Here is a 57,671-nt window from a genome sequence, read left to right on the forward strand (position 1 = left end):
TTAAAGTTAACCCTTTAAACTCCAATTCAGCTAGATTTAGTTCCTCAATGAAAACATCAATCACTCTGACCGTATTATCTTCACTGACGTAGTCTTCCAACGATTCTGGAAATAACGTTGATTGGTCACGACTTTCACCGCTTATAAACTTTGACATACTGCCTCAACCCTCAACTGAATCAATAGTCTAATTATATAAATATCAGTATATTAAGTGAACTAAATGTATAGATTAATAGATCATAAGCAGAACATACTTAGACCAAAAGGTGATCAGAGTTTTCACACAGTCTGGGCCAGAAGCGGACGGTGGTAACGGCCGCCACAAACGCGATCAGCGTGTTGCGAAATGAGCCGCGCAGCGGCGTTTAAATGGCGCTTATTATGTGTTTTGGGCACTTAATTTTTTCCCTTTGAGATAGCACCATATAAAAGTTAAAACACAGGTGGCTTTAAGAGCCAATAGTTCCAACGGTTTCCACCATGCTCCTGTCTCAGCTTCGATTATGTCTGATACGCCAAATAGAGTGAATGCAACCGTAGCTACCAGCAAAAGCGTTAGCCAACGATTATCTCTGCGCCTAATGACAGCAGTAATTAGCATCCCTAAGCCAATACTGAACCATAAGCCAGCTTCAATATGGTTGAATGTTTCTATGGTCATAATTTACACATAACGCCGCGTTAAGGGGTGAACAACGCCAACCACCTAACCTAAGCCATTGTGTCGTAATCACTTAAACCGATTCAAACTAAAAATGCCAAGCGTTGTGAATCCCTCTTAAACGCTTTGTTATGCATATTTTCTCCTATTCGTGTGGATGTTTAGGAAATTGTTTTGCGCGGTCTCCAATTTTAAACCAATGTGGCTTTTCCGAAACAAACTCATGAAATTGATTTTCTATTTCAAACTCAGTATCTAAGCAATTAGCATTGATTGGAAACGAATCCATTTCAGATAGAACCTCACCAAGAGAAGTCCCACAAACTGAACAAAAACATCTGTCGTATTCATATGGCGGCTGAGCTTTAAACGTAGCTATTTTATCTCGACCTGTAGTTATCTTAAACTTATCAGACTTAACAAAAACTAATGAACTCGCACCAACTTTACGACAACGACTACAATGGCACATACCCATCATACTTGGCTTTTCAACTAATTCGAATTGAACCGAGTTACAACAGCAGCTTCCTTTAATCATCTTGATCCCTTTTATAAACGCAGTTTGTTTAACAAGATAATAGCACTAGCTGTATATATGTACAGGTTAAATTATGCATAACATGTTTATAGCGAGCGAATCGCGCGTTTTTCTACCACTGCGTCGCTCGCTTTTCTGAATGACTCATTTGTAACAAACTTCTTAACTAATTGCCATTACTACTAAAATGCAGTAGTCCTAGCTTTTGCCTCAGGACAAAAACGAGCGATTGTGTTGCTTTCCTGACTATGCAAGCAATATACCTTGACGAAATAGAAAAGCAATTGTGAACGGCCGAAGTTCACTATTTTTAGAAATTCTCCTAAACACGTCTTGGGGCAGTTATGAGTTAGAGTCGACGGGCGGTTCGGTGCCATGAGCAGACACTGAAGATCTTTAATGTCTGAAATCAAAATTTGGGTGATGCCAATCATACTCATTGCTAGGTCACAAAAAGTGGAACGCCAAGAAAAGCTCGCATGGATAGTCGCCTGTTTGTTTATTAGTTGGTTTTGTTTACTCTTATTTATGTTGATTGCACCACTTAAGCCTAATCAAAAATAGTAATTTGGTGTTGTTCGCGTGTTAAATTAGGTTTTGATTAATGGCTTTTATAACGGCCTGAGTGCGGTCTTTCACGTCTAATTTGGCAAGAATTTGTGACACATGATTACGAATAGTCCCCTCAGAGTTATCTAATTTTTTGGCAATCATTTTGTTTGGCATACCTAAAGACAAACACTGCAATACGGTTTGTTCTTTGTCCGTTAAGCAGAGCTGAGGGCTTAGTTCCTTTTTGAGTAAAAAATCAGTCACCGCACTTTGCAATACTCGCTCACCTGCAACGACCTGCTTTATAGCGCTAATGAGTTCTTCAAGTTCAATGTTTTTAAGCACATACCCACGAGCACCTAGATTAAGGGCTTTGACTAATACATCACAATCTTCAAATGTGGTAATGATCAGCACAGGGGTTTTATCACCCTTTTCACGCATTTTTTGCAGCACGCCGAGCCCATCTAAATTCGGCATTCTCATATCGAGTAAAGCAATGTCAAAACTATGCTCAGCTAATAGTGTAAGCGCTTGCAAGCCATCTTCAGCTTGGGCTTCGATATTAATGGCGCTATCAAGGTTAAGTAAATTAGCGAGGCCTAAACGAACTAATGTCTGATCTTCAACTAGTAGGCACTTTATCATGGCTTTTTTCTTCTAAATTTAGTGGTAATGTCATGGTATTGATCAGTGTTTCTTGCTCAAGGTGTTGTGAAAATTCACCGCTAAATTGTGCCATTCGCTCATTTAATCCTGCTAATCCGTTCCCTTGTTTTGGTAAATGGGTCTCTGGTTGATTGTGATACGCTTTTGCAACTAACAGCAGCTGTTCGCCAACGTGGGTGACATTTACATGCAAAGTAAAATGGTTTGCTTGGGTATGTTTAAGGGTGTTGCTGATCATCTCTTGGGTAAACCGCAATACACAAAGGGCGTAGTCTTGAGGGAGCTGCTCTGTCTCCTTACTTAGTTGGAGATCACAGTGTAAATTAGGTGTTAGTTCGCAAATCGCCTCAAGAGCTTGTTTAAGTATCGTATTGTCATTGCGTTGAGTGGAAACGATTTCGCGCACTTCTGCCAATACTTCTTGGCTAAGTTGGTGGCAAAGAGAGAGGGTTTCAACGGTGGCTTCATTTGCTGCTCTTTTAGCAAAATCTAAATTAATGCTGAGCGCGGTAAGCTTATGGCCGAGTGAGTCATGGAGCTCGCGTGATATCTTTTGTCGCTCTTGCGCTGCATGCATCACCCCCATCATGTGTTGGGTGGCTTTTAACTCTTTGTAGTTTTGGCGGGATTGGTAATGTGTATTTAAACTTTCGACAATCCGGCGACTGACAAACCAATTCATCAAGCAAAAGAAAAACCAAATTGTAAACGTGATCCAAGGAATGCCATTTTCCCAGCGCGCATAATGCGTTAAACCATACACCAGCATGGCGGCCACAACGCAAGCCAGTATTTTAGGAAGCGAAAAATGAGGACTAAAAACCGCGGTAAACATCACTAGGTGGATAAAAACTAAGGACGTTGAACTCAGTTGTATCATAACCAAAATAAGCAGGAAATAGCCAAGTGCTACGCCGTGAACAAATTTATTGGGTTGTTTTAACACATACAGCAAAATGGCTAAAATGGAACCACTTACTATGACTTGCAAATATAGTGCTAATTCTGAGTTTGCATAATAGGCACACGCCGATGTCACCCCAAGCCACGATGCCAATGTTGAGAAATGCCAATCGGTTGTATGTCGTATAGTTGATTCCATTACTATGACCATATTTTTTTAGCAATTATTGCAGAACTCGCGATTTAAAAACAGTGACATCTGTCATAGCTCGGGCTATGAGCTTTGTGACTAGTGCCATTATGCCTCAATCATTTATGCTTTATTAATAAAAATTAGTTGGGCACATTAATGAATAAAGACAGTCGATTACATTACATTGATAATTTACGCAGCCTCGCGCTATTGCTCGGCATAGTATTTCATGCCGCTTTAGCCTACAGTCCGTTCTTTAGCAATATTTGGTTTACGGCAGACCCAAGCACACATGGTCTATTTGATTATATTACGCATACGCTGCACTTATTTCGGATGCCGTTATTTTTTATTATTGCAGGGTTTTGCAGTGCACTTTTAATAGATAAATCGAGCAACGCGCGATTTTTACGCCATCGCAGTCAACATATATTACTGCCTTTTATTGTTTTTTTACCGCTAAGCTTTGCTATTTACTACCATGCCTTGAGTTTTGGAGCCGATATAGCTAATCCAATACCGCCAATTTTTGCTGTGTTTCAAGTCATTAAAGAGCCTGTTGTTAGCACTATGCACTTATGGTTTTTGTGGAATTTATATCAGTTTTGCTTAATTCATTGGTTGTTGAAAACAACTAACTTATTAGGTAATAAATTCGATGCGCTTAGCGTTCACCCTTTATTTATGTGGGTTGTACTTCCCATCGTGTTAACGCTTTCTTTGATGGGGCAATCTATTCCATTCCCAGCTCCCGATAAGCTCACGCCACAGTTGTGGTCGTATGGTTTTTACGGCAGTTTTTATTGTTTAGGAGTAGGGCTTTATAGAAAACAACAGCTCATTTCGTCATATCATAGGTACTTATGGCCTCTTATTTTGGGTGTTGCAATATCACTGACTGGCTATTTTTCTTTATTACCAGCCGCGCCAAGCTTAGATGAAGTGATTGCTGCCGCAACTACGGGGTCTTTTTCCGCAGCGGGAGAGCTATATGTATTGCATGTTTTATCACAAGGACTGAGTGTTATTTTGTTAACCGCCATAACGTTTTTACTTGGGCATCGTTTTTTAAATCACAAAAGTAAGCTCAGTCGCAGCATATCAAATGCATCATATTGGATTTATTTAATACATGTGCCAGTGCTGATTTATATTCAGATGCCATTGATTAATACTAATTTGCCTGTTTTAGTAAAGTTTATAGTTAGCGTGGTTGTAACATTACTTATAGGTCAAATAAGTTATTTATTATTAGTTAAAAATACATGGTTTGGCGCACTACTTAACGGTAGGCAAACCAAGAGAAAGATAATACAGTCAGCCTAAATGTCGTCACTTGGTAATGACTTAAAAGCAGCAAAACTGACACATTAAGAGCTACATCAAGAGATACTATTATGCATGCAATAACAATCAAATCGTCAATCGCCACGATTCAACAAGGGACAATCAAAGCCGACGGTAGATTTTGGCTAACCAACACCGATATTCATTTTGCACCGTTTAATGCGCAATTTGGGTTAGGACCTTATATGTTTGCACAGCGTGAAATTGTCAAAGTGAGTAAGTGTACTGGTAAAGTTGCAGGTATTTTGCCTTATACACGTGATGCAATTGAAATCATATTAAAAGATGGTAATAAATATCAATTCATTGTGTCAAACGCAGATGAATGGATTAAATTACTTACTCATAGTGCATAGCGCAATCGCTGGTAATTCATCAAAATAGCTATTGTTTTAATGTACCTAATAATGCACGATAAAAATATGACGCTATTTTAATTTGGTATTCAGTGAAGTACATGGATTTAATAAATATGCTTTTGCTTAAGCTCGGATTGGATAAAAAGCTCATCCACTCATCGTGTTAGGGAAAAAACTATCAAACAACAATAACGCGGTAGTTAAGCCGCTTGAGTTATATTGTTTTTCGCCTGATGCGTATTTCGACGATATTAGTAAGTTTGAGAAAGACAATTGTTTTATTGAGTCTTTGGACGATATAGCCCCTGTTAACGCATTGGTGAGAGCGCTGAGTAGTGCAAATGCCGTTGTTTGTATTGATAATCGCTCTGAGCCTTTGCTTGTGTTGCCACTATTACAAAAGCTCGTGCCCATTCGTTTTGAAAAAGCCAACGAGGATCAAATCTTGACTTCAGACATCAAAACTTTTGATTGACTGCTTCGCTCAAAGCAGATCTTTAGAGCATTTACATTAGCTCATTTAGGGGCAAAGACGAGTAATATATCTCGGTCAAAGGTCAGGAACGCGTTGAGTCTATGATCTATAACCCAACGTTAACGGGCTTAAAATAGTTTGCTAGAATAGTGAGAAATTCAAAATAAACTGTTCTAAGACCCAGTTTAACTATTTGTTAGCCTTGCAATTCGATTAATGAATCAAGTGCTTTTAGTAATAATAGCTCTACAGTCTTTTTCTCCATTTTAGCCAACTCTTCTAAACTGTAATCTTTGCCTATTTCTTTAGCTAAAATGTAGCCTAGGTAATAACCTCTGCGGTATGGCAAATTTGTTTCATCTTTTCTGAAACTGAAGAATGAAGAGTATGTTTCAGGATTTTTCGAGTAAAATTTCCCCTTAAGATCAGTCAGCGAATAACGCAGTCTAGAACGGACATTTTTAATCATATTTTCAGGTATGTTTAGCATCAATTCATCATTACTCGCAGACGAATTCAGCTGGTGTGACACGTACGTTGCTAAGCCCTCAGTCCATAGCGAGCACCAGAGTTCATCATTACATTGAAAAAAGTTTTCATGGTAAACATGAAATAGCTCATGATGAAAAAATGGGGTGTCATTCTTCCAGTTATGGTATTTAGCCATCAGATCTACACCAAACATTAAGTAAGATTTGCCATTCAAATCACGTGTTGCCCCATTAAAGCCACCGAGCGAATGGAGTATATATATTGGTGTTTCAGATTTAAAATCTTCAAAAGTAGCAATAAACGAGTCCATGCTACCCTTTAAATTTTTAGATAACTCTCTGTTTTTTAATAAGTATACGTCTTCTATCTCACTGAAACTTTCAATAGATTTAACAAAGCTCTTATTACTATAGAAAGGCTCAAACTGAGAGGTGAAATATTGTGAAAACTGCTCTGCTCTCTTTTCAGGGGATAACGTTTTGCTTGACTGATATACAGAATAAAAATCATCAGCAAGATTAATTATTTCATAGGTAGCTGATTGGTCTTGGCCAAGTGTTTTGAATGATAACACTCCAAATAAAAGTGTTGTTAGCAGATGGCTTTTATAAAAATTTCGCATAATCAAATACATATTATTGATAAGGTTAACGCCATTTTAAGCGGCAAATTGCTGTTAGCTAAAATAGGCAAGACACGAACAAAAAGTTCACGACAATTTGTCCAACTTAGAATGCCTTGTTAGGCATTTACTGCTTTATTTCTTTCCATGTGTCTGCGCCGTCAAAATATCTAATTTTAAGAGCGCTAAGAATATTTGCATTTACTAAACGAAAATTGACAGCCATTTTATCTTTATTGCCAAGTTCTGTTGGTGTGTAATGAGTTAAACAACCGCAGTTATTACAGTGATGGAATTCAATGGTTTTATCACCCCAAGAATATGAAGCAATAGAATTATCTATCGTAGTAAATTTAACGTCTTTGGGTGAAAAGTAAGCCCATAAAGATGCATACTTACTGCAAGCAGAACAATTACAACTTGTAACCGTATCTGTGATTTCAGGAACCGCTATTTTAATGTTGCCACAATGACAACTTGCTTCGATCATTCCGTGATTCTCCTAAATACCTAACAGGTATATATCGAGCTAGTCGGTCATTTTTATACCACGCTGAAGCTCAATTATCTTAAAGACTTATTATTAACAAAGTTATTAACCGATTGCTATATATAAAGTTGGTTGCTCTTTTTTTTCCGTGCTCACAAAACGAGTGATTGGGTCGTTATTTTAACTATGCAAGCGCTCAAACCATAACAATAGAAGAATGTTTCAATATTACTCAACTAATTGATTGCTCTAATAAATAATTAGTAAAAAAAGTGATATGAAATTTTCCTACTAACCCTCGTTAAATGACTCCCCTCTTAAAAAACAAAAGAGTTGGCTTTGGGACTATATAAGCGAAAGGATCTGCTGATAACTGGCTTCCCAATCAAGGTAATTAACTGGGATTACATGGAACTCCCCTTTATTTTCGAGCACTAAAGAAGGAAAGCCTTGGATTGGCAGTGAACGCGCTGCGTTTATTTCAGCCATTAATAACGCATTGATAGCATCACTTTGAATATCTTTAATAAAGGCTGTTTTATCTAAGCCTATTTGCTCTGCGAGATTAGCAAGGGTGCTTATGTCAGATGGGTTTTGTGCGTTTAAGTAGTAGGCTTTTTGAATGGCATAGAGCATTTCGGGCTCTTTAACGTGTTGCCTTGCAACAAGTACCGCACGACATGCTGGGTAGGTAGAGCGGCGTGGTTGAGCTGTATGCCAAAAATCATGATTAAATTTCGTACCAAGCTGCTGCTCAATTCGATGCCATGTTTGCTGTAAAAATTGCTGCATGTCTAAAGGCATTGGCTCATCGCTATCAGGTGCAAGCCCCCCTACTTTATACTCAATGCTGAGTTTATCGGTTAACGCAGCCTGCAGTTTTAACCACGTTTCTCTGTACCCCCAACACCAACTGCACATTGGGTCGTAAACATATATTAATCTGGCCATTTACTCGTCTTCTTGTTTATTGGATACAACAGTATTGCGCCCTGCCATTTTAGCCTTGTAAAGATTATCATCGGCTTGCTTAACAGCCTTACTAAACTGACTGGCGTGATTTAAGCTCGCGATACCAATACTACAGGTAATAGACACGGCCATTCCCACATCATAAGCTATGCGCTTATCGGCAACATGGGCACATAATTTTTCAGCAACGCGATGGGCTGTTTTAAGCTCGGTATTGGGTAATAAAATTATAAATTCTTCTCCTCCATAGCGTGCTTTTATATCGGTCGTGCGTAGTTTATCGAAAAGCATAGACGTAAAGGCAATCAAAACCTGATCGCCAAAATCATGGCCGTAAGTATCATTAACTAATTTAAAGTTATCTAGATCAATTAACAATATCGACATGGGTAAATGACGTTGTGCATCCGATTCTAAGCGTGGACAAATATGCTCATAAATATAGCGACGATTGGCAAGCCCAGTGAGTGGGTCGGTTAAAGCGTCACGTTTTTCAATAAGGGTAATATCAGCAATTTTTTGATGGCTTTTTTGACGGAAAAATTCACTGATCCCAGAGAACAAAATAACCAATGTGAACGAGGCCAAAAATCGTGTCATTTCAACATGACCATAGCTTACCTGACCAACATCAGCACCAAACAACAAAAGTGTAGTGCTTAAGTACATAATGGCCACAAATACACTACCCACTTTAAGCCCTAGCGTGACATAGGCAGCAACCGGATAAAACATTAGCCAATACAATGCTGTATTTTCTTTACCTCCGGTATACACCAGTGAGATACACAACAGCATAATAATTAATAAGATAATGCAGGCGATTGCAGTGAGATTTCCCGTTCGAGAGTAATAAAGTAAACACCCGACTATGGCTATATCGCTTATTAGCAGCATCACTGTAAGCGGTAAGGCATACACCTGATAGTTCAAAATGAGTAATGTGGTAATTAGTGCTATGGCAAAAAAGGCCATGGTAAATAACGTGAAGGCACGGCGTTGTTTGTCCGCCGTGTCGACACTTTTTAAGGTAATGGCACTAAGCCAGTTTTGATCCAAAAGTGAGAATACCTTTATACTTTAAACTTCAGAACGAGCTTTTCAAGTTCATAAAACTGCGCTTTAAGTTTAGTGCACTCATTGAGGGTATTGTTTAAGTTACTTTGCCCTTGGTTAGACAACTCACTTATTGAATGAATATCACTATCTAAGCTTTGAATAACATGATTTTGCTCGGTTGTTGCATTTGCAACACTGTGATTTACTTCATCTATTGACTCGATTGCCTGTGTAACCTCGGCCATTTTGTCACCCGCAATATGCGCTTGTTCAACGCTTTTCTCGCTGTCTTTAATACTGGCAGTCATTACTTCAACTGCTGACGCCGAGCCCTGTTGTAACTGCGTTATGGTGTCTTCGATCTCTTGTGTTGATTGTTGTGTACGATGAGCAAGCTGACGTACTTCGTCTGCAACAACGGCAAACCCTCGACCCGCTTCACCCGCTCGGGCAGCCTCTATTGCGGCATTTAAAGCAAGTAGATTTGTTTGCTCGCTTACCCCTTTAATCACTTCGAGTACTTGGCCGATACTGACCGTGTGAGCATCTAAGCTGTTAATGGTTTTTTGTGCTTGCTCCATATTACGTGACAGTGCATTAATTGCATTTAAGTTGTCTGCGAGTGCAGACTGACTTTGCAGCGACTGGCTATTTGCACTTGTCGCTAATTTAGAGGCATTACTAGCACTGTTTGATATTTCGACTGCACTTGAAGTTAACTCATTAATTGCCGTAGCCACATTATCTGTACGCTTCGTTTGATCAGCGTACATAGCGAGTGTGCCTTGAGTTTGATTTACTAAGCTTTCAACTAATCGCTCCAGCTCAACCGTGGTACTTTTTACTTGTTCAATTGAGCTATGAATTTTTTCTATAAAGGCATTGAAGTAATGACTCAATTCGCCAAATTCATCGTTATTCTCGATTTCAAGACGACGTGTTAAATCGCCCTCGCCTTGAGCAATGTCTTTAATTGCATCGCTTAAGCGCTGCATCGGGCGCATTAAATAACGCAATAAAAATTGCATCATCAGTACAATCGCAACAATCCCAATAAGCATGTAAACAGCCGCCATGTTTCTAAATGACGCCACTGACGAATACGCTATCTCTTCGTTGATCACCACACCTAAGTACCAATCAACATTCTTAATGCCTTTTATTTTAGTAAACGACACTAGCTTATCTGAGCCCGCAACTTGCACTTCAACAAACTCTGACTGTAAAGATAGATTTTTGCCAAACAAGTCACGCATATTTTTATCATTATATTTCGTGTCGGGATGACTTAAAATACGTCCTTCACTATCCAGTAAAAAGCCATAACCAAACCCTAAAAAGTCAATTTCGTTAACGATTTTAGTGATGGTTTTCATATCGATATCAGCGCCAGCAACGCCACTAAATACACCATTTGATTGCATTGGCGCGACAGCCGAAATAGTTAATTCGTTTGTGGTTACATCAATATATGGCGCGGTGAAAGCCGTATTCGTTTTGTTTTCAACAAGCTTATACCAAGGGCGTGTTGTTGCGTCGTAGTCTGGCGGTAATACAACAGATTGATCATTAAGTACAAACGTTCCATCTGAAATACCAATGTACGTATTTTTAAAATTGCCCGCTTTGTCTGCCGTACTAAGCTGGGTTAAGGTCAACGCTTTGCTGTCACCTAATTGGTAGGTATCAGCCACAGAAGACACGATGGCTAGTTTGGCATTAAGCCAGTTAGCAATATTTTGTGACACCGATTGAGAGATCTCTTGCAGAACTAAAGATAGCTGCTCCTGCGTTTGGCTTCGCATTGAGATAAAATTATTAATTGTGAATAAACCCAGCACTATCACTAATACTAATGACGCAGCTACGGTGACTTTGGTGGTAAATTTAAGCGTGCTTTGCATGGCAACCCTATTTGTTGTTATTTTCGTTGTTAGCCGTTTATTTTTAACAAAATAAAATCACTTTGTCTTATAAATTTAGCTTAAAACCATAAAAACGTCGCTTTTTAAAACCACTTCTTCACGAAAATCGATTACTTTCTGTGTACTCATAATGAAAACCAAACATCAAATTGCAACAGCACAGTTCAACACTTCTATTGGAACGTTCCTATGCCATGCGTGTTCACGTATCACTGAATACGTATTCATAAAATCATACGGCTAAGGTAATCAGGCATAAAAAAACCCCGCGTCTTAAACGCAGGGTTTTCATTAAAAAGAGGCCGCTTTAACCTATTCGTTTTTTCCACGTGTCGGCAAGACGCACAACATTCAAGCCATACCAGGCAATAAACGCATAGCAAATCACTGGAACGAAGAAGCTTTGTTGAATACTAACGGTATCAGCAACAACACCTTGCACTAAAGGCACAAGCGCTCCACCAACAATGGCTAAACATAACCAACCAGAGCCTTTACTCGTTAATGAACCTAGGCTTTCAATGGCAACTGAAAATATGGTTGGGAACATAATTGAGTTAAATAAACCAATCGCCAACACAGAGTACAGTGCCACATTACCTTCTGTGAAAATTGTCACAAGTAACAATACAATAACCATCATGGCGTTAAAGAACAGCGCTTTAGAAGGGGCTATTTTTTGCAATGCCGCAGAACCGATAAAGCGGCCCACCATCGCACCACCCCAGTAGTACGCAATTAAACTTGCGGCTGCATGCTCTTCAAGCCCCGCAATATGTGCTTCACCAAAGTAATTAACTAAGAAACTACCAATTGACACCTCTGCACCCACGTAACAAAAAATTCCCACAACTCCCATAATTAAATGAGGGGCTTCTTTTAGGCTATGATTTTTTGCTTTGCAGTCTTGCTCTTCTGTGTGCTCGGCAATGACAGGTAATTTAAAGAACGCAAATACCACAGCAATCGTTAACAGCGCTGCTGCTAGCATTAAATATGGAACCTTAACAGACTCAGCCGTTGCAGCGTTTGCCGCCAATGAGCCTGCGGTACCAAAAAATAAGATCCCGCCAACATAAGGGCCAACCGTTGTGCCCAATGAATTGAGCGCTTGCGCAAGGTTTAAGCGAGATGATGCTGTTTTCTCAGGTCCCAATGCGACAACATAAGGATTTGCTGATACTTGTAACACTGTAATGCCTGCAGCTAGTACAAAAAGCGCACCTAAAAATAGCCAATACTCATGCACTACAACAGCAGGGTAAAACAACATACAGCCAATTGACGCAACGATTAAACCGGTTAGAACCCCGTTCTTATAACCCAATTTTTTCACCAACATACCGGCTGGTAACGACACTATAAAGTAGGCGCCAAAGAAGCAAAACTGTACCAGCATTGCTTCGGTATAGGTTAAATCAAAGACGCCTTTTAAGCGCGGGATCAACACATCATTTAAAACTGTAATAAAACCCCATAAAAAGAACAGGGTCGTCATTGCCGTTAAGGGAAGCAGGTAGTTTTTATTTTGCAGCGGCCCCTCAGCGACAAACGATTGGTTTGTATTAATTTCACTCACGTGGTTTTCACTCCGTTAACAAGTTACGCTTGATTCTACACATTGAAGTAAAAATAGCACAAAGATTTAATAGGAACGTTCCAAAATATTTATTTCCTGCTATAGTTGCTTTAATCAAGAAAACCACCGGAGGCAGCATGCATACTGTCGATTTTAAAAGCCCTGATTTCTTAAAGCAGCACATAAAAGACACGCTCGCTTTTTATCATCCGCATTGTGTTGATAATTCAGCAAATGGTTGCGGTGGCTTCTATCAATTTTTTAAAGATGACGGTCAGATTTATGACAAAGAAACCCGTCATTTGGTGTCCAGTACTCGCTTTGTTTTTAATTATGCAATGGCCTATTTGCATTTTAAAGAGCCTGAATACCTCAGACTAACACACCATGGCTTAGCCCACCTTGAGCGTGTGCATAAGCAAAAATCTGGGGGGTATGCGTGGCTGTTAAAAAAAACCAACGAAGGCAAGGTCACCATTTTAGATGACACGAATCATTGCTATGGCCTTGCGTTTGTATTGCTTGCAAATGCAGTCGCATTAAAAGCTGGCATCAGCGAGTGTGAAAATACCATTTCGCAAGTATGGAATTTACTTGAAACCCATTATTTTGATGCCAAAAATAATGCCTATTTAGACGAATACACTGCCGATTTTAGTCAAGCCGACACTTACCGCGGTCAAAATGCCAATATGCACCTATGCGAAGCACTTTTGATGTGTTTTGAAGCCACTAATCAGCACCACTATTTAGACCGCGCGCTGCTGTTAGCACAGACATTCACACTAAAGTTGGCGGCAAAAAGTCAGCAGTTTGTATGGGAGCATTACCATCAAGATTGGCAGCTCGACTTTGATTACAATAAAGATGACCCTCGCCATTTATTTAGACCGTGGGGCTTTCAACCAGGCCACCAAACTGAATGGGCTAAACTGTTACTGATTTTAAATCGCCATGTTGAATTACCTTGGCTAGTTGAGCGGGCTAAAACGTTATTTGATGACACATTGGCTATTGCATGGGATAACGAGCACGGCGGTATTTTTTATGGTTTTGCGCCAGATAAACAGATTTGCGACAGCGATAAATACTTTTGGGTTCAGGCCGAATCATTGGCCGCTGCCGCCCTACTCGCTGATGCTACACACGATGATACATATTGGCTTTGGTATGAGAAAATTTGGCAATACAGTTGGCAACATATGGTAGATCATCAGTATGGGGCATGGTTTAGAATTTTATCAGCAAACAATCAGGCATACAGTGACGAAAAATCACCTGCGGGAAAAACCGATTACCACACAATGGGTGCCTGCTACGAAGTATTAAAAGTAATAACATTGAGGAATACATAATGAGCTTAGTGTGTTTTGGCGAAGCGCTAATTGACTTTTTGTCTGACGGCAAACAGCCTGAATCATTTACCAAATATGCAGGTGGTGCGCCTGCTAACGTGGCTGTTGCAGCAGCAAAGCTAGGATTAAAAACCAGTTTTTGTGGCATGCTTGGCGATGATATGTTTGGACGCTTTATAAAAGATGAGCTGGCACAGCATGGCGTTAACACCGATTATTGCCAATTTACCGATGCCGCTAAAACAGCACTCGCCTTTGTTTCACTAGATGAAAGCGGCGAACGTTCATTTAGCTTTTATCGCCCACCCGCGGCCGATTTACTTTATCGGGTAGATGACTTTAACAGTTCGATGTTTGCTGAACATGCCATTATGCATGTATGTAGTAACAGCCTTACTGAGCACAACATCTATCAAACAACGATTTACGGCCTTACTCAGGCGAAAAAAGCCGGTGCAATTTGTAGTTTTGACATGAATCTGCGCGAAAACCTGTGGCCAAGCATGCGCCATACGCTAGATAGAATGTGGCATGTTATCTCTTTGTCAGATATCGTAAAACTTTCATTTGAAGAACTTGAGTTTCTAAATCAAAAAAGTCATCAGGCAATGCCACTTGAACATACCATTGATACCATTTTAAAGGCAGGTGTAACCTGTTTGCTCGTTACCAATGGCGGTGAAGCAATTAACGTTTATCACGCTGATTTTAAAGGCCAAGTAAGCCCACCAGCCACCAACGTTGTTGATACCACTGCCGCTGGCGATGCCTTTATTGGCGGTATGCTGTCAAAGATTGGCCAGCACTGTGAAAATAAGCAACGTTTTAAAGAGTTTTGCCAAACACAAGCGAATATAGAACAGACGATTGCTTACGCCGCCAAAGCGGGCGCTTTTGCAGTGAGTCGCTATGGCGCATTTGCGTCATTGCCAAGTGCAGCAGATTTAGCCTAAATTAACAGTGAACACGGCAATCACACATGCCGTGTTCATTTTCTTCGTTACAACTTTGACTCTTCATTCGAGCATTTGTCTATAATCGGTAAATATCTAAGCACTTTCATTTGCGGATCAATAACAACATGGTCTCCTTGCTGAATAGCAATATTTATACGACCCTCTTTAGGGTAATAGGTGTTCGACTCTCCATTAATTTCTACAGGGATCGGCATCGGAAATTTATTCCCTTTTAACGAGGCTGTATTCCAACTTAACGTAATGTTATGTGGTGTTTGTGTTACTTCAAGCTCAGGTAATTCAGCCTGCTTTAGATACACATCAAAAAACCATTGATAGTCTTTACCTGTTAAACGATTAACAATGCTAATAAACTCGTCGGTGTTGCGATAACGAGGCGCAATTGGGTAGGTTAACGATGCGGTGTTATTCACACCGTAAAGCAGCTCTCGTGTTGCTTGCCAAAATACGTCTTCACCGATAAGCCAGCGAAGAGTATGCAGTGTCCAGCCACCCTTACCATAAATATCAGAGTTAAACGCTTGGTCAGATGTAATTTGACCTTCAAGCACAACTGGCGCACAGTTTTTAAGACCTAAATAGGCTTTATACATACTGTGATTGTAGGCTGCGTCACCAAATTTATATAAGCTGTAACTGGGTTGCATATAAAAACCAAACCCCTCATGAAGCCATGCATCATTAAGCTTTTCGTGGGTCATTAAATTGCCAAACCATTCATGGGCAAGCTCATGCTGTAATAACCAATCATATCCATTGGGATCACGCGCATACTTTTTGCCATACGCATTGACTGTTTGATGCTCCATGCCTAAGTGTGGCGTTTCAACAAAGCCTAACTTTTCACCGCCCCAAGGATAGGGTCCGAGCATTTTCTCAAAAAACGTCACCTGCTGGCGTAAATCATTGTCGATAAGCTCGCGTGCTTTTTGCTCATTTTGTGTGAGAGACCAAAACTCAATAGGCACCGTCGCGCCATTCACACTGGTATACTCTGTTTGAATACGCGTATAGGGCCCAATATTAATCGCAATATTGTAATCACTTGCTGGCACCGATAATAACCAATCGAATTGTTGCTTATTATCACTCAGTTGCGTGATAGTTTGCAGTACACCATTACTCACTGCACTTAAACCATTTGGCACAGTTAAACGAATACGCATACTATCGGCTTTGTCTGCAAAATGATCTTTGCAAGGCCAGAACAAGTCACACCCTTCCCCTTGCACTGCCGTTGCAATCCATGGCTCACCCGATTCGGTTTGTGAAAAAACAAAACCCCCATCCCATGGTGCATTTTTAGCAATATGTGGTTGCCCTTCATAAGCAACGGACACCGTAGCGACACTCCCTGGCGCTTTTTGTTCACCTAAATCAATGGTGATCACACCTTGATTGCGTTTAAAGTTAAGTGGCTTATCTTGTGAGGTAATCGCGGTAATAGTAAATCGGCTATCCAGTTTAAGTTCGACAAACCGAGTGGGTGCTAAAATTGTAAAGTCGGTTTTTGATAGCCCCTTTAATCGTTTCTTATTTGGTATGACTTCAAGTGCTAAATCGTAATGTGTAACATCAGTCTTAATAGCAATCTCTGATAGCGCTTGTCCTGTGTCACCAATAACAGGGTCTAGGGGTAATGGGTTTGTACTGCACCCCAATAAAATTGCACTTATAACAGCAGCAGCTGTTGATTTAATTAAATTAATACCCTGCAAAACACCTTCTCCATTCATTATTTTTATTATTTCATTTATCGCATAGCTTTATAGGTAATACAGCGATTTGCGTTGAATTACCCTGTTACAAAAATCTTATCATTGTTGATTAAGCAAATATGGTGAAGGGTTTGTAATCATGGTATGTTTTTTAACTAATTAAAGAAAAAGGAATTCAAGCTATGAATAATAAGCTTCTTGCTGTAGGTGCTGTTGCAATTGTTGCAGGTGCGGTGTTGTATTCACAAAATAAAGCCAGTGTTGATGTAGATTTACCTGAGCTTGCCTATGTGCCAGCAGACACTGCCGTGTTTTACGGGCAATTAAAGCCATTCCCGTATAGCAAATACTTTGCACTTATACCTGATGCAATGAAAGGCACCAATGACTTCACCCCTATTATTGCTGAGCTAAAACAAACCAGCGATCCAAACGCTGTGTTTCTTGCTTCGTTAATGGAAAAGTATCAACAATCTTTAAGCTCTTATGATGCGTTTAAATCAATGTGGGGGTTTGGCGATGACTATAAAGGAATGATGTATGCGCAAGGTTTGATGCCAATTGTTCGTTTTGAAGTCGCTGACCAAAGCAGTATTATTAATAGCATTAAGCAATCTGCCGACGAAGCAGGTATTGCTTACACAAGCGAAACACTTGATGGTGTAGGCTACACACGGTTTAACATTAGCCTTGAAGGCTTAGATAATATCGACCTGATTGCGTCAACGCATAACAACTGGGCGACATTAACTCTAGCAACCCCTCTTTCGAACAATCAAGACTTACGCATTGCCCTTGGAATAGAAAAACCAGCTAAGTCACTCGCTGATACTAAAAAACTGCCTGAGTTAATTAGCACTTTTTCACTTGATGGCAACTCAGTGGGCTATGTTGATCACCAACATATTGCCAATGCAATTACGGGTAAAGAAGACTCGCGTTTGCACCAAATGCTCACAGAACTACTCAACAAAGCCCAACAAGCCAATGCATTAGACGCAATTTCAACACCAGAATGTCAAGCTGATATCGCTTACATTGCTCAAAAATGGCCCGCAACCGTATCGGGTACCACAAAATCACGTATTACAGCTGATTATGCCGATTTCGATGTTAAAGCCGTATTACAAAGTACCGACCAAGACTTACTAAATACTCTGCAGGCCGTACGTGGCTTTGTGCCAAAACACACCACACAGCTTGATGGTCAAATGCTCAGTGTTGCTTACGGGATTGATGTTGCAAAAGTACTGCCACTCGCCAATACATTGACTGGCGCATTGAAGTCAGCCGAATTTAACTGTGGCCCGATTGTCGCTCTACAAAATGAAATGCGTGATGTCAGCACTGCAGGGCTTGCTATGGTATCGGGTTTTGCAAATGGCGTTCAAGGAATGAGTTTAAGCGTACAAGATGCCAAATTTACGCTTGATGACACTCAAGGCCCACAAGTTGAAAGCCTCGATGCCCTAGTGACTTTATCAGCCACTGATGCACACGGTTTATATTCAGTTGCGCAGGGGTTTGTTCCACCACTTGCAAATATAAAACTGCCGGCCAATGGTGATGCGGTAGTCATTAATGAATATATCCCTTCGCCTGTCCCGCTTAATTTTGACATTAAAATGGCGATGAAAGGTAATCACATCGTGATTTTTACGGGTGATCAATCTGCACGTATTGCAAACGAATTAGACGCGCAAAGTGTCACAAAAAATGGGTTTGTGAATATGGCGTTTGATATTCAAAAAATCCTTATACCGTTACTTGATATGATTGCTGCAACAGGTCAGTTAACCAATGAAGAAATGGCTGAACTTGAAGCCCTGCGTGACCAACCCGTAGGTGTCTATTTTGCCACAGACATTACTGACAACGGCATAGGACTTGAAAGTAACGTACAAATTACTAAAAAGTAATCGTTTAAACTGATAAATGAGAAGAGCGCATTAGCGCTCTTTTTGTTGCTGCCATTTTAAAGAGTTATTAGTATCGCGGCTGCTAAAAATAGTCGTGTCTGAGCTTTCAATGCCACCCAGTTTGGCTAACCTGTCATACAGCACAACATTACACGTAGCAGCTAAATTCATGCAGCCAATGGTAGGCACATAAACCACTTCATCACACCATGTCAGCACGTCTTTACTGACCGAACCATCTTCGGGTCCAAACACATAAAACGCATTTTCTGGGTGCTTAAATTCGGGTAATGGCGTGGCGCCTTCTACAAGCTCTATCACTACCGTTGTTGCGCCTTCTGGCTTCGCTTGCTCAAGGCTTTCAACTTGCGTCAGTGGGATATGCTCAAGCACATTTTTGGTATCAGTGTGGTACTTATTCGCACGCAGATAACGGCTGCCTGTAAAAAAAACCTGCTGGGCGTCGTAACATCCTGCGGCGCGTAATACACCGCCAACGTTGGTTGGGCTTTTAGGGTTTATAAGGCCAATCGATGCTTTTAGCGTAGTCATTAATCGATGTCCATGGTTGGCCATTCAGCAACATATAAATCAAAGTCGTCGAGGTCAACATGACAGTCTTTTATCGTTTTATCACGCACCGAAATACCTAATTGGTGCATCATTTCTTTGCTACCACCATGGAGCAGTGGGTGCCAAGACGCAAGACCACGGCCTTCATGCAAACGACGGTAGCTGCAACTTTGTGGCATAAAGAAGATATCTTTTAGGTTTTCTTTGGTGAGCTTTACACATGAAGGCACGAGAGTTTGACGATTAGCATACTCACTACAGCCACAGCTATCGTTATCAAGGTATTGGCATACGATATTCGTGAAAATAAGCTCTTCACCTTCGCGAAGTTGATCTGTTGCGGCAAATTCATCTTCGTCTTCGCTGTCAATAAATGTGTTTAAACAACATTTACCACAACCGTCACAAATGGCTTCCCATTCTTCTCGTGACATTTGCTCAAGCGAGCGCTTAAGCCAAAATTTATCTTCTAACATGGTATTACTCAAAGCCCCTAACAGCGCGCATTCTAGCTTAAAGCCAGCATGCGCGCAAAGTTTAGAGTGCTAGAGCTATTACTTTTGCTCGCTAACCCAACGCTTAATTTTCTCTTCAAGAATCGGCATAGGTAATGCACCATCGATCAGAATTTGCGTATGGAACGCTTTAATATCGAACTTATCACCCAGTTCTTTCTTACAATAATCGCGTAGTTCTTGAATTTTAAACTGACCTAACTTGTAAGACAGTGCTTGGCCTGGCCATGCGATATAGCGCTCAACCTCAGCGATAATATCACTTTCAGCCATCGACGAATTCGCAAGCATGTAATCAATACCTTGCTGACGAGTCCAGCCTTTTGCGTGAAAACCCGTGTCGAGTACTAAGCGCATTGCTCGCAGTTGTTCGTCAGATAAACGGCCATACCACATGTAAGGGTCGGTAAATAAACCTAACTCTTTACCTAGGCTTTCTGCATAAAGTGCCCAGCCCTCAGCAAACACGGTGTACCCACCAAATTTACGAAACAGCGGTAAGCCTTCAATTTCTTGTTGTAGCGCAATTTGGAAATGATGTCCTGGTGCCGCTTCATGAATTGATAAGGTTTCAAGTAAAAACTTAGGCTGTGCTTTTAAGTTAAACGTATTGATGTAAAAAATACCCGGACGTGAGCCATCTGGTGCAGGTGATTGATACGATGCCCCCGCAGCAGATTCTGCGCGGAAATCTTCAACGGCTTTTACAACGTAAGGCGCTTTCGGCGCAATATCAAACATTTGCGGCAGCTTTGCGTCAATTTTTTCTTTTACTTCTTCATAAGCCGCAATCAGCGCTTCTGGGGTGTCGTAGTAAAACTCATCAGAGGTTCGAAGGTGTTCAAAAAACGCTTTTAAATCCCCTTTAAAACCAACGGTTTCTTTTACTTTTTTCATCTCAGATAAAATGCGTGATACTTCACTTAAACCAATGTCATGAATTTCATCAGCGTTTAGGCTCAGTGTTGTATGCTGCTTAATTTGATACTCATACCATGCTTTACCATTTGGTAAGTCGCTGTAACCAATACTTTCTCGTGCGTTTGGAATATACTCGTTCGCTAAGAAATCAGCCATTTTTTGATACGCAGGCACTAAACGCTCACTGATCATCGCGGTATATGCGCTTGTCAGCTCTGCTTTTTGTTCGTCGCTGAATGACTCAGGTAACTGAGCAATCGGCCCCCAGAATAATGACTCTTCTGGTTTTTCTACGATATGTGTTTGAAATTGTGGTAATAGTTTTTCAGCAAGCGGTTTAGGAAGTACCACCTTGTCTTTCATGCCTTGGCGCATTGATTGCTCAACGCTCTCTAACCAAGCGATAAAGCCATCTGCACGTTTTTCAAATGCTTTATAGTCTTCAACGGTATTAAAAGGCTGTGCGCTTTGCCCAGACCCTAACGCGGCAAAAGTGTTATGCGCGCCGCCCATTTGATTTATGGGCATTAAGTGACTTGGGAATTGTGACCCTTCAATAGCCAAATCCAAGTCTCGAGCGAGTATTTCATAGCTTAGTAAAGACTGGCCTGTTAATTGTGCCTTATCAATATTTGCCAGTTTGTTTTTATATTCTTTAATGAAGTTAAGCTGCTCATTGCGATTGGCTTCATTGATCGGAGCAATAAAATCGTCGTTAAACTCGTTTCGGCCAATATAAGTGCCACCAATCGGGTTGAATTGTAAACCGTCTTCAAAATAATTGGTCAGTAATGTATCCAGCTGTGCGCTGGCTGATTCTGTTTTTACAGATGGTTGTGCTGCTGTTGTAGGTGTTGTTTCGCTTTTTGGCGTTGATTCATTACAACCCATTAATGCGAGCATCACTGCTGAACTAAGTAGTGCTAATTTTATGTTTTTCATTCTTTCCCTGCCCTTAAATTAAGTACCCGTAAATTATGCGGGTTTAGCGCCCTGTTTAGCAAGTATCGCTGCAACTTATCGCACTTTATTTACACACACTAACGTGATTGGTAAAGTGAAACTTCGACTTACCAATATTGAATAAAAATGAAAAAAACAGTTCTCGCGATTAGCTTAGGTTTTGCCTGCTTAGCCTCTGTAAATACCTACGCCACAACCTACGTATCGGCAAAAGCCATGGTCGATGTAAATTCAGGAAAATTGATTAAATCACCACTAATCAGTATAGAAAACGGTCAGATAACGGCTGTACAGACGAATACACAGCCTAGCTTAAAAGATGGCGATAAGCATATTCAATTATTAGATCTTACACTTGTGCCTGGTTTAATGGACATGCATGTACATTTGACCAGCGACCCTACAGTGCCTCGTAGTGCACGAATTGGTCAATCTGTGCCGCGCAAAGCGATTAAAGCCGCCCATTTTGCCGAAAAAACACTGTATGCTGGTTTTACTTCATTACGTAATTTAGGCGCAGAAGGGTATAGCGTTATTGCGGTGCGCGACGGTATTAACGAAGGTGATATTGTCGGACCACGTATTTGGGCTGCGGGCCCATCACTCGGGGTTACTGGCGGCCATTGTGATAACAACCGTTTACCACCTGAAATGAAATACACCGCAGAAGGTGTTGCAGATGGTCCTTGGTCTGCCCGTGCTAAGGTACGTGAAAACATTAAATACGGTGCGAATGCCATTAAATTTTGTGCCACAGGTGGTGTTTTCTCTAAAGGTACTAAAGTGGGTATTCAGCAGTATACGCAAGATGAAATGAATGCAATTGTTGATGAAGCTCATTTGCGCGGTTTAACCGTAGCTGCCCATGCTCACGGCACCAGTGGTATTAAAGCTGCCATTGTAGCGGGTGTTGATAGTGTAGAACACGTAAGCTTTGTGGATGACGAAGCAATTAAGCTTGCAAAAAAACACGGTACGTGGTTCTCAATGGATATTTATAATACCGAATACACGCTGACCTTTGGCGAGCAAAACGGTGTTGATGAAGAAAACCTAAATAAAGAGCGTCAAGTATCTAAAAAACAACGTGAGAGCTTTAGTCGCGCCGTTAAAGCGGGTGTGAACATGGTGTTCGGTACCGACGCTGCAATTTACCCACATGGCGATAACGCGAAGCAATTTTCACGTATGGTTGAATTTGGTATGACACCATTGCAAGCACTGCAATCAGCAACCATTAATAGTGCTAAGCTACTGAAAGTTGATGATAAACTTGGCCAAATTAAAAACGGCTTTTTAGCCGATATTATTGCCGTAAAAGGAAATCCTCTTGAAAACATTGCCGTACTTGAAAACGTGCAATTTGTTATGAAAGACGGCATTGTTTATAAGTAATCACCAATTTGCTGGTTTCATTTTATTGAAACCAGCACCTCTCCTTGTTGTTACCAGCAAAAAGTTAACCAAGTATTTATAAGATGTTATTTGATTGTATCTAAACCGATTATTTACCCGTTTTAGATAAATAACACTTGAAATGAAAACCACTCGCATTATCATTACCGAAAATTTTTAACTTCTTTTCTATAATGACAACTTACAAATACTCTGTTTTAACCCTTGCTTGTATCAGCGCTTTTTCAGTTAACGCTAATGATTTAAACGATGTTGAACGGATTACCGTCTACGACAAACAAAATCGCGTGGTGCTCGAGTCTGGTCTTGCGACAAAATCAAACATGACCTTAATGGAAACACCAGCCCCCGTGGTGGTGGTTGATCAAGCGCTTATAAATTCACAAGGCGCCACAAATTTACAAGATTTGGTACGTAACATCAGCGGTGTAACGCAAGCGGGTAATAATTATGGCATTGGTGACAACTTAGTGATCCGTGGTTTAGGCGCAAACTACACCTACGATGGCATGTACGGTGGTGCAGGCCTTGGTAACACCTTTAACCCTACCCGCTCTATGACTAACGTAGAATCGGTTGAAGTACTTAAAGGCCCTGCCACAGGTTTGTATGGAATGGGCAGTGCCGGTGGTGTTATCAACCTTATTGAAAAGAAACCACAATTCACTGAAAAACACACCGTTAGTGCCGAACTTGGCCAATGGGACAGCTATGTGTTGGGCTTTGATAGCACAGCTGCTTTAACGGATAATTTAGCGTACCGAGTGAATGCAAAAACAGCGCGCAGTGACGGCTATCGCGATTTAAAAGATGACCGGGACGAAATTTACGCGGCGTTGAAATATGTGCTTAGCGACAAACAAGACATAATGCTTTCAGGTGCTTATATCAAAGACGCCATTGCTGTTGACTCGATTGGCCACCCTATTCGTATTTTTAACAGTGACTCTGTAAATGGTAAAACGGCTGGCGAAGTCACCGCTGCTGATTTAGTTAACGATGCAACGGCAAAAGGACTGCAACTAACAGATCAGCAACGCCAGCAATTAGCAGATTCACTCGCAGCAAATGATGGCCTAACACCGTATACCTTCGGTCATAATGGCATTATTTCGCCGATGGCCAATGATAACGAAGGCGAAGAACTGCGCTTTAAGTTAACGCATAACTACTTTATTACTGATAATTTATTTTTAAATCAGCAATTACAATACCGAAATTATGAATCAAGTTTTGCGCGTCAAACTGGAGCGTATAACTATGTGTATTGGAATCGTAATGGTGTGATCAATGCCGACCCTCGCGCCCCGTTAGTTGTTGATGACGTGCTTTATCCCTTTGCTGCGCGTCGCCAAGAGTATCGCCAAGTGCAAGCAGACGAAAAATCATGGCAATACTTTGCAGATCTTCGTTATGACTTTAGTTTTGCGGGTATCGATAACGAATTACTCGTTAACGCCAACTACGAAGACCGTGATATTCGTTTCAAACAATACTCTATTTATGATGCCGATCAGGTCATTAAAAATAAACAAGGCGAGGTTATTTACCAAGGCCAACTCCCGTATATTTTTGATATTCGAACGCCAAATTGGGGCGCGGGAAGTTTTGCTGATTACGATCCTCTAAAGACCAGCGATTACAACAAAGAAGTGCAAGCGTGGGGAGTCGGTATTCAGCATGTTGCCTATATTCATGACACCTTTACAACGCGTGTGGGTGTCGCGTTTAATCGCATTAAACAAAGTTATCAGCATTTTGGCGTTGACCCTCGTTACCGTGCAAGCGCCGCAGAGCCAACACCAGAAGCAGATACTTCAGACAGCGGTATGACCTACAACCTAGGTGCGACATATAAACTAAACGACGACATTTCTTTCTTTGTAAATCACTCGAAAGGCCGCACAGCGTATAGCGTGTTAGGTAGTGTAACGGGTAACGAAGCTGACCGTGATGATGCCGAGTCTATCAGTAACGATATTGGCATGCGTGTAAAGGCCTTTGATGATCAACTATTGGCATCATTGGTCATTTTTGACAGTGCCCGTACCAACCTAGAGTATGCAAACCCAGATTATGAAGCCGGCGTGTCTGATGCTTCTATACCAAAGAGCTTTTATGATGGTGAAGAGCAAACAAAAGGTGTTGAGCTTGATTTAAATGCGGATTTAAATGAGCAATGGCAACTTAACATCAATGGTGTCTATCAGGATGCCCGTGATAAGCAGAACCCAAATTCATCAAGCTTTGATTCGCGTCAAAAAGGGGTACCTTATGTCACGGCAAGTAGTTGGTTAAGCTACGATGCTCAGTGGTTTAATTTAGCTCAGCCACTAACGATAAGTGCAGGGATTCAATATGTTGATGACCGCAGTACACATTCAACCTCGTTTGGTATTCCAGATGGTTACGTACCTAGCTACACAGTTTACGACGCCGCAATTCAATACCAAACAGATGAGTGGAAACTACAGTTAAACTTAAACAATTTGTTTAACAAAACGTATTACTCAAAAGCAATGTTCTTAGGTGGTATGCCAGGAGAAGAACGTAATGCTAAATTAACGTTTAGCTATACGTTATAAGTAGTTACCGGTAAAACTAAACAAGCGCGACCCAACGTAGTCGCGCTTGTTTAATAACGGCTCACTCGTTATTAAAACGTCATCACGATACGACCCGTAATATCGCCTTTTAGCATGTCGTCAAAAATCTCATTGATATCTTCAAGGCGTTTTTCTTCAATAATGGCTTTAACTTTGCCTTTTGCGGCAAAGTCGAGACACTCTTGTAAATCTTTACGCGTGCCCACTATTGAGCCAACTACCGATACACCGTTCAGTACCGTATCAAAAATAGGCAATGGCATGTCTTCTGGGGGTAACCCTACAAGCACGCATTTACCGCCACGACGCACACTTTTATAAGCTTGCTCAAAACCTGGTTTTGATACCGCAGTACACACTACTCCATGCGCACCACCGACTTGCTCAAAGATAGTCTCGCTTGGTACTTGCTTCATAAAATCAATGGTAATGTCTGCACCGAGTTCTTTGGCAAGATTCAGTTTGCTTTCACCCGTATCAACTGCAATCACATTAAAGCCCATTGCTTTTGCATATTGCACGGCTAAATGACCTAAACCGCCCACACCAACAATGGCCACCCAGTCACCGGCTTTAGCACCTGTTACTTTGAGTGCTTTATAGGTTGTGACACCTGCACAAAACAAAGGTGCAGCTTCTGAAAAACCTAATCCGTCAGGAATTTTAACCACATAATCGCCATGAGCTACACAGTACTCAGCGTAACCACCATCTACCGAATAACCTGTGTTGTGCTGCTCAAGGCATAAGGTTTCTTTGCCTTCTAAGCAAAACTCACAGTGGCCACAGGCACTGTAAAGCCAAGGCACCCCAACACGGTCACCCACGGCTAAATGTTTAATATTGTCACCCACTTTTTCGATAGTCCCGACCCCTTCGTGGCCAGGCACCAATGGCATTTTAGGTTTTACAGGCCAATCCCCATGACATGCATGTAAATCAGTGTGGCACACACCACACGCGGCAATTTTGACAAGTACATCGTTGACACCAATGTCTGGACATGGGATATCTTCAATGCTTAATTTACCTTTGTACTCTTTATTTACTGCGGCTTTCATAACGTTCCTCCATGGTATTATTGGGTTTCAGCGTATACGATAAACAGATTAATTGTCACTGTTATTGATCCACATCAAGCCATACATTTTTACTGAAGTTATAAAAATAAATTAATACATTCAGCTAGATATACCTGCATTGGTGACAACTCAAACTTTAGTCGCAATACAATCAATAGTGGCTATTTCTTTTAGTTATACCCATGGCGTGCTAGCATTTAATTTCTGAAGTTTTTGAACAATGAAAATTATGAGCCTATCTGAAAAAAACGTAGCCTTTGTAATGCACTGTGGTGAAATGGGAAGCCGTTGGGGCTTTAATCGCACTATTGGCCAAATGTGTGGTTTATTAACCATTACAAAAGAGCCGATGACCGCCAACGAAATTGCCGATACGTTAAGTATCTCACGCGGAAACGTAAGCATGGGCATAAAAGAGCTTCAGTCTTGGCGCTTAATTAAAGTGCACCATATTCCGGGCGACCGTAAAGAATACTATGGCCCAGCTGGCAGTATTTGGGATATGGCAAACCGTGTATTTGAAGAGCGCAAAAAGCGCGAAATTGATCCAACTCTAAGTTTGCTGCGCGATAACCTACTCGAACAAGCCCACACCGACGATGAACGCTTTGCGCAACAGCAAATGCAAGAAATCCACGATCTACTCGAAACCGTTACTAAATGGTCAGCAGAGTTACAACGCTTAAGTCCAGAGCAACTACAAAGTCTCATGAAGCTTGGATCTGGTATTGGTAAGGTACTGGATTTTAAAGATAAGATTTTGAAAAAGCCGGGGAAGAGTGAGTAAGTTAGCGAGTTTGTAGGAGGCGTTTTAACGCCGAACATTTGAGATTCACGGCTGAAGCCGTTCCTACGGGTTTAATAATGTAGGCGTGATACTTGTTTCGGGCGTTCTTTTCAGGTCATGTTTTAGTGGATTTTGAACGAATAATCAAAACTGCACTTAATGTTCTTTCATTGCACAGGGAGTAATCTAGTAAGGAGGCAATAAACCGTCAGGCTCAGTTAAAACTAAGCCTAACAGTTAATAACAATAAGTTACTTAATCGCTGGGTAACCGATACGATCTGATAAGTAACCCACACTGGTTGCAAAGTAATACGAGCGATTCCAATGCATGAGTGCTTTGTAGTTATCGTAGGCTAGATACATACGGCCGTTCACGTCATCCGGCATCACCATCGCGGCAGTAATGTCCACGTTTGGTAAGTCACTACCATCCATTTTACGAACACCTAATGCTTGCCAGTCAGCTAGACTGCGCTCTGACTCTTTCCAATATTCAAGCCATTGACTGCGCGTTTTAGTGCCACGTTTAAGAATATTTGCGTTATCAAAGCCTTCTGGTAATTTAACTTGGCGACCCCACGTTAAGTCATCGTTCCACCCTGCTTGCTTAAGGTAATTTGCAATAGAGGCGAAGGCATCTTCTTCGGTTGTCCAAATATCCTTGCGACCATCACCATTGTAATCAACCGCATAAGAATTAAATGAGGTTGGCATAAACTGCGTTTGCCCCATTGCACCTGCCCAAGAGCCTTTGAACTTATCAAGGGTAATATGCCCCTCTTTTAAGATATCAAGTGCAGCCCAAAGTTGATTTTTGTACATGGTTTCGCGGCGGCCATCAAATGCAAGTGTCACGAGTGATGCAATCACGCTGTGTCCACCTTGAATTTTACCGAAATTACTTTCAAGTCCCCAAAGTGCAACAATAAAGCGTGCTTGAACGCCATATTCTTTCGCTACTTTTTCGAGAACGTCTTGGTTTTCTTTATACAATTTACGCGCGCGATCAATTTTCCATTGCGGCACACGTTTTGGTAAATAGGTTTCTAGTGTTTCTTTTACTTCTGGCTGATTTTTATCTGCCGAGATTACTTTTTCTTTGAATTTAGCCGTTGCAAAGGCTTGGTCAAGCAGTGCTTGGTCGTAACCTTTTTCAAGCGCTTCTTTTTTTAATGCGGCAACATATAAATCAAAATCGGCTTGTGTTTTTTGTTCTGCTAGTACAGATGTGCTCAACGAGGCACTTAATAAAATAACGGCAAGTTTTTTAATCACTATCAGCTCCCTTGTCTTTTTTAAATTCGGTCAGCAGGTTTTCTTCCGGCGGAGGTAGTTGTAAGTAGAAACCGTGCTCAATTAACGCTTGCTTAACCGCCTCTAAATCTGCAACACCTAACTTTTTACGGCTAGCAAGATTGATCATCATCACATAATGAGGCTGGCCAAATGTCGCTAATAAAGCGTCTGGGACTCGACTAAAATCCTCTCTTTTCTCTACAAAAAGGTAGGTATCCGCTTTTTTCTTACTTTTATACACCGCAGTTAGCATTATGACCCTATAATATCTTGCTTAACGAAGGCGCACACTATAACATGAGTCAAATAATAAGTTATAAAAATTAGGTTAGATTTTTACTGTATAAGCCTTGTTCAGCCTGCGTTTATCTGTAAATACGACTAACCAAGAAAATTCAATTGAGCGTGTATGTCGGAACAAATTTTTGAATTAAAAGGGAACCTCTTTACATTATCTGTTTTACATTTATTTTCAGCAGATACCTCTCTTTTAAGTAAGCAGTTAGATGAGAAAATCGCCCAAGCACCTAAGTTTTTTGCCGGTGCGCCTATCGTAATCAACTTAAGCGACGTACAAGATGAAGCGCTTGATTTCTCGTTTTTAAAGTCTATGTTAACAAGCTTATCGTTTAATCCTGTCGGTGTGTGTAATGGCACGCAAGAACAAAACGAGAACGCAAAAGCAGCGGGCTTATCGGTCTTGAACTATTCACAGGACGTTAAGGGAGCAACCGCTAAACAACAAACAAATACGTCTATCGTTGAAAAAACCGTTCACCTACCAGCACAAGTCATTCATGGCACGGTGCGCTCAGGGCAGCAAGTGTATGCAAAAGACCGCGACCTTATTGTTATTGGGGCTGTAAGCCACGGCGCTGAAGTCATAAGCGATGGTAATGTGCACATTTATGGCACATTACGCGGCCGTGCAATTGCGGGTGCAAAAGGTTACAACGAGGCACAAATATTTTGCCAAAAATTAGAAGCAGAACTTGTTTCTATTAATGGCAGTTATTGGATCAGCGACTCCCTACAAGGTGAACACTGGGGTAATGCCGTACAAATCCAACAAAAAAATGATTCATTAGAAATTTCAGCTTTGGTTAAAGGATAAATCTCATGGCAAAAGTAATTGTCGTTACTTCTGGTAAAGGTGGTGTTGGTAAAACCACATCGAGTGCTGCAATTGGCACAGGTTTAGCACTTAAAGGCTTTAAAACCGTTATTATCGACTTTGATATTGGTTTGCGTAATCTAGACCTTATCATGGGTTGTGAGCGCCGTGTTGTTTATGACTTTGTAAACGTTATTAATGGCGAGTCAAACCTAAATCAGGCTCTAATTAAAGATAAACGTGTTGATAAACTCTTTATCTTACCTGCTTCACAAACCCGTGATAAAGACGCCCTAACCCGTGAAGGTGTTGAACGCGTTCTAAACGAGCTGAAAAAAGATTTTGATTACATTGTCTGTGATTCACCTGCGGGTATCGAAGCGGGTGCCATGATGGCAATGTACTTTGCTGATGAAGCAATTGTTACTACCAACCCAGAGGTATCGTCGGTTCGAGATTCAGACCGTATCTTAGGTATCTTACACAGCAAGTCTAAGCGTGCTGAAGAAGGCCTTGAAAGTGTAAAAGAACACTTACTATTAACGCGTTACAACCCAGAGCGTGTTGAAAAAGGCGAGATGCTATCAGTTGAAGATGTACAAGAAATTCTTGCAATTAAACTATTAGGTGTTATTCCTGAATCACAAGCGGTATTAAGTGCATCGAACTCTGGTCAACCTGTGATCTTAGATTCTGAATCTGATGCGGGCCAAGCGTACACAGATGCAATTAATCGCCTGCTAGGTGAAACAGTTGATTTTCGCTTTTTAGATGTAGAGAAAAAAGGCTTGTTCAAACGGATTTTTGGAGGTTAATGTGTCTTTACTTGACTACTTCCGCTCAGAAAAGAAAAGCAGTGCGTCACTTGCAAAAGAGCGATTGCAGATCATTGTCGCACACGAACGTTCACAGCGTGGTACGCCTGATTACCTACCACAGCTAAAACAAGACATCCTTGATGTTATTCGTAAATACGTGAACGTAAGCACTGATGCAGTTCAGGTTCAATTTGACCAAAACGAAGATGATTTAGCGGTCCTTGAGCTTAACGTCACTTTACCAGACGAAGAAAAGAAATAGTCAAAATTGGGCGCCATGTTATAGATAACAGCGCCCTTTTTTATTTCTGCCACTGCATATGAAACTCGTAGTCGTCCTCGCCTATGGTTTTAAAACCTGCCCGTTGATAAAGCCCATATGCGGGATTTGCTTTAAGAACGGTTAAGTTAATTACATTCGCTTCATTTTTTAGCGCATGTAACACCTTTGTTCCTAACCCCTTCCCTTGCTCTGTTGGCTCTATTTGTAACTGCAGTAGGTTTATGTGATCTTGTTCTCTAGTAAACTTAGCAAGACCTACACATTGTGCCTCTGCAAAGACTAAATGACTGTGCTCAAAATGCTCTGCTACGCGTGCTTGATGTTGCTCAAGAGATAAGAACAAACCTTGCTTTTCTAAATGCTCAACCATGGTATTTAAGCGTAAGGTGAGCAAGTAAGGCTTGTCTAGAACTGTCGCTTTTATAAATTTTATCATTCTTACCCTTGATCTAGACTAGTAAATTTTTTAGCCATACACATCCCTGCCGAAAAATAGTGAAGTTTGGTTTTTAATGAAAAAATATTTTCATAAGCAAAACAGTCATGTTAGTCGCCTAATTGAGAACGCATTTGTGATGGTATTTCACCAAACAAACGCCGAAATTGTTTGCTGAAATAGCTTGGTTCAGAAAAACCGCATTGATACGCTACTTGTGATATTGGTATGCGTGTTTCAATTAATAATTTACGTGCGTTTTCGAGACGCACTTCGTTTATAAACTGATTTGGAGTCTTTGCTAAGTGCTTTTTAAATCGCCTTTCTAGAGCGCTAATCGATAAGTGTGCGAGTTCTGCCAGTTCATCAATACTAATTTGGCGATGATAATGTTCGCGAATATACTTAACAGGTTCTTCAATTGCACGCACGTGTGAAAGGGCTTGAGATGTTTTTTGTAAATGGCGCGTCACACCATAGGTGCCAATCACATTACCATCGTGATCTTTGAGTGCGTGCTTAGATGTTGAAAACCAGCCAAGCTCACCTTGCAGGGTTTGATTTAACTCCAGACGGTCTGTCACGATAAAGCCTTCCATCACTCGCTTATCGTCATTCACATATTGAAACGCTAAGTGTTTAGGCGAAAAGTCAAAATCTGTTTTTAGTAAAATTTGCTCTAGAGTTTTATAACCCTGATGTTCAATAAAATGCTGATTACAATGTAATATTCTACTATCCGTATCTTTCACCCAAAAGAGGATATCGGGCAATAGATCAAATGCAGCAATAAGCTGATTGACTCCCGCTTTTTTTATTATTTCTTGAATATTCATAACTAAAACACCCCTAAAAAATGTCATTGCCATTATATTTTAAACGCCGATTTTGTTGTATTGTCAACCGAATTTTTATTATCGCTTATTGCCCAAGCTTACCTATTATCAATAACATGACATTAACAGTAGCAAACGCTACTTTGATTAGGAGCGCTTAAGATGAGCAAAGCTAAAATCCGCATGGCTATGATCGGCGGTGGCGAAGGTGCCTTTATAGGCGCAATTCATCGCATTGCAGCGCGATTAGATGGCATGATAGAGCTTGTGGCTGGTGCATTCAGCTCGGATACCAACAAGTGTAAAGCAACTGGCGAATTACTTGGCCTCGATAGCAGCCGTTGCTACGACAGTTACCTCACCCTATTTGCAGAAGAAGCAAAATTACCTGCTGAAGAGCGCGTTGATTTTGTGGCAATTGTAACGCCTAACCACTTGCACTTCCCGGTGGCAAAAATGGCTCTAGAGCACGGTTTTCATGTTTTATCAGACAAGCCTGCAACTCTTTCACTTGTCGAAGCACAGCAATTACAAGAAATCATTACCAAACAGGGGCTTTTGTATGGATTAACACACACCTACACCGGCTACCCGATGGTCAAAGAGGCTAAGCAGCGCATTAAAGCGGGTGAGCTTGGCTGTATTCGTAAAGTCATTGTTGAATACACCCAAGGCTGGCTTGCACAAAGTGAAGATGAAAGCTCTAAGCAAGCAAGCTGGCGTCTTGATACGAGTAAATCGGGAATAAGTTGCTGCATGGGCGACATTGGTGTGCATGCAGCAAATTTGGCTGAGTATGTATCGGGCCTCGAAATAACCCAACTGTGTGCCGATTTGAACCATGTAGTTGATGGCCGCAGCCTCGATGATGATGGCACGGTGCTACTGCGTTTTAACAACGGTAGCAAAGGCGTATTACTCGCAAGCCAAGTCGCTATTGGTGACGAAAACAACCTACGCCTGCGTATTTATGGTGATAAAGCCAGCCTTGAATGGTCGCAACTAGAGCCGAATAGCTTATGGCTGCGTGCGCATAACCAAGCAGCTATCTTGCTAAGAGCGGGTGTAGGCGTACTTCACACTGATACGCAAAATGCACTGCGCACACCGGCGGGTCATCCTGAAGGATACCTTGAAGCCTTTGCCAACATTTACAGTAATTTTGCAAAGCAAATTCACGCATTTAAACAAGGCGACAGCGCCACAAATCAAGAGTTTGATGTACCCGGTATCAAAGAGGCTGTACGCGGTATGGCATTTATTGAGCATGTTGTAGCCTCGTCAGAGCGCGATACTAAGTGGCACAGTTTACAGATTGGATAATACATAATGAAAAAAATCAAAGGGCCAGCGATCTTTCTGGCGCAATTTATTGGCAATGAAGCCCCTTTTAATAGCTTTCGTGGATTATGTAAATGGGCCAGTGGTTTAGGTTACAAGGCCATTCAAGTCCCTACCTCTAACCCCGCTATTTTCGATTTAGAAAAAGCCGCCGAAAGCCAGCAATACTGCGATGAAGTCACTGGTATTGCAGCCGAGTCAGGCCTTACAATTTCAGAGCTATCAACCCACTTGCAAGGTCAGCTGATTGCGGTACACCCTGCATACGATGAAATGTTTGATAATTTTGCTGCAGACCACGTAAAAGGCAACCCAGCGGCACGCACACAATGGGCAACGGAGCAGCTAATGTTTGCCGCAAAAGCGAGTAAACGCCTTGGTTTAACAACGCATGCGACTTTCTCGGGGTCTTTTTTATGGCATACCTTTTACCCGTGGCCACAACGTCCACAGGGACTTGTTGAACAAGGTTTTAACGAACTCGCTAAACGTTGGTTACCAATTTTAGATTGTTTTGATGAACACGGTGTTGATGTTTGCTATGAATTACATCCGGGCGAAGACTTGCACGACGGGGTAACATTTGAGCGCTTTTTAGCCGCCACAAATAATCACCCTCGTGTGAACATTCTATATGATCCGAGTCACTTCGTATTGCAACAATTAGACTACTTAGCATTTATCGATATTTATCATTCACGCATAAAAGCGTTTCATGTCAAGGACGCTGAGTTTATTGCAAATGGCCGCTCTGGGGTATACGGCGGCTTTCAAAACTGGCAAGACCGACCGGGCCGTTTTCGATCTTTAGGTGATGGGCAAGTCGATTTTAAGCAAATTTTCAGCAAATTAACCCAATATGGCTTCGATGGCTGGGCAGTGCTTGAATGGGAGTGTTGTTTAAAACACCCAGAAGATGGGGCACGAGAAGGCGCTGAGTTTATTAACGCACATTTAATAAACCCCACCGACAAAGCCTTTGACGATTTTGCCAGTGGCGCAACAAACACTGAGCGTAATAATCGAATTTTAGGTTTATAAAACCGACAACAATTGAACACACAGGACACACAATATGGACAACAATAATTATAATCGCATTGTCTTTCGGCTTTGCTGTATAGCACTGATTGTGACCTCGATGACCTTTGCCATTCGCGCTGGTATTTTGGGTCAACTTGGTGGTGACTTTGGTTTAACTGACACCGAACTCGGTTGGGTCAATGCAATGGCGTTTTTAGGTTTCCCCGTTGCGACCATGCTCGGTGGTATAATCTACAACGCTATTGGTGCTAAAAAGCTGGTCGCGTTGGCATTTATTTGTCACTTACTTGGCCTTGCCTTAACCATCACCGCAGATGGCTTTTGGGGCTTGCTGGTATCGACTTTTCTAATAGGCTTTGCAAACGGCTCTGTTGAAGCAGGTTGTAACCCGTTAATAGCTGAAATGTACCCTAAAAACGCCACCACTATGCTTAACCGCTTTCATGTTTGGTTCCCTGGCGGGATTGTAATTGGTGCATTAGCGTCTAATTTCATGTCGGCTGCCGGCCTTAACTGGCAGTGGCAAGTCGCTTTAATATTAGTTCCGACCATTATTTATGGTGCCATGCTAATTAAAGCAAAATTTCCGACCTTTGATACACGTATCCACTCGACCAGCAGCAACATTCGTCATTTATTTACCCCGCTGTATTTATTTCTTATAGCGTGCATGACACTGACCGCCACGACGGAGTTTGGTACTCAGCAATGGATTGAACGTATTTTAGGTTCATCGGGGGCATCACCCATGGTCATTTTAGCACTTATAACAGGGCTCATGGCGGTAGGTCGTTTTTTTGCAGGCCCTATTGTCCACAAGCTTAACCCTACAGGTGTATTACTTGGCTCTGCACTTTGTGCAAGCTTAGGTATCTTTATGATGAGCCAAGCACAAGGCACCATGATTTATTTAGCCGCTATTTTATTCGCCATGGGTGTAACTTACTTTTGGCCTACCATGCTTGGTTGTGTTGCCGAATACATTCCGAAATCGGGCGCGCTAGGTATGTCGTTAATGGGAGGCGCGGGCATGTTCGCAATGAGTATTTGGAATCCAGTCATAGGAAGTTGGATAGACAGTGCCCGTTTGTCTGCAAAAGCATCAGGTGCCAGCGCGGAACAAATCGAAATTTTAGCCGGACAGGCTGTATTACAAAACCTGTTGATATTCCCGATTATTTTAATCGTGGCATTCATAGGGTTGCATTTAGTTATTAATAACAACAAACGCGCTGAAAAGTGCGCATCTTAAGCAAGTAAATCGTCGAGGAACACCATGTTTAAATCTCTCAAAGCACTGACTTTAGTGCTCACAGTTAGTAGCTGTGCACTCGCTAATGCGACTGATAATCAGCTAACACAACAAGAAAAAAACGCCGGATGGCAGTTACTGTTTGATGGCAAAGACATGTCACAGTGGCGTAATTTTAAAAGTGACTCTTTAAATCCAGCTTGGGTTATTGAAGATGGCGCCATGACCTTAACAAAAGGAGGTGGCGACCTACTAACCAAGAAACAATATCAAAACTTTGAACTGCACATTGATTGGAAAATTTCAACCAAGGGCAACAGTGGTATTTTTGTGCTGGCCGATGAAACAGGACAAATGATTTATTCACACGCGCCAGAGATTCAAATTATTGATAACAAAGAGCACCCAGATAACAAAATTGACTCTCATTTAGCTGGCTCAATTTATGATTTATTCGCTGCCCCTGCTGCTGCACATAAACCCGCCAATAGTTGGAACCATGTGCGTATAAAAATGCAAGACAACCATCTACAAGTTTGGCAAAACGGCATTAGTACGACAAGCATCGTTATTGGTAGTACAACATGGAACACGCTTGTAAAAGGCAGTAAGTTTGCCAATTGGCAAAACTTTGCAACGGCTAAGCAAGGCCATATCGGGCTTCAAGATCACGGCGATAAAGTGTGGTTTAAAAATATAAAAATTAAGGAGCTTTAAGATGTCTGAATTTAAACATAAGGTATTGGTTGTTGGCTCTGGTGCAGGTGGTGCAATGGCTGCTTACACACTTACAAAACTAGGTCATAAAGTACTGCTGTTAGAAGCAGGTCGACATTATGACCCAAAAACCGAAAGCCCAATGTTTCGCCGCAATAGCGAGGCTCCATTAATGGGGGCAGGCAACAAAGATAAAAACTTTGGTTTCTACGATGCAACGGTCGATGGCGGTTGGCAAGTACCCGATGAGCCATACACCAGTGCAAAAGGCAGCGACTTTTATTGGTGGCGCGCTCGCATGTTAGGCGGCAGGACTAATCACTGGGGTCGTTACTCTCTGCGCTTTAGTGAACACGACTTTAAAGGTAAAAGCCGTGATGGTCACGGTGCGGACTGGCCTTTCGAGTATGCCGACTTAGCACCTTGGTACGACAAAACAGAAGAGCTCGTTGGGGTGTGTGGCACTAACACTGGCCATGAAGATATGCCAGATTCATCGCCGGGTATTTTGCAGCCACCACCAAAACCCCGCGTACCAGAGTTATTAATTGCTGCTTCTGCAAAGAAATTGGGCATTCAAGCTGTGCCAATGCATCGTGCGGTTTTAACCCGTCCAAAAGACGACCGTTTAGCATGCTTCTATGCAACACCATGTGGCTCTGGTTGCTCAATTGGTGCCGCATTCCAAACAACAACATCGCTGTTACCTATGGCAAAAGCAACGGGTAATTTAAAAGTGATTACTGATGCAATGGTAAAATCGGTGGCTGTTAATGATCAAGGTAAAGTAACGGGTGTAACCTATGTTGATAAGAAAACAGTCACAGAGCACGCTCTTGAAGCTGATGTGGTGATTCTTGCGGCCAGTGCCTGCGAATCAGCGCGTATTTTATTAAACTCTAAACACAAAACACACCCTAAAGGTCTTGCTAATTCGAGTGGTCAGGTTGGTCGTAACCTAATGGATTCAACAGGTGCATGGCTAGGAGCACAGATTCCAGCACTAAAAGGCCGCCCGCGTTATAACGAAGATGGTCATACCGCAAACCACTTATTCATTCCTTGGTGGGGCCATCAAGCCCAAGCTAACAATGAGTTAGATTTCCCACGTGGTTATCACTTTGAAATTGGTGGCGGCTTCAGACAACCCGGTTCAGGTGTGTCTGGCGATAAACAAGGCTACGGCCCCGCCTTAAAACAACAAATTCGCGATGCGTATGGCTCTTATGTAGGATTTGCGCTACGCGGTGAAATGTTACCAAATAAAGATACTTACATGGAAATTGACGAAAACGTTAAAGATAAATGGGGTATCCCGGTTTCGAAATTCCACTTTAAGTGGTCTGATCGTGAATTAAAGCAAATTGAGCATGGCTTAAAAACGGCCAAACAAATCCTTGAAAACATGGGCGCAGAGGTTGGTGAACTCCCGCCTGCCGAAAAAGCTATTTCAAAAGGTGGCGAGATTATCCATGAGGTAGGTACCACACGCATGGGCAGCTCAAAGAAAGACTCTGTGACTAATCAATGGGGTCAAACGTGGGATTGTAATAACTTGTTCGTCATGGATGCAGGGGTGTTTGCCTCAAACCCACATAAAAACTGTACGCTCACCATCATGACGCTGGCAATGCGTAATTCAACTTGGCTTGCTCAACAAATTGATAATGGGGTACTTTAATTATGCATCATCGTAACGAACACGAAACCTATAACTATGTTTCAGGAATGAGTCGACGAGACTCTTTAAAGTGGCTAGGCTTATTAGCCGCAGGCTCAGCGGTCGGGCTAACCGCAGGGTGTACAAAAGCACTTGAAATCGGTGCAGCATCCTCAACTGAGGGGCATTGGCCGGACTTAGATATTAAACCTATTACCGCAAAAGGTTATGGGCAAGATCCCAATTTAGTAATCCCACCACAATCACCATGGCCATTGACATTAACGGCGGACGAAATAACCTTAGTGGCGTTATTATCCGATTACATTGTGCCGCGCGAAGGCACTATTCCATCGGCAAGTGAGTTGCACGTACCGGCGGTTATCAATGAATGGGTTAGCGCACCTTATGAAGGACAACAACGTGACCGCATTAAAATTTTAAATTCACTTGCGTGGATAAACGACGAATCTAAGCTGCGCTTTAAGAAGCCATTTACCGCCTTAAGTGAGCAACAGCATCGTGCAATTTTAGATGATATTGCTTATTTTAATGAACAAACACCTGCCCAATTTCAACGTATAGGTAAAGCATTTTTACGCTTTAAAGAGTTAGTGTTAGCCGCTTTCTTCTGCACGCCTGAGGGCTGTAAAGACATTGGCTACTTAGGAAATGTGCCTATTGCAGGCGATTATCCGGGACCGTCTGACGAGGCAAAAGCGCATTTAGATCAGGTTTTAGTAGACCTAGGCTTGAGCGAATACGCCTATACCGATTAGCTTCCCCCCTTGTGTTGTTTTATAACACACTGCAATGCAGGGGGTTAACTCCCCTGCTTTTTTAGGATTTAAATATGTTTAACTCTCGTTATTTATTATTTTTAATTTGCTTTGTATTTAGCAGTCAGTTATTGGCGACTATTCCAGTCAGTGTGCAATTATGGTCGGTTAAGGACTCCCTTAAAAAAGATTTCCATAATACTTTAAAATCACTCTCTGAAATGGGCTTTGATGGCGTTGAGTTTGCCGCAGACTTTGGCCCTTACAGTGATAACCCTGCCGGCCTCAAAGCAAAACTAACTGAATTGGGCTTACTTGCCAGTAGTGCTCACGTCGGCTTTGATGCACTCAATGAAAGCAATATTGATAGTACACTCCTTTTTTACAAAACACTTGGGGTAACAACACTGTATGTCCCTTGGGATGAGCGAGCATGGCACCCAGAAGGCGTTAAATCATTGGTTAAAGAGCTGACTAAAGTCAGTAATTATGCAAGCCGCTATAATATGAAGATCGGTTTTCACAATCATAATAAAGAGTTTAATGCATTTAATAACGCAACATTTTGGGATTACATCGCTAGCAACACCCCAAATAGCATGCCATTACAACTAGACATTGGCTGGGTTAATTACGCGGGTAAAGACCCTCTTTATTTCATAAAAAAATACCCCAAGCGAACGCTCTCAACACACATAAAAGTTCGTACTAAAAATGGCAGCATACTCAGCCCTATTATTGGTGAAAACAGCATAGATTGGCCAGAAATCATCGACACCTTAGAAACAGATGGTAATACCCAATGGTTAGTGCTTGAGCAAGAGGAATACCCTGAGGGATTAACGCCACTGCAAAGTGTGGCAAAATCGAAAAAGAACTTAGATAAAATTTTAGTGGGGATGTAAATCCCTGCTAATGGCGTTATATAGAAAAATAACGAGCGTTATTCAGCATATAATCGGTAAAATTTTCATTAATTTCTTCACCCAATAAATTTAAACCGCATTATATTACATACTGATTCAAAAAAGGAATTTCATATTAAATAATACAATACAATCAAAAAAGGGACAAAATACCCTCTTTTAGGCTGGTTGTCATATATTACAAGGATCGTAATATAAAGAAAAACATCTCAAGGATAGAGCATGAAAGTCCTAACGCTGAAGAAAAATTCAGAGAAAAGCGTGTTATTAATACTCGCTTTTATACTATTTACCCTGTTGATTCTTTTAGAATATTTACCTGAAAAGTATCTCATTTATCAATTAACGTTGCTAACAACCGTTTGTATATCTGCAATAATTATCGTCTTAGTTATTAGCTCCAAAAGTGAATTAACAATATGCCATCACGGTGTATTTTATCGTTCTATGTTCGGCAACTTTCACATTGAAGCCAGTCGGGTCAAATTGCTCCGTCACTATTCAAAATGTGGTTTTCACTGTGTCATTATGTTTGGTGATAGGTTCTTTCTTTTTGCCCCCTTCTACACGTTAACGTCACGGCAAACACAAGGACTAAAACGCTATAATTCCAATTTATTAAATTGGTTACACGAAAAAAGTAAACACAGAAAACTGCTCTAACCGCTTAAGCAAAAGAAAGATACTTTAATAAAAACATGTTGTGAAAACGCACCATGCTTATATTTATTAAATCATACTATTTAGAGGGTGTTATTTAAGACATTGAATTTTAATGCACTTTATAGAAGCAGCCACCAGGCGGTTTGACTATTTAGTGAAAAATATAGTCAAACCACAGTCAGGCTCTGTTTAAAAAGTGGGCTCTTAGTTATCCCATTCTTTAAGAGCATCTTTAACATATTCATAGCGCCAAGAATTGAATAAGTCAGGCTTAGATGACGTTTTTCGTTCTTCGTTATCGAGCTTCCAGTTCCAACTTATTAATTGGTTAATTTGCTTTTTAGACGCTAAGACATCTTCTGGAATACCCTGCTCTTTTGCTACTTTAGTGATCTTTTGCTTAATATCTTTCGCCGCCTTTTTATAAGCTGGAAAATCAATAAGACGCTTTAATTGCTGCGGATGCTCACTAACGTCAATCGCTTTTCCTCGCTCGATGCACTGTAATATTTCAACCCCCGAACGATTTACTTCCATCGGCTCAATACCCGGTACACGGCGTAAAGAGTTTAAGCTTGCGGGTTTACGTTTGGCAATTTCAACCATATTGTGCTCTTTCACTACAAAGTTAAGCGCAAGGTTTTTTCGCTCAGCTTTTTCACGGCGCCATGCAGCAAGCTCTCGTAATACAGCTAAGTCATGAGGACGTAATTGCCATGCATTTTTAATATCTTTATAAAGCTGATCATAAGGCGTTTGATAAGCCCGTTTTTGCGCAACCAACTCACTTTCACTAATGACGATATCAAAAAAGCCAGCTTCATCAATTTGCTTTTTAATTATTTCGAAACAAGGTAATAAATGAAAAGTATCGGCTGCTGCGTAATCTAGCTGTTTTTTGGTTAATGGGCGTTGTAGCCAGTTTGTTCTTGATTCGCTTTTATCTATTTCGATATCAAGTAATTCTTTGACCATGTGGGCGAACCCCATGCAGTTGCCATGCCCTAAAATTTGCAGTGCAAACTGGGTATCAAACAAGGGGGTTGGAACAAAACCCGCGTACTTTTGAAACACCTCAATATCTTCTGACGGAGAGTGCAATACCTTTAAAACATCTGGGTTTTTAAGCACTTGCCAAAAATCATAAAGTGACAACTCTGCCAATGGATCGATTAGCGCTAAGTGCTCACCATCAAAAACTTGAATAAGTGCGACCTCTGGGTACAAGGTGCGACGGCGCATAAATTCGGTATCAATAGCAAGCACAGACTTGCCTGTAATTTGTTCTACAAAATCATTTAATTGGTTTTGCGTTTCGATCACTTGGTATTGCACTTATACCCCTTTAAATATCAATTACCATAAAAAAAGCCGGCTAATGCCGGCTCTTATTATTTTTCGTCCTTTAAGGCTCTTCTCAGAATCTTACCAACGTTTGTTTTTGGTAATTCATCCCTAAACTCAACCAGTTTAGGCACCTTATAGTTCGTTAAATTATCACGACAGTGTTTTATTATATCTTTTTCAGTTAAAGATTGATCTTTTTTCACGACAAAAACTTTAACTTGTTCACCACTTACTTCATGCGGGATACCGATTGCTGCGACTTCAAGCACACCTTCGTGCATTGCAACCACTTCTTCAATCTCATTTGGGAATACATTAAAGCCCGACACAATGATCATGTCTTTCTTACGATCCACAATATAGAAGAAACCTTCATCATCGTATGTCGCAATATCACCTGTTGCAAACCAGCCATCTTTTAAGCACTCAGCTGTGGCATCTGGGCGATTATAATAACCGAGCATAACTTGTGGGCCTTTAACCCATAGTTCGCCGGGTTCACCTTTTGCTGCTTCTTCACCGTTTTCAAGCATTAGCTTAATATCAGTGCTTGGCGCAGGTAAACCAATTGAGCCATTGTAGCTGTCTAGATCGTATGGACTCACTGTAACAAGTGGCGCACACTCAGTTAGGCCATAGCCTTCCATCAATTTGGTTTTTGTGACAGCTTGCCATTTTTCGGCAACAGGACGTTGCACCGCCATACCACCGCCTAATGACATTTTTAAACTTGAGAAATCAAGTTCAGCAAATCCTGGAGTATTCAATAAACCATTAAACAACGTATTTACACCCGTCACGGCTGTAAATTTATGTTGCGCTAACTCTTTGACGAAACCAGGCATATCACGTGGGTTTGTGATCAGCACGTTTAAGCCACCATATTTCATGAAGGTTAAACAGTTAGCTGTCAGTGCAAAGATGTGATAAAGCGGCAGCGCTGTAATAACCACTTCTTTACCGCGCTCTAAAACATTATCTAAGCAACCTGATACTTGTTCAAGGTTACCAACCATATTACCGTGCGATAACATAGCCCCTTTTGACACACCGGTTGTTCCACCTGTGTATTGTAAGAATGCTAAGTCGTTAAGATCGACATCTGGCTTTTTATAGGTTGCTTCATCACCCGCAAGCACATCAGAAAACTTGATTACATTTGGGAGTGAGTAACTTGGCACCATTTTTTTGATATATTTAACAACAAAGTTAACGATATGCTTTTTGAGGCCGCCAACCATGTCGCCCACTTGTGTGACCACAATGTGTTTGACGTTCGTTTTTGGTAATGCTTTTTCGAGGGTGTCAGCAAAATTAGCAAGAATAAATATTGCAGATGACTCAGAGTCATTTAACTGATGCTCTAATTCACGAACCGTGTAAAGTGGATTGACATTAACCACTACACAACCAGCGCGAAGAATACCTAAAATTGTTACCGGCGTTTGCAGTAAGTTAGGCATCATTACCGCTACTTTATCGCCTTTTTTTAGACCAAGATCATTTTGAATGTACGACGCAACACGTTTTGTTGCATTGTCGATTTCGCTGTAGGTCAACACTTTACCCATGTTAGTAAAGGCTGGAAGGTCACTATAGTCAGCAAAACTTTTTTCAAACAAGTCGAGTAACGAGTGATAATGCTCAGGGTCGATTGTTTCAGGCATACCTTCTGGGTAGCGCTTAAGCCAGATTTTTTCCACTCTTAGCTCCTGTTTATAATTATATTTTTTAATAACCTTAATCTAACTAAGGCCGTTTCACAATGGAGTAAATACTCTAATGGTGCAGATAATCCCATATTTGGTGCAATTATACAATTAACTTGCTTTATCGTGCCTAATAAATGCATGAATGTGTTCTAAGGTTAATGCAGGACTTTGCATATGGCAATGGTGACCGCCTGGTATCTGATGAATTTTTAACTCCTTGTAATATTTACCATAAGCATCTAAGTTTTGTTTTACGAACTCAAATCCTTTATCGCCCATTATAAGCTGGCATGGGGCTTTAATGAGTTTAATTGTTGCTTCACATTGTGCCTCATTAAAACGAAACCCTGAATGATTTTTAAGCTTAGGATCGGTTCTCAAGTACCACTTACCACCCTTTTCATAACAATTACGCTCCATGAGGAGCGCAGCGTGCGGGTACGCTAAATCACCACTGGCGAGTCTTGCACTAATAATGTGCGCCTTTGACTCAAATGCGCGTGGCTGTTTACTGTTTACACGTGCCCGGTTCAAAATTGCTTTTCGAAGTTGACTCGCTGTATCTGAACTGGGTGTAGTCACACAGCCTATCCCTTCTATAAAATTGACCGAGGCCACTTTTTCTGGAAAGCAACTTGCGAAAACGCCTGCAACCATCGCTCCCATCGAATGACCAACTAAGTGAACACGATCCACATTGAGTGTCGCAAGTAACATATAGATATCATCAATGTAATCTATAAAGTAGTAATGTGCATCTTTATTACGCCAATCTGATAAGCCGTGCCCCGGAAAATCAACGCAATACCATGTGTGGTTCAAGGTCGCATTATGTAGCATAGGCAGGTAACTATTTGCGTTATCTAGCCATCCGTGTAAAGCAATCACAACCTCTTCACCATGACCAAAGGTTAGGCCATGCAAGGTTTTATCGCCAGTTTGATAAGAAAAAGGCTGCACACTTGCTCCTATTTTTTAAACGTTTCAACTTAAAGGCGTTTATTTATCGTCTGGCTAGTATACAATAATCTCGGCAGTATAAATAAGGGCACAATAATAAGGTTACATCAATGAAATTTAAATTAAGTCTTTTAGCATTATTATGCTCAGCAAGTTCAGTTATGGCTGAATCTGCACCAAAAAATATCATTTATATGATTGGTGATGGAATGGGCCCTGCATATACCACCGCTTATCGTTACTTTAAAGATGATCCAAACACCAAAGTTGTAGACCCCACTGTATTCGATACTATTTTACGTGGTATGGCGCACACTTACCCTGATGACCATACTTATGTGACAGACAGTGCAGCGGGCGCAACAGCGTTAAGCAGTGGACGAAAAAGTTATAATGGTGCTATCGCCGTTGATACTGACAAAAAGCCAGTCAAAACAATGCTCGAAATAGCTAAAGAGCGTGGTATGACAACGGCTCTTGTGGCAACGTCACAAATTAATCATGCAACACCTGCGAGCTTTGCAGCGCACAATGAATCTCGTCGTAACTATGACGAAATCGCTAACGACTATATTGATAATAAAATCGCCGGTAAATTACCCGTCGATCTTATGTTAGGTGGCGGTACGAAATACTATGTACGTGATGATCGCAATCTTGTAGAAGAGTTTAAATCGGCTGGTTATCAGTACAGTGATGACTTTGCAGCCCTTAATGAGATAAAGCAAATACCTGCGCTGGGTTTATTTGCCGAAGTCGGTTTACCGTTTGCGCTGGACGAAAACCCAACACGTTTAACACAAATGACGTCTAAAGCGCTTGATTTACTTGATGGTCAAAATGATAAAGGGTTCTTTGTCATGATCGAAGGCAGTCAAATTGATTGGTGTGGTCATGCGAACGATATCGCGTGTGCAATGGGTGAAATGGACGACTTTGCAAAGTCTATCGAACAGGCAAAAGCGTATGTTGATAAAAACCCAGACACGTTACTTGTCATCACAGCTGATCACTCAACAGGTGGTTTAACTCTGGGTGCTCACGGTCAATATAAGTGGGAAACAGAAGTCGTTAAAGGTGTTAAAGCGACGGCGGGTACCATTACTGATGAGTTACAAAAAACTGACGACTTAAAGTCAGTATGGCAACGTTATACTAATATTGAATTTACCGAAGAAAATAGTATCAAACTTGAGCAAGCTAAAAAAATGGGTGATAAAGCGTTACTCCTTGCTGTAAAAGATATTATTAACCACGCTAGTTTTACTGGCTGGACAACGGGTGGTCATACAGCTATTGACGTACAAGTTTTTGCTTACGGTCAGCGCGCAAAAGACTTTTACGGTTCGCAAAACAACACAGACATTGCTGATAAGTTGATTGATTTTATTAAACAGTAATCGTTTTAAACGAAAAAAGCCTAAACAAGTGTTTAGGCTTTTTTTATGTTTATCGTTTTCACATTAAGCATACACATCTACACCTATCAGGCTTTGCACCTCAGCACGTCGCTCTAAATTAGCAAACTCGGTATACGTCGAAATAGCACGGCTAATTTTCGGGTTATTTGGCTTATCGTAAATGGTTTGCTGATAGTTTTGTGACTCTGTTTTAAATTCGGCTGCGAGCGCAACACCTTGAGGGCTCGTTTTAACATATTCCGTTGACGATTTTTGCTCAGCCGATTGGTCTGATATCGCCTTAGGCGCATCAGTTACGGTATTTTTACGGCTATACTGACCCGGTATATCGCCAGTGAAAAAGCCTGAGCCAATCGGTAACGTCAAGGTCTTAATCCCAATTTAAAGATGCTTAAATTATGTGTCATAAATGCCAACGCTGCAAGTTTAGGGTGTGGTTATTACCCATAAATAGGCTATAACGCAGCACACATACCAAACATGCGCTGCCCTTCGGGTTCTTCCTAGGGGCGATTAACTCTTGGTTGCCTACATAATATAGGTGAGAGGCTGAGCAGCACACGGCAGCTTTGCTCGATTATTACTCAGCTCGGTTATTACTTAGCTCGGTTATTACTCAGATCACTAGGTTACAAACCTCGCACCGCGATTAAATCCCTTCTAGCGTGAACACATTTTAATTATGAAAGGTCAACATGTTCTCGTTATTCACGCCCGGGAAGCTTTTTCCACGTTACGGTATCTCGCACATATTTAGGTTGAGCATTTGCAGCACTTACCGTATCACCTTTTTCAAACGCACTGGCAACCGATGCCAACATGTACTGAGCATCAGGCAATAAAATGTCTGGACTTACGCTTATATTTGCCGTATCACTGGCAAGTTCTGGGTACGTTTTCCAGCCTGTACCTACCGCCGTTGCGGAGTTATCTGGCAGGGTAAGTAGTTCTGGTTTAATCACTTGTTCTTCATTCACAAGTGTCATTAAACCGTGCTCATTTGCTTGATATTGAGCAAAGTATATTTCCCCCATACGTGCATCAATTGCTGAGAGCACATCTGAAACATGATGTTGTTCATGTGCTTGCTGAGCCATCATTTGCAGCGTTGATACACCCACAAGCGGTAATTTGGCCGCATAGGCCAAACCTTGCGCGATGGCTACGCTGATACGTACCCCCGTAAAACTGCCGGGGCCTTGACCAAAACCAATCACGTCTAACTGCGTTAATTTACATTGCGCTTTGGTTAATAATTCATCAATTAAAGGCAATATTTTTTGACTGTGCTGTTGCGGGCACTCTTCAAAATGATGAAATGTTTGCCCTTGATAATGAAGCACAATTGATAAGGCTTCTGTTGATGCATCGAGGGCAAGAATATTTTGTTTAATCATCTACATTACTCTAATTGATCTGTTCTAAAAAGGCGTTTGCCATTGCTAAATCACGCGTACGTCGCATGGGTGGCAAACTTTTTAAAAATACTTGGCCGTATTGGCGTGTCACTAATCGATTATCACAAATAACCAATACACCTTTATCTTTGTTATCACGAATAAGGCGCCCTACTCCTTGCTTTAGGGCAATTACCGCTTGAGGTAATTGAATATGCGCAAAAGGGTCTTTACCTTGCAGTTGGCAATCTTGCATGCGCGCTTGAAGCAGGGGGTCGTCTGGTGCAGCAAACGGTAATTTATCAATAATAACACAACTTAATGTACTGCCTCTAACATCCACCCCTTCCCAAAAAGAGGCAGTGCCAAGTAAAACAGCATTACCGTGGCGAGTGAATTTTTCAAGAATAATCCGTTTTGACATTTGCCCTTGCATGTACACCGGGTAATCTAATTGTGTGGTTAACCCTTCCGCCACCAAATGCATCATACGGTAACTTGTAAACAGTACAAAGCAACGCCCTTTGGCTGATTTAATAAGCTCAAGTGTTAACTTAATAATGGCATGTGGCATGTTGTTAGCGTGCGACTCAGGTAAATAGCGAGGTAAACACAGCAAGGCCTGTTGTTCATAGTCAAATGGGCTTTCAACAATCATGCTTTGCGCGGGTTTTAAACCAAGGCTGGCGTTAAAGTGGCCAAGATCATTATCTACCGACAACGTGGCTGAGGTAAAAACAAATCCAGCCCCAGTGTCTTTCATCATCTGTGCAAATTTTGCCGACACGTTCAGCGGCGTAATGTTCACCGTTAAATAGCGACGCGTGGTTTCGTACCAATAGCTATAACCTGTTTGTGCTGTATCGAATACACGTTCAAGCTGCCCTTTAAAGGCCAACGTGCGTTCAAAGGGGTGCTCTATTTTTTCACTGCGATCTAAGCATAGTTTTAGTACTTGATATAAAAAGTCGAGATCGCTTATCACCCGATGCAGTGCCGCGCAGATATCTTTATCGGCCAGCTTTTCTCGCCAATCTCCGCGACTGCCATCAATACCAAACTGCAAGCGTAAGTCAGCCACACTGGTTTCTAGTTTATTGAGCGTTTTACCCAGCTGCAACATATCGGGGATATCGGCACGGTAAATTGCCCGCAGATCATTAATTAAATCCACCAGCTTTTTTGTACTGACACTTTCACCAAAGTAATCACTGGCAATCTCACTTAATTGGTGTGCTTCATCAAAAATATAGGCATCGGCTGTTGGCATTAATTCAGCAAAACCGGTGTCTTTTACCGCCATATCAGCGAAGAATAAGTGGTGATTAATCACCACAACATCCGCTTCCATCGCATTTAATCGTGCTTTACGTATATAACAATCTTGAAAGTCAGGGCACTCTTTCCCTAAGCAATTATCGGCCGTTGAACTGACATAGGGCAGCACTTTTGCATCTTCTTCAATACCAATACAATCGGCTAAATCACCTGAACGTGTTTCGCTGGCAAATTTTGCGACCATTGCTAATTGATGCATGACATCCGGGTCATCTGTTGGCACGTGCGCTACATGCTGACTTAACCGATATGTACATAAATAGTTTGCACGGCCTTTTAATAAGGCCACTTTTTTTGTCGCGCTTAATGCTTTTACTAAGTTTGGCAAATCACGATGAAACAACTGCTCTTGCAGGGCTTTTGACCCAGTAGAAATAATTGTCTTACCTTTTGATTTTAATGCAGGAGCCAAGTAAGCATAAGTTTTACCCGTCCCCGTTCCTGCCTCAACCACTAATTGATGACGTTTTTGCAAGGCGTCATCAACCGCAACAGCCATATCAATTTGTGGCTGTCGAGGTGTGTATCCATCAAGAGAAAGCGCAAGAGGGCCAGTGGCACTGAAAAGTTGTTTGATAAACTTCGCCAATAGATTAAAAGTGATGGCCAGATTTTACGTAACTGACTTGCCAAGGGCAAGACTAAATACAATGTGGGCTAGACATCACTCACAACTAAAAATATCTATCCATAAAGGTATACAAATTGCTTTCTGTTATGGCATATACGTCATAAGAGTTGAATATGTTTTCTGAATTGGCACTAAATGTGTGGGTAAACGAGCCATGGCTACTCGTAATTGGTGGCACATTTACAGCTGCTATTATATTGTTTTTAATAAAGTTTATAATTATTTACTGTTTAAAAACGTGGACCCAGCGCACAGACTTTGTGTTTGACTCTTTGCTCGTCGACTCAATTTCCACGCCACTTACTTTATGCACAATGATGGTGCTTGTGATCATTTTTGGTCATTTATTAAACATGACTGATTTTCTAACTGACTACCCGCTTCCTATCGCAGCGACTGCGAAATCAATATTAATTTTTGCTTTAGTGCTATTTTTAGATCACTTCTTATTCGGTACCGTTGACTATTACAGTTCGCGCTCTTTAGTGGTGTCTAACAGCCGCAGCATTATTAAAGGAGTGATCCGCTGTGCCATTGTCAGTGTTGGACTACTGGTTTTATTAGGCACATTAGGTATTTCAATCACGCCTATTATCGCGTCGCTAGGGATCACTTCCCTCGCCGTTGCTCTTGCCTTACAGCCGACATTAGAAAATTTTTTCTCTGGGGTTCAACTGGTTATCGATAAACCTATTAGAGTCGGCGACTTTATCGAGCTTGAGAGTGGTGACCAAGGGTTTGTTGAAAAAATAGGCTGGCGATCAACGTGGGTGAAAATGTTGCCCAATAACATGATAGTGATCCCCAATAGTCAGTTGTCTAAATCGCGAATCATCAATTATTTTTACCCTGAAAAAGAGCTCAGTGTGCCAGTGGAAGTGGGGGTACATTATGGTTCCGATCTTGAAAAGGTCGAGCAAATAACACTTGATGTAGCAAGGCAAGTTCTAAAAAGCCATGAATGGGGAATTGATGACTACGACACGTTTGTCGTGTTTCACACCTTTGATCAATCAAGTATTAATTTTACTGTGATGCTAAGAGTGAAAGAGTACTTTAATCGTTTTTGGGTGAAATCGGCTTTTATCAAAGCATTACATAAACGCTACGCCCAAGAAGGTATTGTGATTCCTTACCCTATTCGTGCTATAAACACGACACAAGAGTCTGCGTCGTTTAAAGACTCACATTGACCTAGCTAAATTTATGATAATTGCACTTTCCAACAGGTTGGATTTGTCTCTTTTGAGACAATTTTAACAGCAATTATACAAATGCAATCAGCACCTTGAATTTTTACTCTAAAATTTAATGAAAATCGCATAAACACTGTGACATACGTATGATACAGGCGTACCATATGCGCCCAGAAAGTGACTGCTTTCTGTGTCTTGTTTATAAAATATTTAAGGTCAAACAATGAATGCTTGGTACCTCATTTGTTTTCTTTCAGCATTAGCTATTTTTATTGCTTTTGCTAACCAGTTCATCCTCAAAATGCAAACAACAATTGCTATAACAACAGGCTCTGTTGTTATTTCTTTACTCCTTATTCTCGCCGTTAAAATGCTCGGTGATTCCACAGCCCTCGAAATGACTCAGGTGGTTTCAAGTATTAACTTTAATCAGTTATTGTTAAAGGGCATGCTAGGGTTTTTGCTGTTTGCAGGTGCGCTTGAAATTAATTTAGCAGCGCTGCGTAAACAGCGGTGGGAAATAACCGCATTAGTGCTATTTTCAACCATTACTTCAACCGTGATTGTAGGGTACTTGAGCTATTATTTATTTGCTTTTGTGGGCTGGCCTGTCCCTTTCATTTACTGTTTGTTATTTGGAGCATTAATTAGCCCTACTGACCCTATTGCCGTGTTAGCCATTATTAAACAAATGCGAGCCCCAGAAGGTATTTCTGTGCAAGTGGAAGGTGAGTCTTTGTTTAATGATGGTATTGGTTTGGTGATCTTTACCACTATTTTCTCGGTGGCTTTTTATGGTACAGAGGCAACGTTTACTGACGTAGCAGAGTTATTTTTAGTCGATGCAATCGGCGGCATTGTGTTTGGTTTAGTAATCGCATTAGTCGGGCACTTTTTAATCATTAATAGCCGCGATGTTAATATTCGCTTATTACTAACACTCACCATTCCTACTGCGGGCTTTGCAGCTGCTAACATTTGGGAAATATCAGGTGCTCTGGCAATGGTCACAAGTGGTATTTTGTTGGGTAATATTACCCGCTCAAAAGCGACTGAACGAACCGGTCCTGAAGATACTCGCTATGTAAAAGACTTTTGGCATGCAACCGACAGTTTCTTAAATGCCTTACTATTTTTGATTATCGGTATGCTAATTGTCACTATGCCTATCACCATTCAAGAAATTGGTCTTGGCTTACTCATGGTACCTGTTGTATTACTTGCGCGTTTTATCAGCGTGGGGACGCCATTTATGTTCTTCAAGAAGTATAGGCAATACGACAAACATTCTGTGAAGATTCTAACATGGGGTGGCCTAAGAGGCGGGTTAGCACTGGCAATGGCTGCGGCAATACCTCGCGACCAAGTAATGATTGCGGGCTCAGACCTTCATGATTTAATTGTCATTGTGACTTACGTCGTCGTCATTTTTTCTATTATTGTGCAAGGCTTAACTATTTCACCACTTATTCAAAGCAGTATTCAATCTGCCAAACACGTAACTGGAAAATAGTATCGCTGCATGTGCGTTATACCAATTGAGTTAATTGTTGAACCTAATGAAAGTTAAACATTTGACTCGGTTGGTATTAATAGGTTCTTTTTTATCACTTTTGTTTTGTACATTCGGCTATCTGCTAGCGCCAATAGGTGTGACAGTGAGCATGGTTTTTGCCCTGAAAAATTGGCAATCCCATGCGAAAAACTAAGGTTAAATTTATGCTTAAATTGGCCTGACAATTCACTAAATGATTCAGCTAATCGCTGCATAATGACTTCGCATTCTTGGGTACTCAAATCAGTAAACAAAATAACAAATTCATCGCCACTCAATCGGGCAAACAAATCTGCTTTTCTGCAACACGATGCTAGAACATTGGCGAAGCCTTTCAATACCTCATCGCCAGTAGCATGACCAAACGTATCGTTAATCGGTTTAAAATTATCGAGATCAATAAAGACCAACTTCGCTTTTAAATTTTGTCTGATACATAAATCTAAATAACGCTCAGCCGTACTGCTGAAACTTCGTCGATTAGGCAATAATGTTAACTCATCAGTTGTTGCCAATTGCATCACTGCGAGCTCTCGTTCAATAATGGCGGTAAAGTCTTTTAACACATTCGCTTGTTCTTGGGTGAACGACCGAGGCTGATGGTCAATTATGCATAAAGTGCCAATACGATTGCCTGACTGCAATGTAATAGGGCTACCAGCATAAAAACGGATATTGGGCTCACCTGTCACCAAGGGATTATCAGCAAACCTAGGGTCTAGCAATGCATCACAGACTACCAATGGACCATTATCTAAAATCGCATGGGCACAAAAAGAGATATCACGCGGTGTTTGTTTTACGCTGACCCCAATGCATGACTTGAACCACTGCCGGTGTTCATCAACAAGACTGATTAAACAAATAGGGACCGAAAAGAACTGCTGAACAAGGCGCGTTATTCTATCCAGCGCTGGATCATTTGGGGTATCTAAAATTTCGAGTGCACGAAGCTCTTCAAGGCGCGCTTTTTCACTAAATGGTACTGCTGGCTTATCCATAATATCGCCTTGAATCTGAAAATTAATTTTACTCTATAAACCTAGCACAAAGTGCTAGAAAACGAGATAAAAATAATTTTATTTTCTTAAGCATTAAGCCCATGTATCGAGGTGCTTATTGCCGTCTTCATCTTCTTCGATAATATCTTTATCCTTTTTATCAGCACTTTTATTAGCACTTTCGGCTGCTTTTTTACGCCGTTCAATTTCGCGTTTTTGCCGCTTTTCGAGTTCAATTCTCTGCACGTTCGCATCTTTTACACCCGCAATGTGGAATGCACCTTTACTCTCAAGTTGTAAACGCGTGATGCGTCCTAAAAAGGGGATCATGATATCCATTTGTACCTCCTACCCATCCACTTATTATCGACCGTTATAGCATATTCTTTAATTGCAAAAAAAAGTGCTTGCCAAAAATATTAAAAACATGTTTATCTATATACGTAAATTATTTAAACAGATTAACGCACTGGTTTACACAAACGAGTGCAACACAGGAAAGATTATGCGCTTCAACTTGACAACTATCCATCATCACCATCATTCACCGGAATAGCCTGTCAGGTTTTTCGCTGAGAGGTTATTCCTAAAAGGAACCTCTGGCGAGTAATCAACCACATTATTTATTTTCGCCCTGAGGTTTCCTCGGGGTTTTTAGTTTTTGAATTAAAGGAAAATGAATAATGAGTAATAACAACCGTTTACGTATCGCCATCCAGAAAGGCGGCCGACTATCAAAAGACTGCCAAGAGCTTTTAAAACAGCTAGGCGTTAAATTGAATCTTCGTGAACAACGCCTAATAGCACACTCTACTAACATGCCCATTGATGTACTTCGTGTACGTGATGACGATATTCCAGGCCTAGTTATGGACGGTGTGTGTGACTTAGGTATCGTTGGCGAAAACGTGCTTGTTGAAGTACAAGCCGAGCGCGAGCGCCAAGGCGCTGCATTTGAAGTAAATAAACTGTCAAAACTTGATTTCGGCTATTGCCGCTTAGCACTGGCTTGGCCACAAGAGCTTGGTGTGCAAAAGAAGAGCTGGTTTGAAGGCAAGCGCATTGCCACTACCTACCCTGAAATTCTAGGTCAATATCTAAAACGTGAAGGCATCAACGCAAGCACAGTTATGCTAACAGGCTCTGTAGAAGTGGCTCCGCGTGCAGGCCTTGCCGATGCTATCTGTGATTTAGTGTCTACCGGTGCAACACTTGAAGCCAACGGCTTAATGCAAGGCGATACTATCCTCGAATCAAATGCCTGTTTAATCCAAAACAAAGACCTGACAGATCAAAGCAAACTTGATTTAATCAACACCCTAATGCCGCGTTTACGGGGTGTACGCCAAGCTAAAGAAAGTAAGTACATCATGCTACACGCGCCAAAAGCAAAACTCGATGAAGTGTGTGATTTATTGCCTGGCACAGGTCAACCAACATTACTTGCTTTAGCCGGTAGTGATGATTATGTGGCACTGCACATGGTGAGCAGCGAAACCTTATTCTGGGAAACGATGGAAGAGTTGAAAGCACTCGGTGCAAACTCGATCCTCGTTATGCCAATTGAAAAAATGATGGAGTAAGTATCCATGTTTCGCTGGAATGAGGAAAACCAACTCGCACAGCAAGCGGTACTTACCCGCCCTGCTGTCACGGCAAGCAAAGAGATCGAATCAATTTGCATCGATATCTTAGCGGCAGTCAAAGAGCAAGGCGACGCTGCGCTTTTAAACATGGCAAAACAATTTGATAAGCGCGAAACACCGCGTTTATTAGTGCCCGTTGAAGAAATTGATCAAGCAGAACAGTTTTTATCGAGCGAATTAAAAGCCGCGATTGAAACAGCTTACGCTAATGTAAAACGCTTTCACCAAGCACAATTACCAAAAGACATTAAACTAACAACTCAACCTGGGGTGTTATGTGAGCTTAAATACCAAGCGATTGAAGCAGTGGGTATATACGTACCCGGTGGCAGTGCGCCATTACCTTCGTCGGTTATTATGCAAGGTGTCCTTGCACAATTAAGCGGTGCAAAAACTGTTGTGCTTGCAACACCTGTTAAGGGCGATGAAAGCATTAACCCTGCAATTCTCTATGCAGCTAAGCTATGCGGTATTAGAACAATTGTTGAAAGTGGCGGCGCAGGGGCAATTGCAGCGATGGCTTACGGCACTGAGTCTGTACCGAAGGTCAATAAAGTATTTGGCCCAGGCAACAGTTTTGTGACAATGGCAAAACAGCTTGTCGCCCAGACGATTCCGGGCATGGCAATTGATATGCCTGCAGGTCCTTCTGAGGTACTGGTGATTGCTGATGAACGTGCAAATCCTGAATTTATTGCTGCCGATTTATTATCGCAGGCAGAACACGGTGCTGATTCACAAGTAATCTTACTGTGTAATAGTGAGCGCATTATTGAACTTACGCAGCAAGCATTAACAACGCAGCTTGCAAAATTAAGCCGTAAAGAAACCGCTGAACAAGCCCTTGCAAATTCAAGCTTGATTTTAGTCGACTCTATTGAGCAGGCATTTGAAGTATCAGCACAATATGGTCCTGAACACCTAATTTTACAACTTGCTGATGCTCAGCCTTATTTAGGCTTAGTTAAAAATGCTGGCTCTGTCTTTGTGGGCGACTATACACCGGAATCTGCAGGCGATTATGCGTCAGGTACTAACCACGTACTACCAACGTATGGTTACAGTGCCACCTATTCGAGCTTAAACTTACTGGACTTTTTTAGAACTTACACAGTACAAACCATTAGCAAAAATGGGTTACGTGAATTATCTAAAGCAATTTTACCTTTGGCCGCAGCAGAAGGGCTTGATGCTCACGCTAATGCTGTTTCAATTCGTCTTGAGGCACTAAATAATGAGCGATAACTCAACACTTACCACACAGTTGCCAGACAACATTGCAGCCCTAACAGCTTATAGCTCAGCAAAGAGCGAGAAACTGACTGGAACAACGTGGCTAAATGCCAACGAAAGTCCCTACTCTCGCACGCCTACTGTGAGTTTGGCCGATTTAAATCGCTACCCCGATCCACAGCCAACACAGGTTATTAACCGTTACGCATGTTATGCCAACTTAGAGCCAGAGCAAGTGCTGATGACACGCGGTGCCGATGAAGGCATTGAGCTATTGGTGCGTACATTTTGCCGCCCAGCAAAAGACAGTATCGCGCTATTTTTACCAACCTATGGTATGTACAAAGTCACTGCCGACACTCACAACGTGAGCATTAACGGTCTCACCCAAGAGTTACTGTTAAAAGGCACGGTGGATGAAATTGTTGCTGCGATAGCTGACTCGAAATTAGTTTTCATTTGTAATCCTAATAATCCAACAGGCAGCATGACGAGCCTAGACAAGATCAGAAAGATTACCCAACAACTTGCGGGTAAAGCCATCGTCGTGGTAGATGAAGCTTATATAGAGTTTTGTCCAGAACACACTGCAGCAAGCTTAATTAATGAATTTAATAATCTTGTGGTGCTAAGAACCTTATCTAAAGCGTTTGCATTAGCAGGTTTGCGTACAGGCTTCACACTTGCAAACAGTGATTTACTGGCACCGATCCGTAAAGTAATTGCGCCTTATCCAGTATCAACTGTAGTCGCACGTATTGCGGCTGATGCACTCAGTAGCGATAACATCGCCTCAATGCGTCGCCAAGTTACTATATTAAATAGTTTAAAAGCCAAACTAAAAGACTGGCTTGAACAATCATCGGCCGTGGTTAAGGTGCTTAGTGGTGAAGGTAACTTTGTAACCTTAAAGCTAAAAGATAAACAGTCATTTAATATTGCATTGGCACAAGGTCTTGTGATGCGCGCATTCACTCTTTATGGTGAAAATGATTGGCTGCGCATTTCAATCGGTAATGAACAAGAATTAGAACAAGTAAAAATTTGGCTAGATGGTTTATCACTTGCCAGTAACACAGTAGAACAGGAAGTATAATGAGTAACCCGTATTTATTTATTGACCGCGATGGCACCATTATCGAAGAGCCAATCACCGATAAACAGGTAGATAGCCTCGAGAAATTAGTATTTTTACCCAATGTGATCCCTGCTCTACTGCAACTTCAAGCAGCGGGATACCGCTTAGTTATGGTATCGAACCAAGATGGACTAGGTACAGATAGCTTCCCAACGGCTGATTTTGACATTGCGCAAGACAAAATGATGAATATCCTCAACAGCCAAGGTATTCAATTTGACGAAGTACTGATTTGCCCCCACTTTGATGCAGACA

General features: G+C 41.4%; 55 protein-coding genes and 1 pseudogene (1 of these 56 running past the window's edge). 28 read left to right on the plus strand and 28 right to left on the minus strand.

The genetic code is table 11. The features are described 5' to 3' along the window. From LPA49_RS15245 to LPA49_RS15255, 3 genes and pseudogenes are all read right to left on the minus strand, one after another. A pseudogene (locus LPA49_RS15245) lies at positions 1-157 on the minus strand (IS5/IS1182 family transposase); the annotation flags it as partial. A gap of 225 nt (positions 158-382) precedes the next feature. Continuing rightward, on the minus strand, positions 383-664 hold the full coding sequence (locus LPA49_RS15250) for a hypothetical protein (protein ID WP_065979132.1): 282 nt from the start codon (positions 662-664) through the stop codon (positions 383-385). A gap of 145 nt (positions 665-809) precedes the next feature. Further along, positions 810-1,205, minus strand: coding sequence for a GFA family protein (locus LPA49_RS15255; protein WP_065979133.1), 396 nt, complete (start codon positions 1,203-1,205; stop codon positions 810-812). A gap of 399 nt (positions 1,206-1,604) precedes the next feature. Between LPA49_RS15255 and LPA49_RS15260 the strand changes: the two genes are divergently transcribed. Further along, the gene (locus LPA49_RS15260) at positions 1,605-1,769 is read left to right on the plus strand and encodes a hypothetical protein (RefSeq protein WP_155950849.1); all 165 of its coding nucleotides are present in this window, start codon (positions 1,605-1,607) and stop codon (positions 1,767-1,769) included. Positions 1,770-1,790: 21 nt separating this feature from the next. On the opposite strand, the gene LPA49_RS15265 is transcribed toward LPA49_RS15260, so the two are convergent. Further along, positions 1,791-2,405, minus strand: a complete 615-nt coding sequence (locus LPA49_RS15265; RefSeq protein ID WP_036971875.1) for a response regulator transcription factor — start codon at positions 2,403-2,405, stop codon at positions 1,791-1,793. Next, positions 2,383-3,528: a sensor histidine kinase gene (locus LPA49_RS15270; RefSeq protein WP_230237027.1), complete on the minus strand. Its 1,146-nt coding sequence runs from the start codon at positions 3,526-3,528 to the stop codon at positions 2,383-2,385. Before LPA49_RS15270 ends, LPA49_RS15265 begins: the two co-directional genes overlap by 23 nt. A gap of 150 nt (positions 3,529-3,678) precedes the next feature. On the opposite strand from LPA49_RS15270, the gene LPA49_RS15275 reads away from it, so the two are divergent. The 3 genes from LPA49_RS15275 (at position 3,679) to LPA49_RS15285 (ending at position 5,703) form a co-directional block, all read left to right on the plus strand. Then, entirely contained in the window at positions 3,679-4,848 is a 1,170-nt protein-coding gene (locus LPA49_RS15275) for an acyltransferase family protein (protein ID WP_036971879.1), read from the plus strand. A 71-nt stretch (positions 4,849-4,919) separates the two neighbouring features. Beyond that, complete coding sequence (locus LPA49_RS15280) at positions 4,920-5,225, plus strand: hypothetical protein (RefSeq protein ID WP_036971881.1); 306 nt, start codon at positions 4,920-4,922, stop codon at positions 5,223-5,225. Positions 5,226-5,388: 163 nt separating this feature from the next. Further along, complete coding sequence (locus LPA49_RS15285; RefSeq protein WP_036971883.1) at positions 5,389-5,703, plus strand: hypothetical protein; 315 nt, start codon at positions 5,389-5,391, stop codon at positions 5,701-5,703. A 196-nt stretch (positions 5,704-5,899) separates the two neighbouring features. Here the strand turns inward: LPA49_RS15285 and LPA49_RS15290 are convergent, their stop codons facing one another. The 6 genes from LPA49_RS15290 to LPA49_RS15315 form a co-directional block, all read right to left on the minus strand. Next, the gene (locus tag LPA49_RS15290) at positions 5,900-6,817 is read right to left on the minus strand and encodes a DUF5700 domain-containing putative Zn-dependent protease (RefSeq protein WP_230237029.1); all 918 of its coding nucleotides are present in this window, start codon (positions 6,815-6,817) and stop codon (positions 5,900-5,902) included. A 127-nt stretch (positions 6,818-6,944) separates the two neighbouring features. After that, positions 6,945-7,307, minus strand: a complete 363-nt coding sequence (locus tag LPA49_RS15295; protein ID WP_083422900.1) for a GFA family protein — start codon at positions 7,305-7,307, stop codon at positions 6,945-6,947. Positions 7,308-7,652: 345 nt separating this feature from the next. Further along, positions 7,653-8,258, minus strand: coding sequence for a DsbA family protein (locus tag LPA49_RS15300; RefSeq protein WP_230237032.1), 606 nt, complete (start codon positions 8,256-8,258; stop codon positions 7,653-7,655). Further along, a complete protein-coding gene (locus tag LPA49_RS15305; protein ID WP_230237035.1) occupies positions 8,259-9,338 on the minus strand; it encodes a GGDEF domain-containing protein in 1,080 nt (359 codons plus the stop codon). It lies immediately after the preceding gene. Between the two features lie 14 nt (positions 9,339-9,352). Then, positions 9,353-11,242, minus strand: a complete 1,890-nt coding sequence (locus LPA49_RS15310; protein ID WP_065979075.1) for a methyl-accepting chemotaxis protein — start codon at positions 11,240-11,242, stop codon at positions 9,353-9,355. Positions 11,243-11,570: 328 nt separating this feature from the next. Beyond that, positions 11,571-12,842 carry a sugar MFS transporter gene (locus tag LPA49_RS15315; protein WP_230237037.1) on the minus strand — a complete coding sequence of 424 codons (1,272 nt, stop codon included), beginning with the start codon at positions 12,840-12,842 and terminating at the stop codon, positions 11,571-11,573. A 137-nt stretch (positions 12,843-12,979) separates the two neighbouring features. Between LPA49_RS15315 and LPA49_RS15320 the strand changes: the two genes are divergently transcribed. Then, complete coding sequence (locus LPA49_RS15320) at positions 12,980-14,197, plus strand: AGE family epimerase/isomerase (RefSeq protein ID WP_230237040.1); 1,218 nt, start codon at positions 12,980-12,982, stop codon at positions 14,195-14,197. Beyond that, positions 14,197-15,150, plus strand: coding sequence for a carbohydrate kinase (locus tag LPA49_RS15325; RefSeq protein ID WP_230237043.1), 954 nt, complete (start codon positions 14,197-14,199; stop codon positions 15,148-15,150). The genes LPA49_RS15320 and LPA49_RS15325 overlap by 1 nt, the downstream gene beginning before the upstream one ends. A gap of 47 nt (positions 15,151-15,197) precedes the next feature. On the opposite strand, the gene LPA49_RS15330 is transcribed toward LPA49_RS15325, so the two are convergent. Further along, entirely contained in the window at positions 15,198-16,892 is a 1,695-nt protein-coding gene (locus LPA49_RS15330; RefSeq protein WP_230237046.1) for a M1 family metallopeptidase, read from the minus strand. A 182-nt stretch (positions 16,893-17,074) separates the two neighbouring features. On the opposite strand from LPA49_RS15330, the gene LPA49_RS15335 reads away from it, so the two are divergent. Beyond that, on the plus strand, positions 17,075-18,811 hold the full coding sequence (locus LPA49_RS15335) for a hypothetical protein (protein ID WP_230237047.1): 1,737 nt from the start codon (positions 17,075-17,077) through the stop codon (positions 18,809-18,811). Between the two features lie 30 nt (positions 18,812-18,841). Here the strand turns inward: LPA49_RS15335 and LPA49_RS15340 are convergent, their stop codons facing one another. The 3 genes from LPA49_RS15340 to LPA49_RS15350 all read right to left on the minus strand — a co-directional run bounded on the left by LPA49_RS15340 (position 18,842) and on the right by LPA49_RS15350 (position 21,762). Next, entirely contained in the window at positions 18,842-19,363 is a 522-nt protein-coding gene (locus tag LPA49_RS15340) for an RNA methyltransferase (protein ID WP_036971908.1), read from the minus strand. After that, complete coding sequence (locus tag LPA49_RS15345; protein ID WP_065979069.1) at positions 19,363-19,860, minus strand: YcgN family cysteine cluster protein; 498 nt, start codon at positions 19,858-19,860, stop codon at positions 19,363-19,365. Before LPA49_RS15345 ends, LPA49_RS15340 begins: the two co-directional genes overlap by 1 nt. Before the next feature lie 78 nt (positions 19,861-19,938). Then, complete coding sequence (locus LPA49_RS15350; protein WP_230237050.1) at positions 19,939-21,762, minus strand: DUF885 family protein; 1,824 nt, start codon at positions 21,760-21,762, stop codon at positions 19,939-19,941. Positions 21,763-21,909: 147 nt separating this feature from the next. On the opposite strand from LPA49_RS15350, the gene LPA49_RS15355 reads away from it, so the two are divergent. After that, a complete protein-coding gene (locus LPA49_RS15355; protein WP_182396551.1) occupies positions 21,910-23,178 on the plus strand; it encodes an amidohydrolase family protein in 1,269 nt (422 codons plus the stop codon). Positions 23,179-23,372: 194 nt separating this feature from the next. Next, the gene (locus LPA49_RS15360; protein WP_182396550.1) at positions 23,373-25,784 is read left to right on the plus strand and encodes a TonB-dependent siderophore receptor; all 2,412 of its coding nucleotides are present in this window, start codon (positions 23,373-23,375) and stop codon (positions 25,782-25,784) included. Positions 25,785-25,855: 71 nt separating this feature from the next. Here the strand turns inward: LPA49_RS15360 and adhP are convergent, their stop codons facing one another. Then, on the minus strand, positions 25,856-26,866 hold the full coding sequence (gene adhP, locus LPA49_RS15365; RefSeq protein ID WP_118844899.1) for an alcohol dehydrogenase AdhP: 1,011 nt from the start codon (positions 26,864-26,866) through the stop codon (positions 25,856-25,858). 250 nt (positions 26,867-27,116) lie between these two features. Between adhP and LPA49_RS15370 the strand changes: the two genes are divergently transcribed. Beyond that, positions 27,117-27,674, plus strand: coding sequence for a GbsR/MarR family transcriptional regulator (locus tag LPA49_RS15370; protein ID WP_036972862.1), 558 nt, complete (start codon positions 27,117-27,119; stop codon positions 27,672-27,674). A 251-nt stretch (positions 27,675-27,925) separates the two neighbouring features. Here the strand turns inward: LPA49_RS15370 and LPA49_RS15375 are convergent, their stop codons facing one another. Further along, positions 27,926-28,951, minus strand: a complete 1,026-nt coding sequence (locus LPA49_RS15375) for a lytic transglycosylase domain-containing protein (RefSeq protein WP_036971921.1) — start codon at positions 28,949-28,951, stop codon at positions 27,926-27,928. Next, the gene (locus tag LPA49_RS15380; RefSeq protein ID WP_036971922.1) at positions 28,944-29,225 is read right to left on the minus strand and encodes a YcgL domain-containing protein; all 282 of its coding nucleotides are present in this window, start codon (positions 29,223-29,225) and stop codon (positions 28,944-28,946) included. Before LPA49_RS15380 ends, LPA49_RS15375 begins: the two co-directional genes overlap by 8 nt. A gap of 156 nt (positions 29,226-29,381) precedes the next feature. On the opposite strand from LPA49_RS15380, the gene minC reads away from it, so the two are divergent. The 3 genes from minC to minE are packed head-to-tail and all read left to right on the plus strand — an operon-like array spanning position 29,382 to position 31,166. Further along, complete coding sequence (gene minC / locus LPA49_RS15385) at positions 29,382-30,086, plus strand: septum site-determining protein MinC (RefSeq protein ID WP_036971924.1); 705 nt, start codon at positions 29,382-29,384, stop codon at positions 30,084-30,086. Between the two features lie 5 nt (positions 30,087-30,091). Continuing rightward, positions 30,092-30,901, plus strand: a complete 810-nt coding sequence (gene minD / locus LPA49_RS15390) for a septum site-determining protein MinD (RefSeq protein WP_036971926.1) — start codon at positions 30,092-30,094, stop codon at positions 30,899-30,901. 1 nt (position 30,902) lies between these two features. Then, positions 30,903-31,166: a cell division topological specificity factor MinE gene (gene minE, locus LPA49_RS15395; RefSeq protein ID WP_036971927.1), complete on the plus strand. Its 264-nt coding sequence runs from the start codon at positions 30,903-30,905 to the stop codon at positions 31,164-31,166. A 40-nt stretch (positions 31,167-31,206) separates the two neighbouring features. On the opposite strand, the gene LPA49_RS15400 is transcribed toward minE, so the two are convergent. Further along, positions 31,207-31,623: a GNAT family N-acetyltransferase gene (locus LPA49_RS15400; protein ID WP_065979063.1), complete on the minus strand. Its 417-nt coding sequence runs from the start codon at positions 31,621-31,623 to the stop codon at positions 31,207-31,209. Positions 31,624-31,733: 110 nt separating this feature from the next. Then, complete coding sequence (locus LPA49_RS15405; protein ID WP_199524516.1) at positions 31,734-32,459, minus strand: AraC family transcriptional regulator; 726 nt, start codon at positions 32,457-32,459, stop codon at positions 31,734-31,736. Positions 32,460-32,621: 162 nt separating this feature from the next. Between LPA49_RS15405 and LPA49_RS15410 the strand changes: the two genes are divergently transcribed. From LPA49_RS15410 to LPA49_RS15445, 8 genes are all read left to right on the plus strand, one after another. Then, complete coding sequence (locus LPA49_RS15410; RefSeq protein WP_074989077.1) at positions 32,622-33,782, plus strand: Gfo/Idh/MocA family protein; 1,161 nt, start codon at positions 32,622-32,624, stop codon at positions 33,780-33,782. Positions 33,783-33,788: 6 nt separating this feature from the next. After that, positions 33,789-34,841, plus strand: coding sequence for a sugar phosphate isomerase/epimerase (locus tag LPA49_RS15415; RefSeq protein ID WP_065979061.1), 1,053 nt, complete (start codon positions 33,789-33,791; stop codon positions 34,839-34,841). 34 nt (positions 34,842-34,875) lie between these two features. Beyond that, a complete protein-coding gene (locus LPA49_RS15420; RefSeq protein ID WP_118844893.1) occupies positions 34,876-36,096 on the plus strand; it encodes a sugar MFS transporter in 1,221 nt (406 codons plus the stop codon). Between the two features lie 24 nt (positions 36,097-36,120). Then, positions 36,121-36,813 (plus strand): DUF1080 domain-containing protein, encoded by a 693-nt coding sequence (locus LPA49_RS15425; protein WP_065979059.1) that lies wholly within the window; start codon positions 36,121-36,123, stop codon positions 36,811-36,813. Position 36,814: 1 nt separating this feature from the next. Beyond that, positions 36,815-38,494 carry a GMC family oxidoreductase gene (locus LPA49_RS15430; RefSeq protein ID WP_036971935.1) on the plus strand — a complete coding sequence of 560 codons (1,680 nt, stop codon included), beginning with the start codon at positions 36,815-36,817 and terminating at the stop codon, positions 38,492-38,494. A gap of 2 nt (positions 38,495-38,496) precedes the next feature. Further along, a complete protein-coding gene (locus LPA49_RS15435; protein WP_074989076.1) occupies positions 38,497-39,252 on the plus strand; it encodes a gluconate 2-dehydrogenase subunit 3 family protein in 756 nt (251 codons plus the stop codon). 74 nt (positions 39,253-39,326) lie between these two features. After that, entirely contained in the window at positions 39,327-40,157 is an 831-nt protein-coding gene (locus LPA49_RS15440) for a sugar phosphate isomerase/epimerase (RefSeq protein WP_074989075.1), read from the plus strand. Positions 40,158-40,400: 243 nt separating this feature from the next. Then, positions 40,401-40,841: a hypothetical protein gene (locus LPA49_RS15445; protein ID WP_230237053.1), complete on the plus strand. Its 441-nt coding sequence runs from the start codon at positions 40,401-40,403 to the stop codon at positions 40,839-40,841. A gap of 204 nt (positions 40,842-41,045) precedes the next feature. On the opposite strand, the gene rnd is transcribed toward LPA49_RS15445, so the two are convergent. From rnd to LPA49_RS15460, 3 genes are all read right to left on the minus strand, one after another. Next, on the minus strand, positions 41,046-42,176 hold the full coding sequence (gene rnd, locus LPA49_RS15450) for a ribonuclease D (RefSeq protein ID WP_036971939.1): 1,131 nt from the start codon (positions 42,174-42,176) through the stop codon (positions 41,046-41,048). A 56-nt stretch (positions 42,177-42,232) separates the two neighbouring features. After that, a complete protein-coding gene (gene fadD / locus LPA49_RS15455; RefSeq protein ID WP_065979053.1) occupies positions 42,233-43,891 on the minus strand; it encodes a long-chain-fatty-acid--CoA ligase FadD in 1,659 nt (552 codons plus the stop codon). 117 nt (positions 43,892-44,008) lie between these two features. After that, entirely contained in the window at positions 44,009-44,860 is an 852-nt protein-coding gene (locus LPA49_RS15460; RefSeq protein WP_036971941.1) for an alpha/beta fold hydrolase, read from the minus strand. Positions 44,861-44,970: 110 nt separating this feature from the next. Between LPA49_RS15460 and LPA49_RS15465 the strand changes: the two genes are divergently transcribed. Then, the gene (locus tag LPA49_RS15465; RefSeq protein ID WP_036971942.1) at positions 44,971-46,260 is read left to right on the plus strand and encodes an alkaline phosphatase; all 1,290 of its coding nucleotides are present in this window, start codon (positions 44,971-44,973) and stop codon (positions 46,258-46,260) included. 63 nt (positions 46,261-46,323) lie between these two features. On the opposite strand, the gene LPA49_RS15470 is transcribed toward LPA49_RS15465, so the two are convergent. From LPA49_RS15470 to LPA49_RS15480, 3 genes are all read right to left on the minus strand, one after another. Continuing rightward, on the minus strand, positions 46,324-46,647 hold the full coding sequence (locus tag LPA49_RS15470; protein WP_065979051.1) for a hypothetical protein: 324 nt from the start codon (positions 46,645-46,647) through the stop codon (positions 46,324-46,326). Between the two features lie 338 nt (positions 46,648-46,985). After that, positions 46,986-47,678, minus strand: coding sequence for a tRNA (adenosine(37)-N6)-threonylcarbamoyltransferase complex dimerization subunit type 1 TsaB (tsaB, locus tag LPA49_RS15475; RefSeq protein WP_074989071.1), 693 nt, complete (start codon positions 47,676-47,678; stop codon positions 46,986-46,988). 10 nt (positions 47,679-47,688) lie between these two features. After that, positions 47,689-49,605: an ATP-dependent DNA helicase gene (locus tag LPA49_RS15480; RefSeq protein WP_036971947.1), complete on the minus strand. Its 1,917-nt coding sequence runs from the start codon at positions 49,603-49,605 to the stop codon at positions 47,689-47,691. Positions 49,606-49,760: 155 nt separating this feature from the next. Between LPA49_RS15480 and LPA49_RS15485 the strand changes: the two genes are divergently transcribed. Then, the gene (locus LPA49_RS15485; RefSeq protein WP_230237056.1) at positions 49,761-50,840 is read left to right on the plus strand and encodes a mechanosensitive ion channel family protein; all 1,080 of its coding nucleotides are present in this window, start codon (positions 49,761-49,763) and stop codon (positions 50,838-50,840) included. Between the two features lie 226 nt (positions 50,841-51,066). Next, the gene (locus tag LPA49_RS15490) at positions 51,067-52,356 is read left to right on the plus strand and encodes a sodium:proton antiporter (RefSeq protein WP_118844883.1); all 1,290 of its coding nucleotides are present in this window, start codon (positions 51,067-51,069) and stop codon (positions 52,354-52,356) included. A gap of 53 nt (positions 52,357-52,409) precedes the next feature. On the opposite strand, the gene LPA49_RS15495 is transcribed toward LPA49_RS15490, so the two are convergent. After that, a complete protein-coding gene (locus LPA49_RS15495) occupies positions 52,410-53,399 on the minus strand; it encodes a sensor domain-containing diguanylate cyclase (RefSeq protein ID WP_036971958.1) in 990 nt (329 codons plus the stop codon). Positions 53,400-53,492: 93 nt separating this feature from the next. Then, positions 53,493-53,738 (minus strand): hypothetical protein, encoded by a 246-nt coding sequence (locus tag LPA49_RS15500; protein WP_230237058.1) that lies wholly within the window; start codon positions 53,736-53,738, stop codon positions 53,493-53,495. 344 nt (positions 53,739-54,082) lie between these two features. Between LPA49_RS15500 and hisG the strand changes: the two genes are divergently transcribed. The 4 genes in view from hisG to hisB are tightly spaced (at most 6 nt apart) and all read left to right on the plus strand, a layout consistent with a single transcriptional unit that may run on beyond the window. Further along, positions 54,083-54,982, plus strand: a complete 900-nt coding sequence (gene hisG, locus LPA49_RS15505) for an ATP phosphoribosyltransferase (RefSeq protein WP_036971963.1) — start codon at positions 54,083-54,085, stop codon at positions 54,980-54,982. Positions 54,983-54,988: 6 nt separating this feature from the next. Further along, positions 54,989-56,290, plus strand: a complete 1,302-nt coding sequence (hisD, locus tag LPA49_RS15510; protein WP_036971965.1) for a histidinol dehydrogenase — start codon at positions 54,989-54,991, stop codon at positions 56,288-56,290. After that, positions 56,280-57,374, plus strand: coding sequence for a histidinol-phosphate transaminase (gene hisC / locus LPA49_RS15515; protein WP_230237061.1), 1,095 nt, complete (start codon positions 56,280-56,282; stop codon positions 57,372-57,374). Before hisD ends, hisC begins: the two co-directional genes overlap by 11 nt. After that, a protein-coding gene (gene hisB / locus LPA49_RS15520; protein ID WP_036971969.1) for a bifunctional histidinol-phosphatase/imidazoleglycerol-phosphate dehydratase HisB crosses the window boundary here: on the plus strand, positions 57,374-57,671 show its start. It continues 764 nt past the right edge of the window; only the first 298 of its 1,062 coding nucleotides appear in the window; it begins with the start codon at positions 57,374-57,376; the stop codon falls past the right edge of the window. The genes hisC and hisB overlap by 1 nt, the downstream gene beginning before the upstream one ends.

Origin of the sequence: Pseudoalteromonas sp. MB41 (assembly GCF_020966275.1) — a bacterium.
In the GTDB taxonomy this organism is placed as follows: domain Bacteria; phylum Pseudomonadota; class Gammaproteobacteria; order Enterobacterales; family Alteromonadaceae; genus Pseudoalteromonas; species Pseudoalteromonas lipolytica.

Bases quoted from the DNA above. Each gene is read 5' to 3' on its own strand.
- LPA49_RS15250 (WP_065979132.1), bottom strand. From the start codon at position 664: ATGACCATAGAAACATTCAACCATATTGAAGCTGGCTTATGGTTCAGT.
- LPA49_RS15255 (WP_065979133.1), bottom strand. From the start codon at position 1,205: ATGATTAAAGGAAGCTGCTGTTGTAACTCGGTTCAATTCGAATTAGTT.
- LPA49_RS15260 (WP_155950849.1), top strand. From the start codon at position 1,605: ATGTCTGAAATCAAAATTTGGGTGATGCCAATCATACTCATTGCTAGG.
- LPA49_RS15265 (WP_036971875.1), bottom strand. From the start codon at position 2,405: ATGATAAAGTGCCTACTAGTTGAAGATCAGACATTAGTTCGTTTAGGC.
- LPA49_RS15270 (WP_230237027.1), bottom strand. From the start codon at position 3,528: ATGGAATCAACTATACGACATACAACCGATTGGCATTTCTCAACATTG.
- LPA49_RS15275 (WP_036971879.1), top strand. From the start codon at position 3,679: ATGAATAAAGACAGTCGATTACATTACATTGATAATTTACGCAGCCTC.
- LPA49_RS15280 (WP_036971881.1), top strand. From the start codon at position 4,920: ATGCATGCAATAACAATCAAATCGTCAATCGCCACGATTCAACAAGGG.
- LPA49_RS15290 (WP_230237029.1), bottom strand. From the start codon at position 6,817: ATGCGAAATTTTTATAAAAGCCATCTGCTAACAACACTTTTATTTGGA.
- LPA49_RS15295 (WP_083422900.1), bottom strand. From the start codon at position 7,307: ATGATCGAAGCAAGTTGTCATTGTGGCAACATTAAAATAGCGGTTCCT.
- LPA49_RS15300 (WP_230237032.1), bottom strand. From the start codon at position 8,258: ATGGCCAGATTAATATATGTTTACGACCCAATGTGCAGTTGGTGTTGG.
- LPA49_RS15310 (WP_065979075.1), bottom strand. From the start codon at position 11,242: ATGCAAAGCACGCTTAAATTTACCACCAAAGTCACCGTAGCTGCGTCA.
- LPA49_RS15320 (WP_230237040.1), top strand. From the start codon at position 12,980: ATGCATACTGTCGATTTTAAAAGCCCTGATTTCTTAAAGCAGCACATA.
- LPA49_RS15325 (WP_230237043.1), top strand. From the start codon at position 14,197: ATGAGCTTAGTGTGTTTTGGCGAAGCGCTAATTGACTTTTTGTCTGAC.
- LPA49_RS15335 (WP_230237047.1), top strand. From the start codon at position 17,075: ATGAATAATAAGCTTCTTGCTGTAGGTGCTGTTGCAATTGTTGCAGGT.
- LPA49_RS15340 (WP_036971908.1), bottom strand. From the start codon at position 19,363: ATGACTACGCTAAAAGCATCGATTGGCCTTATAAACCCTAAAAGCCCA.
- LPA49_RS15345 (WP_065979069.1), bottom strand. From the start codon at position 19,860: ATGTTAGAAGATAAATTTTGGCTTAAGCGCTCGCTTGAGCAAATGTCA.
- LPA49_RS15350 (WP_230237050.1), bottom strand. From the start codon at position 21,762: ATGAAAAACATAAAATTAGCACTACTTAGTTCAGCAGTGATGCTCGCA.
- LPA49_RS15355 (WP_182396551.1), top strand. From the start codon at position 21,910: ATGAAAAAAACAGTTCTCGCGATTAGCTTAGGTTTTGCCTGCTTAGCC.
- LPA49_RS15360 (WP_182396550.1), top strand. From the start codon at position 23,373: ATGACAACTTACAAATACTCTGTTTTAACCCTTGCTTGTATCAGCGCT.
- adhP (WP_118844899.1), bottom strand. From the start codon at position 26,866: ATGAAAGCCGCAGTAAATAAAGAGTACAAAGGTAAATTAAGCATTGAA.
- LPA49_RS15370 (WP_036972862.1), top strand. From the start codon at position 27,117: ATGAGCCTATCTGAAAAAAACGTAGCCTTTGTAATGCACTGTGGTGAA.
- LPA49_RS15380 (WP_036971922.1), bottom strand. From the start codon at position 29,225: ATGCTAACTGCGGTGTATAAAAGTAAGAAAAAAGCGGATACCTACCTT.
- minC (WP_036971924.1), top strand. From the start codon at position 29,382: ATGTCGGAACAAATTTTTGAATTAAAAGGGAACCTCTTTACATTATCT.
- minD (WP_036971926.1), top strand. From the start codon at position 30,092: ATGGCAAAAGTAATTGTCGTTACTTCTGGTAAAGGTGGTGTTGGTAAA.
- LPA49_RS15400 (WP_065979063.1), bottom strand. From the start codon at position 31,623: ATGATAAAATTTATAAAAGCGACAGTTCTAGACAAGCCTTACTTGCTC.
- LPA49_RS15405 (WP_199524516.1), bottom strand. From the start codon at position 32,459: ATGAATATTCAAGAAATAATAAAAAAAGCGGGAGTCAATCAGCTTATT.
- LPA49_RS15410 (WP_074989077.1), top strand. From the start codon at position 32,622: ATGAGCAAAGCTAAAATCCGCATGGCTATGATCGGCGGTGGCGAAGGT.
- LPA49_RS15415 (WP_065979061.1), top strand. From the start codon at position 33,789: ATGAAAAAAATCAAAGGGCCAGCGATCTTTCTGGCGCAATTTATTGGC.
- LPA49_RS15420 (WP_118844893.1), top strand. From the start codon at position 34,876: ATGGACAACAATAATTATAATCGCATTGTCTTTCGGCTTTGCTGTATA.
- LPA49_RS15425 (WP_065979059.1), top strand. From the start codon at position 36,121: ATGTTTAAATCTCTCAAAGCACTGACTTTAGTGCTCACAGTTAGTAGC.
- LPA49_RS15430 (WP_036971935.1), top strand. From the start codon at position 36,815: ATGTCTGAATTTAAACATAAGGTATTGGTTGTTGGCTCTGGTGCAGGT.
- LPA49_RS15435 (WP_074989076.1), top strand. From the start codon at position 38,497: ATGCATCATCGTAACGAACACGAAACCTATAACTATGTTTCAGGAATG.
- LPA49_RS15440 (WP_074989075.1), top strand. From the start codon at position 39,327: ATGTTTAACTCTCGTTATTTATTATTTTTAATTTGCTTTGTATTTAGC.
- LPA49_RS15445 (WP_230237053.1), top strand. From the start codon at position 40,401: ATGAAAGTCCTAACGCTGAAGAAAAATTCAGAGAAAAGCGTGTTATTA.
- LPA49_RS15465 (WP_036971942.1), top strand. From the start codon at position 44,971: ATGAAATTTAAATTAAGTCTTTTAGCATTATTATGCTCAGCAAGTTCA.
- tsaB (WP_074989071.1), bottom strand. From the start codon at position 47,678: ATGATTAAACAAAATATTCTTGCCCTCGATGCATCAACAGAAGCCTTA.
- LPA49_RS15485 (WP_230237056.1), top strand. From the start codon at position 49,761: ATGTTTTCTGAATTGGCACTAAATGTGTGGGTAAACGAGCCATGGCTA.
- LPA49_RS15490 (WP_118844883.1), top strand. From the start codon at position 51,067: ATGAATGCTTGGTACCTCATTTGTTTTCTTTCAGCATTAGCTATTTTT.
- LPA49_RS15495 (WP_036971958.1), bottom strand. From the start codon at position 53,399: ATGGATAAGCCAGCAGTACCATTTAGTGAAAAAGCGCGCCTTGAAGAG.
- LPA49_RS15500 (WP_230237058.1), bottom strand. From the start codon at position 53,738: ATGGATATCATGATCCCCTTTTTAGGACGCATCACGCGTTTACAACTT.
- hisG (WP_036971963.1), top strand. From the start codon at position 54,083: ATGAGTAATAACAACCGTTTACGTATCGCCATCCAGAAAGGCGGCCGA.
- hisD (WP_036971965.1), top strand. From the start codon at position 54,989: ATGTTTCGCTGGAATGAGGAAAACCAACTCGCACAGCAAGCGGTACTT.
- hisC (WP_230237061.1), top strand. From the start codon at position 56,280: ATGAGCGATAACTCAACACTTACCACACAGTTGCCAGACAACATTGCA.